The 54,814-nt window shown below is 49.6% G+C and carries 48 protein-coding genes; 32 read left to right on the plus strand and 16 right to left on the minus strand.

Translation table 11 applies throughout. The features are described from left to right. Positions 1–157: 157 nt before the first annotated feature. Positions 158–1,378 (minus strand): site-specific integrase, encoded by a 1,221-nt coding sequence (locus tag KU855_RS08580; RefSeq protein ID WP_218529884.1) that lies wholly within the window; start codon positions 1,376–1,378, stop codon positions 158–160. Positions 1,379–1,575: 197 nt separating this feature from the next. Continuing rightward, complete coding sequence (locus KU855_RS08585) at positions 1,576–2,439, minus strand: YicC/YloC family endoribonuclease (protein ID WP_218529885.1); 864 nt, start codon at positions 2,437–2,439, stop codon at positions 1,576–1,578. 173 nt (positions 2,440–2,612) lie between these two features. On the opposite strand from KU855_RS08585, the gene rph reads away from it, so the two are divergent. Together rph and pyrE are read left to right on the plus strand one after the other, a co-directional pair. Continuing rightward, positions 2,613–3,326, plus strand: a complete 714-nt coding sequence (rph, locus tag KU855_RS08590; protein ID WP_218529886.1) for a ribonuclease PH — start codon at positions 2,613–2,615, stop codon at positions 3,324–3,326. Positions 3,327–3,426: 100 nt separating this feature from the next. Then, the gene (gene pyrE / locus KU855_RS08595) at positions 3,427–4,068 is read left to right on the plus strand and encodes an orotate phosphoribosyltransferase (protein ID WP_218529887.1); all 642 of its coding nucleotides are present in this window, start codon (positions 3,427–3,429) and stop codon (positions 4,066–4,068) included. Positions 4,069–4,290: 222 nt separating this feature from the next. Here the strand turns inward: pyrE and folE are convergent, their stop codons facing one another. The 5 genes from folE to coaBC all read right to left on the minus strand — a co-directional run bounded on the left by folE (position 4,291) and on the right by coaBC (position 8,998). Beyond that, a complete protein-coding gene (gene folE, locus KU855_RS08600; protein WP_218529888.1) occupies positions 4,291–4,935 on the minus strand; it encodes a GTP cyclohydrolase I FolE in 645 nt (214 codons plus the stop codon). 520 nt (positions 4,936–5,455) lie between these two features. Further along, a complete protein-coding gene (locus KU855_RS08605; protein ID WP_218529889.1) occupies positions 5,456–6,484 on the minus strand; it encodes an IS110 family transposase in 1,029 nt (342 codons plus the stop codon). Positions 6,485–6,636: 152 nt separating this feature from the next. Continuing rightward, the gene (slmA, locus tag KU855_RS08610; RefSeq protein ID WP_218529890.1) at positions 6,637–7,230 is read right to left on the minus strand and encodes a nucleoid occlusion factor SlmA; all 594 of its coding nucleotides are present in this window, start codon (positions 7,228–7,230) and stop codon (positions 6,637–6,639) included. A 35-nt stretch (positions 7,231–7,265) separates the two neighbouring features. Then, a complete protein-coding gene (dut, locus tag KU855_RS08615) occupies positions 7,266–7,724 on the minus strand; it encodes a dUTP diphosphatase (protein ID WP_218529891.1) in 459 nt (152 codons plus the stop codon). 26 nt (positions 7,725–7,750) lie between these two features. Continuing rightward, positions 7,751–8,998, minus strand: coding sequence for a bifunctional phosphopantothenoylcysteine decarboxylase/phosphopantothenate--cysteine ligase CoaBC (gene coaBC, locus KU855_RS08620; RefSeq protein WP_218529926.1), 1,248 nt, complete (start codon positions 8,996–8,998; stop codon positions 7,751–7,753). Positions 8,999–9,108: 110 nt separating this feature from the next. Between coaBC and radC the strand changes: the two genes are divergently transcribed. The 5 genes from radC (at position 9,109) to KU855_RS08645 (ending at position 12,404) form a co-directional block, all read left to right on the plus strand. After that, positions 9,109–9,786, plus strand: coding sequence for a DNA repair protein RadC (gene radC, locus KU855_RS08625; protein ID WP_218529892.1), 678 nt, complete (start codon positions 9,109–9,111; stop codon positions 9,784–9,786). Between the two features lie 122 nt (positions 9,787–9,908). Then, positions 9,909–10,145: a 50S ribosomal protein L28 gene (rpmB, locus tag KU855_RS08630; protein ID WP_140930315.1), complete on the plus strand. Its 237-nt coding sequence runs from the start codon at positions 9,909–9,911 to the stop codon at positions 10,143–10,145. A gap of 6 nt (positions 10,146–10,151) precedes the next feature. Continuing rightward, positions 10,152–10,325: a 50S ribosomal protein L33 gene (gene rpmG / locus KU855_RS08635; RefSeq protein ID WP_007651290.1), complete on the plus strand. Its 174-nt coding sequence runs from the start codon at positions 10,152–10,154 to the stop codon at positions 10,323–10,325. Between the two features lie 194 nt (positions 10,326–10,519). Continuing rightward, the gene (gene argA, locus KU855_RS08640) at positions 10,520–11,836 is read left to right on the plus strand and encodes an amino-acid N-acetyltransferase (RefSeq protein WP_218529927.1); all 1,317 of its coding nucleotides are present in this window, start codon (positions 10,520–10,522) and stop codon (positions 11,834–11,836) included. A gap of 40 nt (positions 11,837–11,876) precedes the next feature. Then, positions 11,877–12,404, plus strand: coding sequence for a PH domain-containing protein (locus KU855_RS08645; RefSeq protein WP_218529893.1), 528 nt, complete (start codon positions 11,877–11,879; stop codon positions 12,402–12,404). 47 nt (positions 12,405–12,451) lie between these two features. On the opposite strand, the gene rarD is transcribed toward KU855_RS08645, so the two are convergent. Continuing rightward, positions 12,452–13,348, minus strand: coding sequence for an EamA family transporter RarD (gene rarD / locus KU855_RS08650; RefSeq protein ID WP_218529894.1), 897 nt, complete (start codon positions 13,346–13,348; stop codon positions 12,452–12,454). A gap of 159 nt (positions 13,349–13,507) precedes the next feature. On the opposite strand from rarD, the gene recQ reads away from it, so the two are divergent. Beyond that, positions 13,508–15,334, plus strand: coding sequence for a DNA helicase RecQ (recQ, locus tag KU855_RS08655; RefSeq protein WP_218529895.1), 1,827 nt, complete (start codon positions 13,508–13,510; stop codon positions 15,332–15,334). Between the two features lie 98 nt (positions 15,335–15,432). Here the strand turns inward: recQ and KU855_RS08660 are convergent, their stop codons facing one another. After that, positions 15,433–17,142, minus strand: coding sequence for a tetratricopeptide repeat protein (locus KU855_RS08660; protein WP_218529896.1), 1,710 nt, complete (start codon positions 17,140–17,142; stop codon positions 15,433–15,435). A 425-nt stretch (positions 17,143–17,567) separates the two neighbouring features. On the opposite strand from KU855_RS08660, the gene leuA reads away from it, so the two are divergent. From leuA to KU855_RS08685, 5 genes are all read left to right on the plus strand, one after another. After that, positions 17,568–19,136 carry a 2-isopropylmalate synthase gene (gene leuA / locus KU855_RS08665; protein WP_218529897.1) on the plus strand — a complete coding sequence of 523 codons (1,569 nt, stop codon included), beginning with the start codon at positions 17,568–17,570 and terminating at the stop codon, positions 19,134–19,136. Continuing rightward, complete coding sequence (gene leuB, locus KU855_RS08670) at positions 19,133–20,218, plus strand: 3-isopropylmalate dehydrogenase (RefSeq protein ID WP_218529898.1); 1,086 nt, start codon at positions 19,133–19,135, stop codon at positions 20,216–20,218. Before leuA ends, leuB begins: the two co-directional genes overlap by 4 nt. Further along, positions 20,218–21,627, plus strand: a complete 1,410-nt coding sequence (leuC, locus tag KU855_RS08675) for a 3-isopropylmalate dehydratase large subunit (protein WP_218529899.1) — start codon at positions 20,218–20,220, stop codon at positions 21,625–21,627. The genes leuB and leuC overlap by 1 nt, the downstream gene beginning before the upstream one ends. Position 21,628: 1 nt before the next feature. Then, positions 21,629–22,234: a 3-isopropylmalate dehydratase small subunit gene (gene leuD / locus KU855_RS08680; protein ID WP_218529900.1), complete on the plus strand. Its 606-nt coding sequence runs from the start codon at positions 21,629–21,631 to the stop codon at positions 22,232–22,234. Between the two features lie 490 nt (positions 22,235–22,724). Next, the gene (locus KU855_RS08685; protein WP_218529901.1) at positions 22,725–24,092 is read left to right on the plus strand and encodes an outer membrane protein transport protein; all 1,368 of its coding nucleotides are present in this window, start codon (positions 22,725–22,727) and stop codon (positions 24,090–24,092) included. Between the two features lie 131 nt (positions 24,093–24,223). Here the strand turns inward: KU855_RS08685 and nrfD are convergent, their stop codons facing one another. The 5 genes from nrfD to KU855_RS08710 form a co-directional block, all read right to left on the minus strand. Next, positions 24,224–25,171: an NrfD/PsrC family molybdoenzyme membrane anchor subunit gene (gene nrfD, locus KU855_RS08690; protein WP_218529902.1), complete on the minus strand. Its 948-nt coding sequence runs from the start codon at positions 25,169–25,171 to the stop codon at positions 24,224–24,226. Then, positions 25,168–25,740, minus strand: a complete 573-nt coding sequence (locus KU855_RS08695; protein WP_218529903.1) for a 4Fe-4S dicluster domain-containing protein — start codon at positions 25,738–25,740, stop codon at positions 25,168–25,170. The genes nrfD and KU855_RS08695 overlap by 4 nt, the downstream gene beginning before the upstream one ends. 12 nt (positions 25,741–25,752) lie before the next feature. After that, complete coding sequence (gene phsA, locus KU855_RS08700; protein ID WP_371316338.1) at positions 25,753–28,032, minus strand: thiosulfate reductase PhsA; 2,280 nt, start codon at positions 28,030–28,032, stop codon at positions 25,753–25,755. Positions 28,033–28,289: 257 nt separating this feature from the next. After that, entirely contained in the window at positions 28,290–28,529 is a 240-nt protein-coding gene (locus KU855_RS08705; RefSeq protein WP_218529905.1) for a hypothetical protein, read from the minus strand. Between the two features lie 54 nt (positions 28,530–28,583). Further along, positions 28,584–30,383: a PhnD/SsuA/transferrin family substrate-binding protein gene (locus tag KU855_RS08710; protein ID WP_256260942.1), complete on the minus strand. Its 1,800-nt coding sequence runs from the start codon at positions 30,381–30,383 to the stop codon at positions 28,584–28,586. A 250-nt stretch (positions 30,384–30,633) separates the two neighbouring features. Between KU855_RS08710 and KU855_RS08715 the strand changes: the two genes are divergently transcribed. Both KU855_RS08715 and glpK read left to right on the plus strand, forming a co-directional pair. Beyond that, the gene (locus tag KU855_RS08715) at positions 30,634–31,302 is read left to right on the plus strand and encodes a response regulator transcription factor (RefSeq protein WP_218529906.1); all 669 of its coding nucleotides are present in this window, start codon (positions 30,634–30,636) and stop codon (positions 31,300–31,302) included. An 80-nt stretch (positions 31,303–31,382) separates the two neighbouring features. Next, positions 31,383–32,867, plus strand: coding sequence for a glycerol kinase GlpK (gene glpK / locus KU855_RS08720; protein ID WP_218529907.1), 1,485 nt, complete (start codon positions 31,383–31,385; stop codon positions 32,865–32,867). Here the strand turns inward: glpK and KU855_RS08725 are convergent. Continuing rightward, positions 32,864–33,145, minus strand: a complete 282-nt coding sequence (locus tag KU855_RS08725) for a hypothetical protein (RefSeq protein WP_218529908.1) — start codon at positions 33,143–33,145, stop codon at positions 32,864–32,866. The two genes, glpK and KU855_RS08725, sit on opposite strands and share 4 nt — an antisense overlap. A gap of 374 nt (positions 33,146–33,519) precedes the next feature. On the opposite strand from KU855_RS08725, the gene mraZ reads away from it, so the two are divergent. The 15 genes from mraZ to lpxC all read left to right on the plus strand — a co-directional run bounded on the left by mraZ (position 33,520) and on the right by lpxC (position 50,486). Then, positions 33,520–33,990 (plus strand): division/cell wall cluster transcriptional repressor MraZ, encoded by a 471-nt coding sequence (gene mraZ, locus KU855_RS08730; RefSeq protein WP_218529909.1) that lies wholly within the window; start codon positions 33,520–33,522, stop codon positions 33,988–33,990. Positions 33,991–34,014: 24 nt separating this feature from the next. Further along, on the plus strand, positions 34,015–34,953 hold the full coding sequence (gene rsmH, locus KU855_RS08735) for a 16S rRNA (cytosine(1402)-N(4))-methyltransferase RsmH (protein ID WP_218529910.1): 939 nt from the start codon (positions 34,015–34,017) through the stop codon (positions 34,951–34,953). A 7-nt stretch (positions 34,954–34,960) separates the two neighbouring features. After that, the gene (ftsL, locus tag KU855_RS08740; RefSeq protein ID WP_218529911.1) at positions 34,961–35,275 is read left to right on the plus strand and encodes a cell division protein FtsL; all 315 of its coding nucleotides are present in this window, start codon (positions 34,961–34,963) and stop codon (positions 35,273–35,275) included. Then, entirely contained in the window at positions 35,272–37,008 is a 1,737-nt protein-coding gene (locus tag KU855_RS08745; RefSeq protein WP_218529912.1) for a penicillin-binding transpeptidase domain-containing protein, read from the plus strand. Before ftsL ends, KU855_RS08745 begins: the two co-directional genes overlap by 4 nt. After that, positions 37,005–38,468 (plus strand): UDP-N-acetylmuramoyl-L-alanyl-D-glutamate--2,6-diaminopimelate ligase, encoded by a 1,464-nt coding sequence (gene murE, locus KU855_RS08750; RefSeq protein WP_218529913.1) that lies wholly within the window; start codon positions 37,005–37,007, stop codon positions 38,466–38,468. Before KU855_RS08745 ends, murE begins: the two co-directional genes overlap by 4 nt. Further along, positions 38,465–39,832, plus strand: coding sequence for a UDP-N-acetylmuramoyl-tripeptide--D-alanyl-D-alanine ligase (murF, locus tag KU855_RS08755; protein WP_218529914.1), 1,368 nt, complete (start codon positions 38,465–38,467; stop codon positions 39,830–39,832). Before murE ends, murF begins: the two co-directional genes overlap by 4 nt. Beyond that, a complete protein-coding gene (gene mraY / locus KU855_RS08760; RefSeq protein ID WP_218529915.1) occupies positions 39,833–40,915 on the plus strand; it encodes a phospho-N-acetylmuramoyl-pentapeptide-transferase in 1,083 nt (360 codons plus the stop codon). Between the two features lie 18 nt (positions 40,916–40,933). Then, positions 40,934–42,286 carry a UDP-N-acetylmuramoyl-L-alanine--D-glutamate ligase gene (gene murD / locus KU855_RS08765; protein WP_218529916.1) on the plus strand — a complete coding sequence of 451 codons (1,353 nt, stop codon included), beginning with the start codon at positions 40,934–40,936 and terminating at the stop codon, positions 42,284–42,286. Continuing rightward, entirely contained in the window at positions 42,273–43,484 is a 1,212-nt protein-coding gene (gene ftsW, locus KU855_RS08770) for a cell division protein FtsW (RefSeq protein WP_218529917.1), read from the plus strand. Before murD ends, ftsW begins: the two co-directional genes overlap by 14 nt. Then, entirely contained in the window at positions 43,481–44,575 is a 1,095-nt protein-coding gene (murG, locus tag KU855_RS08775) for an undecaprenyldiphospho-muramoylpentapeptide beta-N-acetylglucosaminyltransferase (RefSeq protein WP_218529918.1), read from the plus strand. The genes ftsW and murG overlap by 4 nt, the downstream gene beginning before the upstream one ends. Continuing rightward, complete coding sequence (gene murC / locus KU855_RS08780; protein ID WP_218529919.1) at positions 44,572–46,017, plus strand: UDP-N-acetylmuramate--L-alanine ligase; 1,446 nt, start codon at positions 44,572–44,574, stop codon at positions 46,015–46,017. The genes murG and murC overlap by 4 nt, the downstream gene beginning before the upstream one ends. Before the next feature lie 95 nt (positions 46,018–46,112). Next, entirely contained in the window at positions 46,113–46,910 is a 798-nt protein-coding gene (locus KU855_RS08785; protein ID WP_256260941.1) for a cell division protein FtsQ/DivIB, read from the plus strand. A 3-nt stretch (positions 46,911–46,913) separates the two neighbouring features. Then, complete coding sequence (gene ftsA, locus KU855_RS08790; protein WP_218529920.1) at positions 46,914–48,149, plus strand: cell division protein FtsA; 1,236 nt, start codon at positions 46,914–46,916, stop codon at positions 48,147–48,149. Positions 48,150–48,175: 26 nt separating this feature from the next. Further along, on the plus strand, positions 48,176–49,375 hold the full coding sequence (ftsZ, locus tag KU855_RS08795; RefSeq protein WP_218529921.1) for a cell division protein FtsZ: 1,200 nt from the start codon (positions 48,176–48,178) through the stop codon (positions 49,373–49,375). A gap of 187 nt (positions 49,376–49,562) precedes the next feature. Continuing rightward, entirely contained in the window at positions 49,563–50,486 is a 924-nt protein-coding gene (gene lpxC / locus KU855_RS08800; RefSeq protein WP_218529922.1) for a UDP-3-O-acyl-N-acetylglucosamine deacetylase, read from the plus strand. Here the strand turns inward: lpxC and KU855_RS08805 are convergent. After that, complete coding sequence (locus KU855_RS08805; protein ID WP_218529923.1) at positions 50,483–50,944, minus strand: DUF721 domain-containing protein; 462 nt, start codon at positions 50,942–50,944, stop codon at positions 50,483–50,485. The two genes, lpxC and KU855_RS08805, sit on opposite strands and share 4 nt — an antisense overlap. Before the next feature lie 27 nt (positions 50,945–50,971). Between KU855_RS08805 and KU855_RS08810 the strand changes: the two genes are divergently transcribed. Both KU855_RS08810 and secA read left to right on the plus strand, forming a co-directional pair. Further along, positions 50,972–51,871 (plus strand): M23 family metallopeptidase, encoded by a 900-nt coding sequence (locus KU855_RS08810; protein ID WP_218529924.1) that lies wholly within the window; start codon positions 50,972–50,974, stop codon positions 51,869–51,871. A gap of 60 nt (positions 51,872–51,931) precedes the next feature. Continuing rightward, on the plus strand, positions 51,932–54,655 hold the full coding sequence (gene secA, locus KU855_RS08815; RefSeq protein WP_218529925.1) for a preprotein translocase subunit SecA: 2,724 nt from the start codon (positions 51,932–51,934) through the stop codon (positions 54,653–54,655). Positions 54,656–54,814: the final 159 nt, after the last annotated feature.

The raw sequence follows: 54,814 nt of genomic DNA on the forward strand, positions 1-54,814 counted from the left end.
CTGAAATGCTCTTTGATGGTATCTATATTCATGGCAACTCCTCAAAAGAGGAGCATAAGATCACAGCTAGCTCATTAGGTCAATTTTGATTTGCCATTGGGCAAAAAACGTTCATGATCTGCCCCTGATTAACCTCTCCTTTAATTAATGGTTATCATTATTTGTGAGCATTGATAATTGTCTGTAAGGACTTTGATAATGTATTTAGAGCTTCTTTCCGCTCTTCCAAATAATCATGCTGATTATAAATTCCTTCAACACCTTTGAGCTTATGGTTGAGGCAACGCTCAGCCACATGACCTGATGTACCCTGTTTAGCTAGTAATGTACGGCAAGTACGGCGTAGATCATGAACAGTGAAGTGGGCCATATCCTCCATCTTGTTAAGAGGCTGCTTTTTTTTACCTGCTTCATGACCAAAGAGTTTGGTGATTGCTCTATTTAAGGTATCTGAACCCATGTGAGGATTCTTGCTGGTTCTACGGCTAGGAAACACATATTCAGAGCCACAAGCTCTTACTTTTAGCTCTAGTACCCAGTCCATCACTATTTCAGGTAATGGAATAGTAATGCCAACACCTGATTTACTGCGCTTTTTTGGTAAGTTCCATATCTTATCTTCAAGATCAAACTCCTTCCATGTCGCTTCAGCCAGTTCCGACTTCCTAACTCCCAGAGTAACCAGTAACGCACATGCTAGATAGTTGTCACGACTAAAGCTGTCATTGTTTTCGCGTGCGGTTTTGAAAAACTGGGTTAGTTCTTCGATGGTTAAAGCTCTGTCTTTGCTTTTTTCTACGCCACCAGCATCAGTAACCGAAAATGCACTCGCTGGATTTGCACCAAGCAGATCCAGTTTTATGCCGTGATTGAAAAGTTGTTTACAGTACATCAGAGCGTCGTTAGCTATTGCTGGGCGGTTAGTGGCTGCGATGGCTTGCAATACTGCTCTTATGTCTCTGGCGGTAACGCTATCGACGTTAAAGCTGCCTATATGCGGTGCAATATCTTTGCGGTAAATACGTTGTGGGATCTCATGATGTTTAAGTCTTTTAATATTTCCGATATGCCAATCGGCAAAGAGATCATCAACGGTTTTTATGGTGGCTTGTTCGGAGCGCTTCTTGGCTATTAGAGGGTCTAATCCGTCACGTAACTGCTTCATTTTTATCGCAGCTTCAGCACGTGCATTTGCCAGTGAAAGATCACTACTCTTGGCCAGTGTCATCTCTTTGCGTTTCTTGTTGGCGGTGTAGCGGAGCATCCAGAATGGCTTTCCGGATTTGGGAACAACAAAATACAGGCCCTCGCCATCAGCGAATCTGCCTGGTACTCCTTTAGATTTTGCTGCAACTTCCTTTGCGGTTAACTTTCCCATAAGCGCTTAGTCTCCAGTCAAATACAAAGGTGGGTGTTTACCCACCACTACGTATTGACTATATACTAATGCACTCACCATATCACCCACCATTTAGCGCTGTAAAGTGGTGGGTGGTAATGGACCTTTATGGACTGAGTTTTAAATAAATCCTTTTAAATCAGTTGCGAATACATCTAAATGGACGCTAGCAAATATTATTCTACGTTCTGAATTTGCTCGCGCATTTGCTCGATTAATACTTTCAACTCCACAGCGGCAGCGGTGATGTCGGCGCTGATGGACTTGGAGGCGAGGGTGTTGGACTCACGGTTAAATTCTTGCATCATAAAATCTAGGCGACGCCCTTCGCTGCCGCCTTTTTTGAGGATGCGGCGGGCTTCGGTTACATGGGCTTCAAGGCGATCCATTTCTTCGGCGACGTCTTGTTTTTGTGCCAGTAATACCATCTCTTGTTCAATTCGCGCGGGATCGAGTTCGCCTTGGATGTCGGCCAAGCGATTGGTGAGCTTATCACGCTGATATTGCAGTACGGTTGGCATGTGAGCCCGTACCACGGCGATTTGCTCGCTCACGCCATCTAAGCGGGCTTGGAGCATGTCGTTGATGGCGGCGCCTTCACGGCCACGGGCCTCAATAAATTGGTCGATAGCTAAATCAAAGGCGGCCATTAAATCGGCGCCAATAGCATCCATGTCGCGTTCGGCGCTGGATAGTACCCCAGGCCAACGTAAGATGTCGGTGAGGCTGACGTCGCCTTGTCCTGCTTCTTGCTTTAACCATTGCGCGGCGCCGAGCAATTGCTTGGCCAAGGCTTGGTTGACTTGTAATTCGTTATTAGTATTTTCAGCCAGTTCATAACGCAGATTGACTTCGACCTTGCCACGATTCAGGCGTTTGCGCAGACGGTCGCGTAACACGGGTTCGAAGCTGCGAAATTGTTCAGGCAACCTGAGGTAGGTTTCAAGGTAGCGCTGGTTGACGGAGCGAATTTCCCATGAGGCGGTGCCCCATTCAGCTTTGTGTTCAATGCGAGCGTAGGCGGTCATGCTTTGGATCATGCGAAGTTTCCAGGTGACGTCGAAAGTTAATCCAGATTATAGCCTTGGGTCGGGGCTGGGGGAACCTTTAACGGGTACAGACCGCGATTTGGCTATGCAAGCGTGGCATAAATGTGGAAAATCCCTATAATATGCCCTCAGATTTGATCTTATTCTCAAGCACAGGAATTCTCATGCGTCCAGGCAAGCGTACCCCAGCACAAACCCGCCCGATCACCATTACCCGTAACTTTACTGCTCATGCTGAAGGTTCAGTGTTGGTGGAGTTCGGTGAAACTAAAGTGCTGTGTACTGCCAGCTTCACTGAAGGCGTGCCACGTTTCTTAAAAGGCCAAGGCCAAGGTTGGGTGACCGCCGAGTACGGTATGTTGCCTCGCTCGACGCATAGCCGTATGGATCGTGAAGCCGCTCGTGGTAAGCAATCTGGCCGCACCCAAGAAATTCAACGCCTGATTGGTCGCGCTTTACGTGCCGCAGTTGATATGAAGTTGCTGGGCGAAAACACCATTGTGATTGACTGTGATGTTATTCAAGCCGATGGTGGCACTCGTACTGCCGCCATTACTGGTGCCTGTGTGGCCTTAGTGGACGCTTTAAACTGGGCCCGTGCTAAGGGCGTATTAAAGGCCAACCCGTTGAAGTTCCTGATTGCTGCTGTCAGTGTGGGTATTTTCGATGGCGAAGCCATTTGTGATTTGGAATACATTGAAGACAGCGCCGCTGAAACCGATATGAACGTGGTGATGACCGAAACCGGTAAGATCATTGAAGTGCAGGGCACTGCCGAAGGCGAGCCGTTTAGCCATGAAGAATTATTAGAAATGCTGGAGCTGGCCAAGCACGGCATTCGTGAGATCGTCGATGTCCAGAAAGCGGCATTGAATTGATATGAATAAGGGGACCCGTTGAGGGTCCTTTTTTTCACCCTAAAAACGTCCGTTAAGTGCGGCGTGTAATAAAACTAAAATAGTCACGTGAGGATTACGAGTGAAAGCTTATCAGCGAGAGTTTATTGAATTTGCCCTTGAGCGTCAGGTGTTGAAATTTGGCGAATTTACGCTTAAATCGGGTCGTCAAAGTCCGTATTTCTTTAATGCGGGTTTATTCAATACTGGGCGTGATTTAGCGCGTCTTGGTCGCTTTTATGCCGCCGCCTTAATGGATGCAGGCATTGATTATGATTTGTTATTTGGCCCCGCCTATAAAGGCATCCCGATTGCGACCACGACTGCGGTGGCTCTGGCTGAGCACCATGATGTCGATATGCCTTACTGCTTTAACCGTAAAGAGAAAAAAGATCACGGTGAAGGCGGCTCTTTAGTGGGCAGCGAGCTCACTGGCAAGGTGATGCTGGTCGATGATGTGATTACTGCGGGGACGGCGATCCGCGAGTCTATGGACATTATTCAAGCCCACGAGGCGAGTTTGGCTGGGGTGTTGATTGCCCTTGATCGTCAAGAGAAAGGCAAGGGAGAGTTATCGGCCATTCAAGAGGTTGAGCGTGATTATGGCTGCGCCGTGATCGCGATTATTACCTTGGGTGACTTGATCAGTTATTTGTCTGAAAAGCCCGGCATGGAAACTGAGCTCGCCGCGGTGAGTCGGTATCGCCAGCAATACGGTATTTAGGGGCGCATTAAACGCTGCGCTGCCAGAAACACACTAAAGCCTAAGAGCCATCTCTTAGGCTTTTTTATTGAAACTTTAGCGCGACTATCACTTCTGCGCCGATGACGTTGACTAACGCAGTGTGACCAAAGAGGGGGTGCCATCAGAAAAGTTCACCTCACAATACTTGGCAGCCAAAGCAGCTATGGCTTTGGCTGCGGTCTTCTTGTTGGGCGCGACTTATTATTGATGCAGAAATTCGGCGCGGGTAGCGGGATTGCTTTTAAAAATGCCGCCTAGCGCGGTGGTCGTGGTGGAGCTGGTTGAGTCCATCACGCCGCGGGATTTAACGCAATAATGCACTGCATCCATTTTTACCGCCACATCTTGGGTTTCCAGCAAGGTTTGCAGCGCGACTAACACTTGCTGGGTCAGGCGCTCTTGTACTTGCGGGCGCTGAGCAAAAAAGCGCACGATGCGATTGATTTTCGACAGACCAATAATGTTTTTGCGAGGTAAATAAGCCACGGTGGCGACCCCGTCGATAGTGACTAAGTGATGCTCGCAGGTGCTGGTCATGCTGATATCTTGCACTCGCACCATCTCATCGAACTTCATTTTGTTTTCGATCACTGTGATCTTGGGGAAATTGGCATAGTCGAGGCCGGAAAATATTTCATCGACATACATTTTTGCGATGCGTTTAGGGGTCTCAGCCAAGCTATCATCGCGTAAATCCAGTGACATTAATTCAAGGATGGCACGCATGTGTTGTTCAATCTGATCTTTGCGGGTTTCAGCAGACAGATTGGAAGGTAGCATTGGGGTTTCTAACCCTCGCTCCAATAATGCAGTTTGCACCTTAAGTGCGGCTTCTGACAGTGCCATGTTTCCTCCAACATCAATTGCCAACAGACCCAAATCGTGCCGATGTGTCAGTGGATAAGAGTTCACGACTTGGGCACAGGAGAATACCTTGAAACGCTGCTAATTCATACTCTTTGGCCGATAAAAAAACCGATTAACTCACTCAGGTATTTAGGTTGATTGCCGGTGGGGCTCGTCAATGCCGTTGGTATATTTCGGGGGGCGGCGAAGGTGTGGCCGTGCCAGATAGCGGGGCTACATGGACTCCCCTTTGTCAAGCAATAGTAATCCGACAACAACAGTGGATCTGACAGCAGCTCTACATTCGGCGTTTGATTAGCTTGCTGCCTAAACAGCTTTTGGCTATCGCCCTGATGATTTGCGCTTGAGCAAAGATCTCATTCGTTAAACAGTATTACTTTCTCTTTCAAGAATGATGTACTTCCCAACTAACCAGATTCAATCGCTCTCGGTCTGACCGTGTTATCGTCAATTGCTAATGCGTCGACTCGGTGGGGTTAACCGTTTTGGTTAAACCTTTTTACGTTTTTACATAGTTAACTTGGTATTCATTACCCGATTGAAGTAAAGACCAAATTAAGCGTGCATTTTTAGCTGCTAGGGCGATGACAGCCCGTTTAAATCCTCGTCGTTCGATAAGCGCTTTAATCCATAAACTGGTTCTATCCATTTTGTTAGTACAGTTTGCGATGACAGCGCGAGCACCATGTATTAATGAAGTGCGGATATGCTTCTCACCACGTTTACTAATTCTGCCTAATGTAGGCTTACCGCCTGTTGAATACTGCTTAGGTACCAAGCCTATCCACGCTGCAAATTGGCGGCTAGTCGAAAAGTGTTTTGCATCGCTGACAGTGGCTACAACGGCTGTCGCAGTGACTTCACCAATGCCAGGTATAGTCATTAATCGTTTGGCATCTTTCATTTGATTAGCAAGGGCATAAAGCTTTCTATCAGACTTTAATATGTCTTGGTTTTGTAATTTGATACTTTGCCATAGGTCATCGAGTAATTCGCGTGCTAGGGCTGGCAAAGCGTTGTTAGTATCTTCAAGAATTCCAACAATGTGTTTTTGAGCTGGGTAGCGACCTTTAGGCATGATGATACCGAACTCAGATAATAGGCCTCGAAGGCGATTAATCATTGCTGTCCGGTCTTTTATTTGACCTTGTCTGATACGGTGCAGGCATAGAACAGCTTGTTGTTCTTCGCTTTTAATACTGACAAAGCGTGTTTTAGGTCTTGTTACTGCTTCACATATTGCTTCAGCGTCATTTGCATCGTTCTTTTCACTTTGACGGTATGGGATAACAAATTTAGATGCCATGATGCGCACATCGTGACCGTATTTAGTGAATTCCCTTGCCCAATAGTGTGCACCTGAGCAAGCTTCCATGCCGATAATACAAGGTGGAATGTTAGCGATTTTCTCTAACAGCTTGTTTCTTTTAACGGTTTGCTTTAATTTGGTTTTACCGTATTCATCTACACCATGAAGACTAAAAACTAATTTGGCTAAATCAATGCCAATTGCTTTAATTAAGGACATATGGACTCTCCTTGATTGAATGTTTGCACTTTCAATATGGCACAAAGTGGCCAATTGGTAAGGGGAGTCCATATCATTCGTTATGAGGCGGCTGGTGCAGACGGTAGGATTTTTTTGGGGGGAGGTGGCGGGAATACCCCGCCACGGATGGCTTAGCTTTGCAGTAATTGTTGCTGGATAAAGGTCCACTGCTGTTCAAAGTGATGCGTGGGTTTTTGCTTGAATTCAGTGCGAACAAATTGGGCGATACGGCCTTCGGCAAACGCTAATAATAAGTTGGCTAAAATGGCTTCATCTAAGTTAAAACCCTGGCCTTCACGTAAGGTTTTTTCTCGTAAAATTTGTTTGAGCTGGGTTTCAATTTTTGCAAACAAATTGCTGACACGACTGCGTAATCGTTCATGCTCGCCGAGCAGGGCATCGCCATTGAGTAAGCGCGATATACCGGGGTTGCGTTCGGCAAAAATTAATAACAGCTGTAATGTGAGCTGACAACGACGCATGGTGTCTTTCTCTTCATCCATGATGAGATTGATGCGCGACAGCAGCGAATCTTCAATGAAATCAATTAATCCTTCAAACATCCGCGCCTTACTCGGGAAGTGACGATACAAGGCGGCTTCGGAAACACCCACCTCGGCAGCGAGTTTAGCGGTGGTGATCCGCTGGCCGGGGTTGGTTTCTAGCATATGGGCTAAGCACTGGAGAATATGGTCTCGACGATTGATTTTTTGGCTAACAGCCATGGGCAGTATCCTTCGCTCTATTACATCTTTGGAGGTTATTTGGTGCCTGAATGACCGAATCCACCGGTGCCACGATCGGATGTATCAAATTCATCAACCAAGGTAAATTGCGCTTGTACTACCGGCACAAACACTAATTGGGCTAAACGGTCACCTACTTGCAGCGTGAAGGGTTCAGTGCTGCGGTTCCAGCAGGACACCATTAATGGGCCTTGGTAATCAGAGTCGATTAGGCCGACTAAATTGCCTAAGACGATGCCATGTTTATGGCCTAGACCTGAGCGCGGTAAAATCACGGCGGCTAAGCTTGGGTCGGCGACATGCACGGCGATACCGGTTGGGATCAGCACGGTTTCACCCGGGGCAATGGTGAGGGCGCTATCTGACATGGCGCGCAAATCCATGCCGGCGCTGCCTGGAGTGGCATAGGCTGGCAGCTCGAATTCCGTGCCAATACGTGCGTCGAGAATTTTTAATTCAATAGGTGTTTTCATGGGTTGATAGTATCCGCTAAGCCAATTTAGGCATGTTTCTGGTTGGCAATTAATGTCAGTAATTGCTGTGCCAAGGTCAGTTTGTTGGTTGCCGGTAAGGCATGTTGGCCATCTTGCCAGAATACGTGCAGAGCGTTGCTGTCGGCATTAAAGCCGAGTCCCGGGACAGACACATCATTGGCGGCAATCATATCTAGCTTTTTCGCCGCTAACTTGCCTTTGGCATAATGCTCGACATCTTGCGTTTCGGCTGCAAATCCTACGCAATACGGCTTGTTCGCGAGCGCGGCTACCGAGGCCAAGATATCAGGATTACGAACTAGCGCAAGTGTCATGTTTTCAGATGATTTTTTCATCTTTTGTGGGGCAATATCGGCCACCTTGTAGTCGGCGACGGCCGCGCAGCCGATAAAAATGCTGTGCTGGGCTATGTCGGCCATAACGGCGCTAAGCATGTCATCGGCACCCTCAACGTTGATGCGGGTGACTCCCACAGGACTAGCGAGGGCGGTCGGGCCACTGATCAAGGTGACACTCGCGCCCATGGCGTGAGCCGCTTGGGCGAGGGCATAGCCCATTTTACCCGAGCTATGGTTGGAGATATAACGTACCGGGTCGATGGCTTCGCGGGTTGGGCCTGCGGTAATCATGATGTGCTCGCCCGCCAATAAGGGCGGAGCAAAAAAGGCCGTTGCTGCTTCAGCGATTTGCAGGGGTTCGAGCATACGTCCAGGGCCCACCTCGCCGCAAGCTTGCGAGCCGCTGGCAGGGCCCCACAAGTGCAAGCCACGCTGACTTAAACTACTGAGGTTCGCTTGGGTGGCAGCATTGATGTACATCTGCTGGTTCATGGCCGGGCATAAGGCAATCGGCGCTGACGTTGCAAGCGCACAGGTGGTGAGGAGTTCATCGGCCATGCCGGCATTGATGCGAGCGATAATGTTGGCGGTGGCAGGCGCAATAATAAACAAGTCCGCCCAGCGGGCCAGTTCTATATGTCCCATGGCGGCTTCTGCGGCGGGGTCGAGCAAGTCGCTGGCCACGGGATGACCACTGAGCGCTTGTAAGGTGAGCGGGGTAATAAATTCTTGAGCGCTTTGGCTCATCACCACCCGCACCTCGGCACCGCGTTCTTTTAATCGGCGAACCAGATCGGCACTCTTGTAGGCTGCGATCCCGCCGCCAATACCCAGTAGAATTTTCTTATTCGTCAGACTCACGCACTCAATCTCACCCTGCAAATTAATGGCGCTAACCTTACCACAAAGCGCCATGATAGTGGGATACCTAGCATTGAAATTCCCATGGCAATGCGACGGGGCGACTCTGGCGCTAAAAATTTGAACCATACTAGGTTTTGCTTGAGCGACCATTTGGAGCAATCATGACCATCAAACATTGGCCTGACGGTGAAGGCCCTCGTGACAAACTGCTAAAAAACGGGGTAGGCACGTTAACAGATGCTGAATTATTAGCCGTTTTGTTGCGTCATGGGCTGCCTGGCACTAGCGCGGTTGACCTCGGACGGCAATTATTGACACATTTTGGCGGATTAAGGCCAATATTCTCGGCGTCACAGGCGCAGGTGTGTCGACTTCCGGGCATGGGATCGGTAAAATACGCGCAGCTGCAGGCGGCGACCGAAATTTCGCGTCGCATGGCCCAAGAAAAACTGCAACGAAGTCAGATTTTGACAAATCCTGATTTAACTCGGGAATATTTAATGCGACAATTGGCCGATCGCGCCTATGAGGTGTTCGCCATCTTATTGCTCGACAGCCAGCACAGAGTAATTCAATTTGTTGAGTTATTCCGAGGCACGATAGATTCGGCATCGGTCTACCCCAGAGATGTGGTAGCGCTGGTATTGGAAAAACGCGCTGCCGCTGTCATCGTTTGCCACAATCATCCGTCTGGTATCGCCGAGCCCAGTCAGGCTGATAGGCGAATAACTGAGCGATTGAAAAACGCGTTAACAACTATAGACGTAACCTTGCTAGACCACATGGTTGTTGGGGATCGAGACATAGTGTCGTTCGCGGAACGAGGATGGATAGTATAACTATTGCTTGATCTTTCCTCGGCTATCCTGTATAAAATGCGCCCTTCGTGTGCCTCGGGCGACGGCCATACGAGGCACATTAATGCTCGAGCGTTAAAATTGTTTTTTTGGAGAAGATTGACATGTCAAGAGTATGCCAAGTAACTGGCAAGCGACCAATGGTTGGTAACAACCGTTCGCACGCAAAAAACGCGACCCGTCGTCGTTTTTTACCAAACCTGCAGAACCATCGTTTCTGGTTTGAAGAAGAAAAGCGTTTTGTTAAATTACGTGTATCTACTAAAGGTATGCGTATCATCGACAAGAAAGGTATCGAAGTAGTTGTTGCTGAACTTCGTGCCCGTGGCGAGAAGGTATAATAGATCATGGCTAAAGCTAAAGGTAATCGCGAGAAGATCAAATTAGTTTCAAGCGCTAAGACTGGTCACTTCTACACTACTGAAAAGAACAAGCGTAACATGCCTGAGAAAATGGAGATCAAAAAGTTTGATCCTGTTATCCGTCAGCACGTTATCTACAAAGAAGCTAAAATCAAGTAATAACTTGGTAAGCCTCTTTAAAAAGCCCCTTTTTAATAAAGGGGCTTTTTTTTGCTCTCAATTTGCCTTTGCCAGAAAACTAATTCAAAAAAATGGTGCTTTAGCGAGTTTTGATTCTTTATTTGTGCATATAAATTCACTATTATGATGTTGAATACTTATGGCTTACTTTGAGGGATTTAACTGTGGCATCAATGGTTAGTGAGTTGGTCGCCGGATTTCGCCATTCCGCGCCTTATGTGAATGCGCACCGCGGTAAAACATTTGTGGTGATGCTCGGTGGGGAGGCTATTCAAGAGGGCGAGTTCCGCGCCATTATTAATGATGTTGCCTTGTTGCACAGCCTAGGTATTCGTATCGTGTTAGTGCATGGTGCCCGGCCGCAAATTGAAGCCGAGCTGAAAGAGCGCGGGATGAACTGTGACTATCATCAGGGAGTGCGGGTGACGGATGACGACTGCTTAAAGGTGATTAAGCAGGTGGCCGGCACCTTGATGCTTGATATCTCTGCGCGCTTATCTATGAGCCTAAATAACACCCCGATGCAACACGCCAATATTAACTTGGTGAGCGGTAATTTTGTGATAGCCCAGCCGTTAGGGGTCGATGAGGGCGTGGATTTTTGTCTCAGCGGCAAAGTCAGAAAAATCGACACCGAGGCACTGAACAACCAATTAGATCAGGGCAATATCGTGTTGATGGGCCCAGTGTGCGCCTCTGTGACCGGTGAGAGCTTTAATTTAACCGCCGAAGATATCGCGACCCAAGTGGCGGTCAAACTCAAGGCCGACAAGATGATTGGCTTTTGTCAGTTGCAAGGCTTGCTAGATAAAGATGGCGAGCTTATCACTGAAATGATGCCCAATATGGCGCAAGCGTATTTGCAGCAAGAGCATCACCCTCTGTGTCCGTCAATGCGGGCGTTTGTGTGCGCCAGTATTGATGCGTGCCGTCATGGCGTGAGCCGTTGCCATTTGGTGAGTTACCACACCGACGGCGCTTTATTGCAGGAGCTGTTTTCCCGCGATGGCATTGGCACCCAAATTGTCACAGAAAGCGCTGAAAAACTCAGACGTGCCGACATTGACGATATCGGTGGCGTGCTCAATCTGATTCGGCCACTGGAAGAGCAAGGCGTGCTAGTGCGTCGCTCTCGTGAGCAGCTGGAGATGGAGATTGAACAATTTGTGGTGATCGAGCGTGACAGCCTGATCATAGGGTGCGCGGCGTTGTACCCCTTTGAAGAAGATAATGTCGGCGAGTTTGCTTGCTTGGTGGTGCATCCCGATTATCGCGATGCCGATCGCGGCGCGTTACTGCTTAATACCATCATTAATCAGGCCAAAGTGCGCGGTTATAGCCGTTTGTTTGCCTTAACGACTCGCAGTATTCACTGGTTTTTAGAGCAGGGGTTTGCGTTAGTGGAGGTGGATGCTTTACCCGGTAAGAAAAAGCAACTTTACAACTATCAGCGTCGATCTAAAATTCTTGCGCTAGATTTATCCGTATGATTTGTATAGGTTAGGGATCTTTTAACAAAGAGATCCCACTATGCACGCGATTGATATTCCTCTGGCCACCCCGCCGACCTCTAGTCTATTGATGCTCTTAGGCCTCGTGGTCGGTTTGTTATTATTGGGCGGCTATATTTGGCGCAAACCTATGCCGCAGATTGCCAAGTATGCCAGCTTGGGGTTGTTATTAGGGCTAAGTGTGGTGTTTTGCTATGTTGGCGTGGCGAGCTCTCGCGCGGCCATCGTGATGTCAACGTCGGGGGTATCGTTAGCCATTCCTATTTATGATCATGACTTTAAGCCTGGAGACATCTTGATTGATGGCGTGCGCCGGCTTGATCTTACGCAAGAACCCCAATATCAACTGAGCTATCGTCGCAATGGTGTCGGCCTTTTGGGCTATTCTTTGGGCTGGTTTGACACCAAGGGGACCGGTCGGGCATTGGTGTCGGTGACGGCAGAGGGAGAGTCGATATTACTGCCAACGAAATTGGGTTATAGCGTGATTGTGACGGTCGCGCCGCCGCAGGTGCAGCCCTTATTGGATGCGCTTGGTGCTCACTAGCTCGGCGTTAATCACCATCGGCCCACCAGTGTGGGCCGATGACGTTTTCAGCGGCTGGCGCGGCGCTGACGGCGATTATTGGCCATATCGACAGTAAAGATCACCAAGGCACACCAGATAAAGCCAAAGGTAACGCTCTTCTCGAGGCTAAAGGGCTCGTCAAAATAGACCACGGCTAAGGTAAACATAATGCTTGGGCCTATGTATTGGAAAAATCCCAACACACTTAATGGAATACGCACAGCGGCGCCCGCAAAGCACAGCAATGGTAGGCTGGTGATGATGCCCGCCGCCATTAATAATAGGTTGAGATCCCAATCATTGGTCAGCATATTGGCCCCAGCATCGCTGGGCATCCAAGCTAAATACGCTAAGGCTACCGGCATTAAAATCGCCGTTTCCAGCAATAGACCGCTTTTGGCATCAATATTGACCTTCTTGCGTAATAACGCATACAGGCCAAATGACACCGCCAGTCCGATAGATACAATCGGGATGGAGCCAAAAGAGATCACTTGGATCAATACCCCGAGCGCCGCTAATCCGACAGCCAACCATTGTAGCGGTCGTAAGCGTTCACTGAGAAAAACCATGCCCAGCATGACATTAAACAGAGGGTTGATGTAATAACCTAGGCTAGCATCGAGCATGTGGTTGTTATTCACTGCCCAGATGAATAATAGCCAGTTGCCGGCGATTAAAGTGGAGGTCACGGTTAAGATGGCTAATTGCTTGGGGCGTTTCAACACTTGACGAATATTGGCGGCGCCGCCAGTAACCATTAGCAATAGCATCATAAAGATAAACGACCAGATAATCCGGTGCAGCAAGATTTCTGCCGCAGAAACTTGGCTTAAAAGTTTAAAATATAAGGGTGCAAATCCCCACATACTATAGGCGGCGATGGCGAGTAAAATACCCTTACGGTTTTCCTGTTCGTTCATTAGTGAGTTCATAGAAGGAGATGGCCGGCAATTGTAAAAGGCCGCAGGCCATTTGTCAGCTAATGATACCTGTGGGCGGTAAATCTCTCGCGCTAAAAACAAGACAGGACCGATGAGGTCATTTAGAATAGTCCGCCTGATTATTGGCCCTGAGATATCATGCAAGAGCACCCACTAACATCACCGTTAGATCCCGCGCAGGCTTGTTTACAGCAGATTTTTGGTTACCGCGAATTTCGTCCCGGCCAAAAACAAGTGATCGATGCCGCGTTAATGGGGCAAGACAGTCTGGTGGTGATGCCTACCGGTGGCGGTAAAAGTTTGTGCTATCAAGTGCCGGCCTTAATGCTAGGGGGGTTGACCGTGGTGGTCTCGCCTTTGATTTCACTGATGAAAGATCAGGTGGACAGCTTATTGCAATCAGGAGTGGCGGCAGCCTACCTGAATTCTTCTTTGCCTCGAGAGCAGGCCGCTGAGATTTTTCGGCAATTACGTCAAGCCGAGCTGAGTTTACTGTATGTGTCGCCTGAGCGCTTACTGCAAGGGGATTTCCTCAGCCGGTTAAGTGATTGGCATGTGCGCTTATTTGCGATTGATGAGGCCCACTGTATCAGTGAGTGGGGCCATGACTTTCGTCCTGAGTATGCTGAGCTAGGCATTCTCAAACAAAGCTTGCCTCATGTGCCCTTGATGGCGTTAACGGCCACAGCGGATCAGGCGACTCGCACCAGTATCTGCCAGCGTTTACAGATTGAACCGTTAATCTCGCTATCGAGTTTTGACCGGCCCAATATTCGTTATACCGTGGCAGAGAAGCTCAATGCGGCTAATCAATTAAAACAATTTATTAGCGCTCAAGCGGGCGCCAATGGCATTGTCTATTGTTCCAGTCGTAAGCGGGTGGATGAGGTGGCGCAGCGCTTGCGATTGCAAGGGTTTAATGCCGAGGCTTATCATGCTGGGCTGACACCTGAAGAACGCGCGCAGGTGCAAGATAAATTCCTCAAAGATCAAATTGAAATCGTTGTGGCCACCGTTGCCTTTGGCATGGGGATTAATAAATCCAATGTGCGCTATGTGGTGCATTATGATATCCCGAAGAGTATCGAAGCCTATTATCAGGAAACCGGGCGTGGTGGACGTGATGGCCTCGATGCCGAAGCCTTTATGTTATTTGATCCTGCCGATATTAATCGAGTGCGCCATTTTGTCGAGCAATTGCCCGAGGGGCCGCAAAAGCAAGTGGAATACCATAAGCTGAATTCGATGGCGGCCTTTGCCGAAGCACAAACCTGCCGTCGACAGGTATTGCTGCACTACTTCGATGAAAGCGCCCGTGAGCCTTGTGGCAACTGCGATATTTGTCTCGATCCGCCGACGCAGTTTGATGCGAGCTTAGAGGCACAAAAGGTGCTGTCTTGTATATACAGGTTAAATCAGGGCTTTGGGATCAATCATGTGATTGAAGTCTTGCGCGGCTCGAAAGCCGCAGCGGTATTAGATCGTGGTCACGATAAGCTCTCGACTTGGGGGATTGGCAAAGACAAAAGTCACGAGTATTGGTTGAGCATTATTCGCCAATTGATCCATCTCGGGCTCATTAGTCAAGATGTCACTCGTGGTTCGCGCTTACGCCTTAATCCGCCGGCACGTGCGGTGTTAAAAGGGGAGCAGGTACTAATGTTGGCAGAGCCGAGGATCGTTATCAGTGTCAGTACGCCAAAGCGGGCGAATCGTAGTCGTGCGCCTCTGAATTACGATCGCCGTCTCTTTGCCCGTCTCAAGCAATTGCGTCGCCAGCTGGCCGAAGAGCACGACATCCCACCATACTTAGTGTTTAACGATGCTAGCTTGACAGAAATGGCCGCGATGATACCGACCACCTCGGCAGAAATGCTGGCGGTTAACGGAGTGGGCGAGCGCAAGCTTGAGCGCTTTGGTAACGCCTTTCTTGATGAAATCGCAGCGTTTATTAGCGGAGATTAGCGGCTGTTATTTTGGGGGCTGTGACTTAGCTTCAGCGTTAATAATGTCACCACGGCGGCGACTCGCCTGTTGATGGTCAACGCCATGGTTAGCTGTGTTTAGCCCGTGGCTTGGCGGTTGCATTGGTAACTGAGCTGGTTGATCCCCGCCCGTTTTATGATCGACTCCGGCGTGTCAAAATGTTGCATGCTCGCCATGCCTAAATGCCAGCTGATATCGACATTGACTGCCTCAAGGGCAAATTTGACTTGAAAGCGCACTCGTTTCGCCGCTTCGGTGTGAGTATTGGGCAGCACTATCACGGTCCGGCCATCGTCAAAACTAATTAACTCGTCTTGCTGTCGCAATCGCGACACCAATAAGCTATTGAGGTCATCGGCACTTAACTGCGCTTGTTCGGGCACCGTCAGTAAAATAATGCTCAAGGGCTGCTGTTTTAATTTGGCCACGCTGAGCAATTGCTTCAAGCTATTATTCGAAGCCAACGTCGGTAATTGAGACCCGGTTGAAAACACCTTTTGCCGCTGACTGCCGACCCAAATCATGGGCACGATCACAAAGAAAAGTAGTGCAACCAGCAAATAAGGCGTCACAAAATTCCACGGTGAGCTTAAGGTGTTTGCCGCTGGCGTGGGCGGAGGTAATTGATGCGAATGCGAAAAATGCATCTTACTCAGCTGGTGTTGTTGCTGCTGTAAGGCAAAGTAGGCCGCTTGCAGCGCGGCATAGGCAGAGTCGGTTTGCCCATTCGCGCTAAAATGCTCGGCCAGTAAGTGCTGTAACCGTTCAACATCGGCGTATTGCTGTAATTGATTGGCCTGGGCGATTGCTTGTTCTAGCATAGGTATCGCGCGAGTGGTTTGGCCATCGAATAAATAGGCCTGCGCCAATAAACTGGCCGCTTTTAAGGTGTCGATGGCTTGATCTTCTTGGGTGAAGGCAGTTAATGCCAGTTCAAGTAATTCTATGGCGGCGAGCATGTGGCCGCTGCTCATTTCAATGGAGGCAATCTCACTGTAGCTGGCCGCCAGTTCAAATGGTGAGGCTAGATAAGGAAGCAGGGCTTTGGCTTGTTGCAAAGACTGCTGTGATTGAGCCACCAATTCCATGTCGAGATAGAGCCTAGCTGCGCTCAATAACACTTGATGACGTACCTTGTTATCTGCTTTGGCGGTAGTCATGGCCAGCTGGATATTGTGCAGCGCTTGGATGTGGTCATGACTGGTGTAATAAAGTTGTGCTAAGGTGATTTGCAAATACGCTGCGGGCACACGGATCCAATCATTGGCTTGGCGGTCAATATTTTCGTGACTATTGAGCGCCAAGCGTAAATCTTCGGTTGCCCCCATCAATAGGCCTTGTTGCAGTTGTAATTGCCCCCTCAAGAGTAAGCTGTAGATCAGCGCATCCGTTTGTTTCGACTCGTGGGCCATTTGCATGGCTTGATCCAGTAATGAGAATGCGGTGGCTTTATCGTGGCGATTAAAGTAGGCCGATGACATGCAGTTTAAAAAATAGGGGATGGCCGCTTGGATATTCCATAAGCTGGCTTCGGCTTTGGCGCGACGAGCCAGATTGATCGCGGCTTGATTGGCGTTGGTTTGTAGCAGGGTTTCGCATTGCAACAAGGTGAGGCGTAATTGCTGTTGGTGCGACAAGCGACTAGCATCCATTTGATCTAATGCCTGTTGGCTGCTCAAGGGGTGCTCAAAGGCAAGCGTGGCGAGTGAGGTTAAGTCATCTGAACGTGCGGCCATTACTTGAGAACAAACACATACTCCTAAGATGAGCAGCAGACGCAAATCCATTGTTACTCCATCTCACTCTGCCAAGCCAGCACACGAATGGGCATTCATGTTATTGGCGAATAAACAATATGATAACCCGCAAGCGCGATAAATATATAGGTGGAATGTATATTTTTTTAGGTAGTTGTGATCAACATGAAAAAAATGAGGCTTGACACTGACATAGTGGCAGGTTAGAAATTAGCACAGGTGAATTATATTTAGGCAATTGCCTCACGCCGATTTCACAGGATAAATCTGATGATTAGTTTGAATGTTTCATTATTACTGCGCCTACTCCCTCTCGCTATGACTGCGCGGAGAGTTTAGTGCTACCAGAATGATATATTCAGCAAATCACTAAACCCCGCCACCACAGCGGGGTTTTTTTTTAAGCGAATGGGTTGCCGACAACGAGCCATACATGCAGCTAGATGGAGAACGTTATGTCTGACAAGGTCATCATTTTCGATACCACACTAAGGGATGGGGAGCAGGCACTTGCCTCCAGTTTATCTGTTAATGAGAAACTGCAGATTGCGCTGGCACTCGAACGCCTCGGTGTTGATGTGATGGAAGTCGGCTTCCCGGTATCGTCACCGGGTGATTTTCATTCAGTGCAAACCATTGCGCGGCAAATTCGTCATAGCCGAGTGTGTGCCTTAGCACGAGCGCTGGAAAAAGACATTGATGCCGCCGCCGGCGCCTTGAGTGTCGCGGAGCAGTTTCGCATTCACACCTTTATTTCGACCTCCACTATTCATGTTGAGAGTAAATTGAAGCGCTCGTTTGATGATGTGCTCGCCATGGCAGTCCATGCGGTCAAGCACGCGCGGCGCTTTACCGATGATGTGGAGTTTTCATGTGAAGATGCGGGCCGTACCCCGATTGATAACTTATGCCGCATGGTGGAGGAGGCCATCAAGGCAGGAGCCACCACAGTCAATATTCCCGACACTGTCGGTTACACGGTGCCGTCGGAGTTTTCAGGCATTATTCACACCTTATTTAATCGGGTGCCTAATATCGATCAAGCCGTCATCTCGGTGCATTGCCATGATGATTTAGGCTTATCGGTGGCCAATTCAATTGCCGCCGTGCAGCACGGAGCGCGTCAAATTGAGTGTACGGTCAATGGCATCGGTGAGCGGGCAGGCAATTGCTCATTGGAAGAAATCGCGATGATATTGGCCACCCGCCAAGATTTGCTCGGTGTCAGCACCAATATTAAGGCTAAAGAAATTCATCGCACGTCACAGCTCGTCAGCCAGCTGTGCAATATGCCAGTGCAAGCCAATAAGGCGATTGTGGGGGGCAATGCCTTTACCCACTCGTCGGGCATCCATCAAGATGGCATGTTAAAAGCGCAAAACACCTACGAAATCATGACCCCAGAAAGCATCGGCCTGAGTCGCAATAACCTCAATATGACCTCGCGTTCTGGCCGGCATGTGATTAAACATCGAATGGCTGAAATGGGTTACCAAGAGAGCGACTTTAATCTCGATACCTTGTATGACGACTTCGTCAAACTGGCAGATAAAAAAGGCCAAGTATTTGATTATGACTTAGAAGCCTTAGTCTTTATCGGCGCGAGAAAACACAGCGATGATCACTTTAGTTTATCGCAGCTCCAAGTCAATTCAGACTCTAAAACCGGCACTGCGGTGGCGACGGTGAGCTTAAATTGTGGTGACACTGTGGTGCAAACCTGCGCCGAAGGTATTGGACCTGTGGATGCGGCTTATAAGGCCATCGCTGAGGCGAGTGGCCGCCATATTGAGTTAAATAATTACAAACTCAGCGCCAAGGGTGAAGGTCAAAATGCCTTGGGGCAGGTCGACATTAGTGCACGTTACCAAGCGCAGAATTTTCATGGGGTCGGGTTGGCGACCGATGTGGTCGAAGCCTCGGCGCAGGCACTTATCCATGTGATGAACTTAATTTGGCGTGCCGATATGGTCGCTAGCCAGAAGCAACGGATCCAAGAAAACAGGGAGATGGGGACAGTATGAGTTATCAAATAGCGGTATTGGCTGGCGATGGGATCGGCCCCGAAGTGATGGCAGAAGCCCGTAAAGTTTTGGCGGTGGTCGAGCAAAAGTTCGCCCTCGACATTGAATACAGTGCCTACGATGTTGGCGGTATTGCCATTGATAAGCATGGCACGCCGTTGCCAGCGGAAACCTTAGCCGGTTGTGCGGCCAGCGATGCCATATTATTTGGCTCGGTCGGTGGCCCTAAATGGGAAGGACTCCCGCCGGAGCAGCAACCCGAGCGAGGCGCACTGCTACCGCTTCGGGCTCATTTTGAACTGTTTTGTAATTTACGCCCAGCCAAGTTGCATCAAGGCTTGGAAGCCTTGTCACCGCTGCGCAGTGACATTGCTGAACGTGGCTTTGATGTGGTGTGTGTGCGCGAGCTGACCGGAGGGATTTACTTTGGCAAGCCCAAAGGGCGTCAAGGTGAGGGCGAGGCAGAAGAGGCCTTCGATACCATGCGTTATAGCCGCCGCGAAATTCGCCGCATCGCCACCATTGCTTTTGATACCGCCCGCCAGCGTCGCAACAAGGTGACCTCGGTTGATAAAGCCAATGTCTTAGCCTGCTCTGTACTGTGGCGTGAGGTCGTCGAAGAGGTGGCACAAGAGTATTGTGACGTGGAGCTCGAACACATCTATATCGACAATGCCACCATGCAATTACTGCGGCGCCCCCATGAATTTGATGTGATGCTGTGCTCCAATTTATTCGGCGACATTATTTCTGATGAAATCGCCATGTTAACCGGCTCGATGGGCCTGTTATCGTCCGCCTCGATGAATGGTTCTGGTTTTGGTTTGTATGAGCCCGCCGGAGGCAGCGCCCCCGATATCGCCGGACTCGGCATTGCCAATCCCATCGCACAAATCTTATCGGCGGCCTTATTGTTGCGCCATAGCTTACAGCAAGATGCCGCGGCTGCCGCGATTGAGCGCGCGGTGGCTAAGGCCTTGATCGATGGGGTCGTGACCAAAGAACTAGCCCAAGGCAGTGCCAGTTATAGTACGGCACAAGTCGGTGATTATATTGCCCAAGCAATCAAGGAGGAGGCGTAATGGCACAAACGTTATATCACAAGGTATGGCAGCAACATGTGGTGGCAGAACCTGAGGGTGAGGCGCCTATTTTGTACGTCGATAGACACTTAGTGCATGAGGTGACATCACCGCAAGCCTTTGCCGGTCTCGTTGCCGCGGGGCGAAGCGTGCGTGCGCCCCAAAAAACCTTTGCCACCATGGATCATAATACCTCGACGCGCAGTGCCAGCCTAGATGCGCTCAGTACTGAGGCACGCATTCAGGTGGATACCTTAGCTAGTAATTGCCGTGACTTTGGTATCCGGCTGTATGACATCCACCATCCTAATCAAGGGATTGTTCATGTTATGGGCCCAGAGCTTGGCATGACCTTACCCGGGAGTGTGATTGTCTGTGGTGATTCCCATACCGCCACCCATGGGGCCTTTGGGGCGTTAGCGTTTGGCATAGGCACCAGCGAGGTTGAGCATGTATTGGCGACCCAAACTTTGCGTCAGCAAGCCGCCAAAACCATGAAAATTGAAATCAATGGCCAATTGGCGCCAGGCATTACCGCGAAAGACTTGGTGTTGGCCATCATAGGTAAAGTCGGCCACGCCGGCGGCACTGGCTATGTGGTCGAGTTTTGCGGTGAAGCGATTCGGTCCTTGTCGATGGAAGGGCGGATGACCGTATGTAACATGGCCATTGAGATGGGCGCGAAAGCCGGCATGATAGCCCCTGATGCGACGACTTTTGCCTATTTAGAGGGCCGTGAGTTTGCCCCGAAAGGTGATGCATGGACGCAAGCACTTGGCGCATGGTCACAGTTACAGTCAGATCATGACGCCGTATTTGATGCCGTGGTGACTTTGGATGCTGCCGAGATAGCCCCGCAGCTCACTTGGGGCACAAACCCAGGTCAAGTGGTTGCCATCGATGGTTGCGTGCCCGATCCCGCCCTCGAAGCCGATCCCGCTAAGCGCGCGACCCTGCAAAAGGCACTGGACTATATTGGTTTAGCGCCGGGGACAGCCATGACGGATATCTCAATCAATAAAGTATTTATTGGCTCTTGCACTAACTCGCGGATTGAAGATTTACGCGCGGCCGCTATCGAAGCTAAAGGCAAGCGTGTCGCCTTTGGGGTGACGGCCATCGTGGTGCCGGGCTCGGGTCAAGTCAAGCAGCAGGCCGAGGCTGAAGGCTTGGACAGGATTTTTAAAGATGCTGGTTTTGAGTGGCGCCTCCCCGGTTGCTCCATGTGTTTGGCCATGAATGATGACAAATTAGAGGCCGGTGATCGCTGCGCTTCTACCAGTAATCGTAATTTTGAAGGACGCCAAGGCCGGGGCAGTCGTACCCATTTAGTCAGTCCTGCCATGGCAGCGGCAGCGGCAGTGGCTGGCCATTTTATTGATATTCGTACCACGGCCAAGGAGCTATAATATGCAAGCATTTACCCAAGAAGTGGGATTAGCTGTGGTGTTAGATAATGCCAATATCGACACGGACCAAATCATCCCCAAGCAGTTTTTATCCAAAGTGACCCGTGAAGGTTTTGGGGTGCATTTATTTCATGATTGGCGCTATCTCGATGACGCGGGGTTGGAACCGAATCCTGAGTTCGCCCTCAACCAAGACAGGTATAAAGGCGCCAGCATACTGATTGCGGGCGAGAATTTTGGTTGTGGATCGAGTCGTGAACATGCGCCATGGGCCTTGGCGGACTTTGGTTTGCGCGCCATCATTGCACCATCATTTGCGGATATTTTCTATGGCAATGCGCTCAATATCGGCTTGCTGCCAGTCGTCTTAGCCAGCGAAGATATCGCTAAGCTGGTGGCTGACGTGGATGCGGTGGCGGGCACGTTAGTCAGTATCGATCTGGCCGCGCAAACGGTGACATCGCCGACCGGTAAGGTATTTTTATTTGATATTGATGCTCCAGCAAAGCAGCGTTTACTCAAAGGGCTCGATGCTATCGGCTTGACCTTAGAACATCAGCAAGCCATCAGCCATTTCGAAGCGCAAATCCCCGCGCATTACCGCTAATTTCAGCACACACGTGTACCTTGGTGTACTAATAACGCCCACTAACTTAGATATCACTAAAGTAGTGGGCGTTATTCCTTACTGCGCCATCGCATTTAACTTATTGTATTTAATCGATTATATTTTGGTGTGTTCCGAGTTTAATTATCATTATTTGGTGTGACTAGTGAAATATGCTATTTGAACGATGGAATTTCAATAAACAAGCGTGTCACGATAGTTTTTGTAAATATCTGCTTATTATCAATATCTTGCTTAATTTTACTTGATTGGGCGATAGGCGTGTCAGCGAATTAATTTTTGGTTTTGTGCGCTATTTTTGGCGAGCTTCGGTGATGTGGGTCACTCATTTTGCTGTGATGGCCAATTGCGCCAGATAATCATGCTGTTTTATGGCGAATGCTTGCAAAGATATGCTGCGCGGGTACACTGCCGCTCAAGAAATTGAGTTAATACTCTATTTTATTCAGCAAGCAAGCAGAGAAAAATAATGAAAAAACAGATTCATTCTTTGGCCGTGACGTCGTTGGCGGTCAGTTCAGCATTACTGGGTATGACTGCAACCGTACAGGCTGCCGGTTTTCAATTGGCAGAAACCTCGGCCACAGGTTTGGGTCGTGCGTTTGCTGGTGAAGCGGCGATGGCCGACAACGCGGCGACTCAGTTCCGTAATCCGGCCATGATGACCTATCTTAACGGCACGCAAATGACCGCCGGTGCCATTTTGGTTATGCCAAATATCGATGTCGAAGGTTATTCGGTCCTTGTAGATATGAGTGGCCAACCCATTGCGCCTCCGGTAGCCACTACCGCGAAAGATATCGCGGGCGATGCGGTGATCCCTAATTTCTTTATGACCCATCAGCTTAATGACCAATGGTTTGTCGGCTTAGCCTTAGGCACCAACTTTGGCATGGCAACCGAGTTCGATGATGAGTTCCTTGGCACTCAGTTTGGTAACGAAGCGTCGATCACCGCCATCGAAATTAATCCCAACGTTGCCTATCGTGTGAATGACAATTTCAGTGTGGGTGCTGGGGTGCGCATGATCTTAGGTGAGGGCAGCATTGGCGCTAAAAGCAGTGCCGATATCGACTTACCGATTGGTGCCGTGATCCCAGGTACGCCTGGCACGATTCCTGTTGCGAAAGGTACTACCCTTAAGTATATGAAGGGTGATGATATTTCTTGGGGTTGGCAGTTAGGTGCCGCATGGCAATTGGATGCGAATAACCGCATTGGGGTGAACTACCGTTCGGCCGTAGATCAGACCTTAGAAGGCGAAGCCCATGGGTTCGCGTTTAATCCACTGGATCCTTCGATGAAGCTCGATGGTTCAATGGACTTGAGCCTGCCGGCGACGGCCGAAATTGCCTCGTTCCATCAGGTCACGCCACAACTGGCCTTGCATGCCAGTGTCAACTGGACGGGTTGGAGCTCGTTTGACAAGTTAGAAGCCTACATTCCGTCGCTGCGAGAGCCAACCCAATTGGTTAAGCAAGAAAACTGGGAAGACAGCTATCGTTTTGCCTTGGGCGCTACCTATCATTTAGATGCAAAATCGACCTTGCGTGCCGGTGTCGCTTACGACATGTCAGCCGTGTCGGATGCTAACCGCACCATCACCATTCCGGAGATGGATCGCGTTTGGTTGAGTGCCGGTTATGGTTATCAGTTCAGCGAGCAGTTTGATATGGACTTTGGTGTCACTTATATCATTGCCGACGAATCGCCAGTGGTTGAACCGCGTCCTGGAATCGCTTCGGATAATTCTGCCGCATTATTTGGTGGAGCCTTCATGGGTAACACCAGTGGCAATATCATCTTGGTCGGCGTACAGGCCAGCTACAAGTTCTAACGGGTGCCTTCTTAGTAAACACCCGTGGCACCGTCATTTAGGTCGGCGTACAGGCTAGTTATAAGTGCTAACTGGTATAGACAAGTAAAAAGGGTGCCTTGTGGCACCCTTTCTTTTTTGGTTCGACTCGCTTAGCTGATGTAGCTTTGGCCGGCATATACCACAAAATGTCGCAGTGCTAACACGCCAATAATGGTGCAGCTAGAGACCGCAATTAAAAATCCCTTGCTGTGTTTCCATGACTTGGGGGCCAAGGTCGAGGCGAGCACTGGCACGGCTAAGCCCAGCCCAACTACGCCAATCCAGAACACACTGGCCCAAGCGCCGGTGGTAATGGCCGCTGTCGCCGCCTGAGCTGCTGGGCCCGAGAAGTTAAGCCCCACAAACAGTAACACCAGACACAGGGCTTCGTTAAAGGCCACTGGGTATTCAATCCGGTGAACTTGCTCAATACAATCCGACTCTTTCTTGCTGAAGAATAAGGTTGCCACCAAAATATTACCGGCACTGCCTACCGATAATGCCGACGCTAAAAATAACGCAGGCAGCACCGCAGTGTTGAGGATCGGGTAGCTGATCAGTGCCGATAACAAGAAACCGGTATAAACACCAACCCCCAATGCCAACGCGAAAATCAGTTTATTAATGCTGCCTTCCACTTGGCGACACGCCTTAAGCAGGCCGCCGAGCCAAGGTGCCAAGCGCAGTACTTGTTGTTCAAATACCAAGGCGGCAAACACAAAGACCAAGGGAATGTATAACAGCAGGGCGATCACCCCCCACGCCATCACCGAGGTGAGGTTGTAATTGAGCAAGATATGGTAGAACTCAAACGGCTTGGTTAAGTCGAGTACTAATAGCATCATGCCCAGGCAAATTGCGACCGGGCCTATCACGGCCGCCGCTTTGATCACTGGTAAACCTTCGCAGGGTTGACCATGATTTTGTTTGTACCACTTTAAGCCGATTGCAACCAGCATTGAGCCAGCGGATAAGCCTGCCATAAACAGGTACACGGCGATGATCCAGTTCCAGACGACGGGATCGTATTGCTCCATCGAGCCCCAGATATTGTTCATGCTTGGATCCCTCCTTTACGACCGGGAATACGGTATAAACGTGGCTGCGTGCCCAGATTAACCTTTTGCTGATAGCTGGTTTTAGTGTCGAGCACATGACGTACTTCACTGTCAGGGTCGTTAGCATCGCCAAACACTAAGGCTTGAGTTGGGCAGACACTCACGCACGCGGGCTGTTCACCTCGCGCCAACCGGGTGTCTTTGCAATAGTTACACTTATCGGGTACCCGGGTTTCGGGGTTAATAAAGCGCACCTTGTATGGGCAAGCGGCAACACAATACAGGCAACCGACGCACTTGCCTTCGTTAATGGAGACAATGCCATTGTCATCGACATAGGCGGCCCCAGTTGGACACACCTTAACGCATGGGGCATTTTCGCATTGCTCGCAAGAGACGCGGTTGTACTTAAAATGCAGGTGCGGGTAGTTACCGTAAGGACCTTCGATCCGCACCTGTAGCCGAGTCACTGACTCTGGCACACTATTTTCACTGCGACAGGCAACATTACATGCCTGACAGCCAATGCACTTGTTTTCATCGTGCACGAGAACATAACGCTTGGTCATATTGAACTCCGATTAAATCTTGGCGATCTTCACCCCAGTGGTATGCAGGTTCATGCCTGTGACTGGTGAGGTGATATGAGGTAGTAAGTTGCCGCAATGGACACCTTTGCCGGTGGCTCGCGCCAGTTCTTTGTTCTTTGAGCCAAAGCCCATATAGGCAAATACTGTGTCTGGGCGGATCCCTGGGGTGACTAAGGCATGGCCTTCTTCACTGCCGGTATCGTTATAGAGGCGGACCTTGTCGCCACTGCGGATATTGAGTAAACCGGCGGTGAGCGGGTGGATCCATATGCCATTGTCAGACATCAAGTTGGCCAGCATGGGAACATTTTGGGTGCCGGCGTTGGTATGCACTGCCACCTTGCCTTGAATAAAGAACAATTCGTCGGCCTTTTTCATGGTGACTTCACGGTAGCGGATCACCCCGCGTCCCGGTGCCATGGCTTCCACTTTGTCTGAGCTCAGTTCAATTTTGCCACTTGGGGTCTTAAACTTGAGGCTGCTGGCATAGGTGCCATCTTCATCGGGTGTCTTAGCATTGGCATAGCTGGCAACGAATTGTTGCACCATGGCACGCTCACGCAGCATCAAAGGTTTGCCGAAGCTTACAAAGCCATCTTGTTTAATCTTATTGAGTAGGGCGATATCACTGCCGACTTGGAACATCTGCAAGGTGTCCATATTTTCCCATGGGAAATATTGACCTAGGCCTAAGCTGGCACCGACTTCCTTCCATATTTGCCAACTAGGGCGAGTGTCACCGATGGGCTCGACGACCTGTTGACGAACATAATAGGCGGGAGTTTTGCCCGACTTGTCGGCGATTTCTTCATCGCGCTCAAGGTAGGTCGACTCTGGCAGGAAAATATCGGCATAAGCGGCACTTTCGCTAATGTAGATGTCGCAACACACCACGAAGTCTAACTTTTTCAGGGTGTCCACAATGCGGGCACGATCTGTCATGGTTTGCATCGGGTTGGTGCGGCACATCACCCAAGCCTGTAATTGGTAGGGGGTGGCCGTTAAGGTCGCATCCAAAATGGTTTGATAAATACCGCCCGATGACCACATCAAGGCATATTGCTCATCCACCATGTCGATGCGTTTGGCTGTCGGCTTCGGCATATCTTTGACCCCAGGCTTAGCCAGAACGGGGGCGACAGTTTCGCCAGCAAACTTGTTATAGCTGGCCGCTTTATTGCCAAAATACAGACCGCCTTTGCGCTCGATATTACCGATCAAGACGTTGGCGGCATACAAGGCGCGACGCATTTCAAATTCTTCGGTGGTAAAGCTGGAGCGATGACCAAAGTCAACACAGGCATGTGGCGCTGCGGCGGCATATTCGTGAGTGATACGGCGAATATCTTCGGCGGGCACATCGGAAATCGACTCGGCCCACTCTGGGGTATAGGCTTTAACTTCGTTAGCAAATTGCTCAAAGCCACTGACGTATTGAGCGACAAAAGCCTTGTCGTAGAGGTTATCTTCGATCAGCACATGACACATGGCTAAGGCGACGGCGACATCGGTTCCAGGCTTAATCGCATACCATTCATCGGCTTTGTCAGCGACAATCGAGAAGCGAGGTTCAAACACCACCAATTTGGCGCCCTTTTCCATTTGGGCATGCATCATGCCGCGGGTTTCGGACATATTGATGCCTTCGTACAGGTTATGGCCGAAGTTAATGATGTATTTTGAGTTGGCTAAATCCCGCTTGATTTTGCCACCAAACATGGCTTTGGCGGCAATGACATAACCGGCAGGACAAGTGGAAGCATGGGTAAAGGTATTGGGCGTGCCAAAGGCTTGGGCTAAATGAAATAAGTGGTTCGACAGCGAGCCTGATTTAGACGAAAACGCCACGGCTTCAGGGCCGTGCTGCTGTTTAATTCGATTGAGATTGTCAGCAATGATGCGATAAGCCTCATCCCATTCGATTTCTTGCCATTGGCCTTCACCGCGCTCGCCTACGCGCTTGAGTGGTTTAACGATACGTTGCTTATCATAGAGTTGGCTGTGACCCGCGCCACCACGTGCACAAACTGCACCGCCAAAGGCTTTGGCTTTTTCATTGCCTAAAATGGACACGTTCTTACCATTGACGATACGCGCCGAAATCGGGCATCGGGTCGAGCACATTTCACAGATACTGGCGACACTGGTCGCCGAGCCGTTGAGTTCTGTGGGTTCTAGCGCCGCCAATGACCCTGGCAGTATGGTGGCTAAGGCACAACTGGCGGTGCCTGCGCCGGCACCTTTAATAAAGGTTCGCCGATCAAGTTTCATTATGATTATCCCCATGTGTGCTTGCTAAGGGTGAGTCGTTAGACTCAGTGGTTTAGTCGCAGTGTGCCGAGACGAATGGGGGTTCGCTATTGTGGTAAACCACATGTCGTAGGATGGCATGCAGTGAATGTGAAGTGCTTCAAAGTTTGATTTTTGACCAGCATGGCAGCGCGAGCGTGTCTATTGTGGTAAACCACATCCGCTCAATTTTTGCGAGATAAAGGCTGCTGGCGCCATTTTAGCGCGGATTGCAGGGGTTAATTGCCACTAAGGCAGCGGCTCACAAGGTACCACAGTAGGCTAATGACGACCCCAGCTATCAAGGTGATAGTGATAAACCAGCTCGCCCATAGCGTGAACAGCGCCAGCCCATTAATGCTGCCTTCACAGTGGAATTCACATTGAGGATTGTGTTGCCAAGCGGCGTAACACATGCCCAGCCCCACTAAGAGCCCTAGGGGGGCGCTGATGGAAAATCCTGCGAGGATGGCTTTCATAGGGCGTTCTTCGGCGGGGTCATCTATTGGTATAAACTATTGGGATGGTCAGATTCAACTGACAGCGTGTTCGCTCCCGCGCCGTTTGAGGCGAATTTCGGCAATACAGCCTTGCGCCGGTGGCGGGCGGTTGGTCAGGAATAATAAGCCATGGTGTTGCTTGATTACGTCATTGCAAATGGCAAGACCGAGCCCTAAACCTTGTTCTTTGGTGGTATAGAAAGTGGCAATCAGCTCATCACTGGGCACACTGAGGCCGGTGCCATTATCGATAAACTGCACATTGACTTGTGACGGTTGGAAATCAAACACCACCATGATCTCGGCGTGCTCGTTGCTGAGCTGTTCAGCAATGGCATCTAGGCTGTTTTTAATCAGATTGACGATCACTTGCTGGATGCCGACCTTATCGGCGCTGACAAAGTAAGGCTCGCCTTTTACCTGCGTACTCACTTGCACTTGGTGACGTGCTAACTCGAGTTTAAGTAGGGCAATGCTTTCATCGACTAAGGTTAATAAATTTACGTCTTGCATTACCGCCTGACGGCGCTTTAGCAAACCGCGAATGCGGTGCACGACGTCACCTGCGCGCATCGATTGCTGGTGGATCTTGTGCAATAAGGCAATGCAGGTATCCGCATCGCTGGCCCCTTGCCGTTGGAGGCGCATAATGCCACCTTCGCTGTAACTGGTTATCGCAGCTATGGGTTGATTTATTTCATGGGCCAGACCGGCGCCAATTTCGCCAATAATTGCCGCACTTTGTAAGCGTTCAAGCGCAATTGCTTTTTGCTTGAGTTGCCGCTCTGATTGCAATAATGCCTCGCTCTTTTGCCTGAACTTGTATTCAATCCACAAATGATAAATGGTGGCGATAAGGAAGATAAATACCGCCAAAATCCCCCAGTGGCGGTTATTATCGAACCAATGCTTCAGTGCTTGCCAACTGCCGACACTCTGCTCTGGCGGCTGGAGATCGTTAAATAACTTGATGACCTCAAGTTGGCTGATAGGTGAGGTCCAGCCTTTGAGGTTGGCGGCTATTGCCGCGGGATGGTTTTCTGGCAGTTGCATTAACGCTTGGGTAATGTCTTTGGTCAGCGCCACATCGACCCGCTCGCTAGCGGCAAATGACCAGTTAGGGTAGAGATTAGTCGAACATTGGCAATCAAAACCGTTGGGGCGGCTAGGGTTAAGGATTCGATAGTCGTTGGCATTGATGAGGCCGCGTTGACTCATTTCTTCAATGGTACACAAGGGAGTGATGGCGGCATCGACATTGGCATCTCGCACTTGGTACACCAAGGCATCCAGTGGGAAACCTAAAAATTTCACTTGAGCAAAAAAGTGGTCAGGATCCATGCCCAACTTGTGCATCAATCCAACGGTCGCTTGATAACCACCGAGGGCGTGGCGTCCACTGGCGGCGATCACTTTATCGCTAAGATCATACAAGGTACGATAATCACTGTCGGCCCGAACCACGATAGCCGAGCCGATGGCCGAGGTGGTGCCATTATGCTGGCGTGAGCGCATGGTGGCTAACCATGACAGAGGGTATTGTTGCGACAGAAATAAATATTGGCCGGGATTGGTCACGATAAACTGAATTTCGCCCTGATGCAGTGCTAAATTTAGTTCTTCAAATGAGCCCGGGTGAACCTGAAAACTGGTGTGTTCCACCTGACTTTCCAAATAGCGCATCATAGGTTGCCAACGATCAACCGCGGCTTGGTAGCCCCAGTTGGCAAGGACACCGACCCGCAAGCTGGTCTTCGGGCTGTGCTTGGCCTGTTCGAGATTATTGGCAAACGCCGACTTGCCACAGAGTAACCCCATGAGTACCAAGAGCATCAATAGGGGTAATGTCACCGACAAAGCCCTGATGAAGTTGCTGATCGTTAGCCGCTGAGTTAGCAAGTAAAGACTCGAGTAAGGGAATTTTGCTAACCATAAGCTAAGGCGGCAGATCTCCTATGTGGTCAATATCAAAGTTTCGACTATTGGAATCGCTTAATGGTTAAAACTGCGATATCACTCTCTTATCTGGTGAGTATGACTGCTGTTATCGACAGTAGTTGGCGATGCCGTATAGGGGAAGACAATGAGCGAGACTGCGACAGTTGAACTTGGAGGCGAATGGGCCTCGCAGGCGATAAATGGCCCGGTGTATTTAGTCGACGACGATGCGGCGATAGCCGATTCTCTGTCGTATTTATTGGAGGGCTTTGGTTATCAAGTTCGCTGGTTTGACAGTGGCGATAGCTTCTTAGCCGCGGTGGATTTACGGCATGCTGGCTGCGTGATCCTAGACTCGCGGATGCCGGGGCTCAGTGGCCAGCAATTACAGCAGTGCCTCAATCAGGCCTCGAGTCCATTAGCCGTGATATTTTTAACTGGGCATGGCGATGTGCCGATGGCGGTGGATGCCTTTAAAAATGGGGCCTTTGATTTCTTTCAAAAACCGGTGGCAGGACAAGTGTTGGCTGACGCGCTCGCGAATGGTTTGGATCTCAGTTGGCGCCAGCAAGGCAAGCGTTACCATCAGCAACGCATTGCGACGTTGACCGAGCGTGAGAAAGAAATTTTTCAGCTGGTGGTCAATGGCTACACCAATAAACAAATGGCTGAAACCTTGTTTGTGGCGGTGAGAACCATCGAAGTACATCGCGCGCGGGTCATGAAAAAGCTTGAAGCAAACAATATGGCCGAACTCGTCAAATTAGCGCCATTATTGCTTGAATCAACTGACTTAGCGCCGCTAGGCCGATAACAGATAGTCAATTTGAGTGGGTGAAATCTGTTTAGGGCTATGATTAAATTAGCTCAGACCTACCATAGCGGGATGCAAGTGTGACCAAGAAATATATTCTGGCATTAGATCAAGGGACAACCAGTTCCCGTGCCATCGTCTTTGATCATGACGCAAATCTGGTGGCGGTGTCACAGCGTGAGTTTAGCCAAATTTATCCTCAGCCAAGCTGGGTTGAACATGATCCAATGGAGATCTGGTCATCACAAAGTTCGGTGTTGATTGAAGTGTTAGCGCGGGCGGGTATTCGCAGCCGTGAAGTGGCGGCCATTGGCATCACCAATCAGCGCGAAACCACGGTGGTGTGGAATAAGCATACTGGCAAACCCATTTATAACGCCATTGTGTGGCAGTGTCGGCGCAGCAGTGAGATTTGTGAACAACTGCAGGCCGAGGGCCATCAAGATTTGATCCGTGAACGAACCGGGCTGGTGCTCGATCCGTATTTTTCTGCTACTAAAATCAAATGGATTTTAGATAATGTCGCCGGCGCTCGGGCGCAAGCTGAGCAGGGGGAGTTACTGTTTGGCACCATAGATACTTGGTTGCTATGGAAACTCACCGAGGGGGCGGTGCACGCCACTGACCCAACCAACGCCTCACGCACCATGTTGTATAACATTCACCAGCAAGATTGGGATCCCGAGCTGTTGGCGATGTTTGGCATTCCCGCCAGCATGCTGCCAAAGGTGCAGGCCTCATCATCGATTTTTGGTTCGACGCGTATTGGTGGCCAAGGCGTAGAGATTGCCATTGCCGGTGTGGCTGGCGATCAGCAGTCGGCCTTATTTGGACAATTGTGTGTTGAAAAAGGCATGGCCAAAAATACCTATGGGACCGGTTGCTTTTTGTTAATGAATACCGGCCTTGAAGCGGTGCGTTCGCATCATGGCTTGCTAACCACGATTGCCATAGGCGCCAACGGTGAAGTCAATTACGCCCTCGAAGGCTCAGTGTTTATGGGTGGGGCGACCATTCAATGGTTGCGTGACGAGTTGGGGTTGATCCGCGATGCTCAAGATACCGAGTATTTCGCTTCCAAAGTTGCCAACACCAATGGCGTCTATTTAGTGCCGGCGTTTGTCGGTTTGGGTGCCCCTTATTGGCGCCCCGATGCCCGCGGTGCTTTAGTGGGATTAACCCGTGGCGCGAATCGTAATCATATTATTCGGGCCGCGCTGGAATCCATTGCCTATCAGAGCCGAGACTTACTCGACGCCATGATTAAAGACAGTGGCTTACCCCTGAAACAATTGCGGGTGGATGGCGGCGCTGTTGCCAATGATTTTTTAATGCAATTTCAAGCCGATATTACCAATACCCAAGTCATCAGACCCAAGCAAACCGAAACCACGGCGATGGGCGCTGCATTTTTAGCGGGGTTAGCGGTCGGGTTTTGGCAATCGAGCAGTGAATTGGATCATAAGGCCACTGTCGATAAATGTTTTGAACCTGAAATTGACGATGTCAGTCGCCAGGGGCTATATCAAGGATGGCAGCAAGCGGTTAGACAAACCCTCAGCTAAATTTCAATATCGATATGACCGCCTTGGCGCGCTGCTGGGGGGGGGTGATCCCGTTCAGGCTCCCCTTCAGTTTGGCGCCGATGTTGATGACGCCGGTCTTGCTTGCGCCGCTCTTTAGGCTCATTGCTTAAGCCGTTAGGTGAGTCGGCCAAGGTCTCTTGGTGATCATCGGCGGCACTGGGCGCGACCTGACTGACTCGTTCAATCTTGGGCTTGGGTTTAATGGCTGCGGTTACTGGCCGAGCGAGCATGGCATACAGGCTATCGAGTCCCATCATTGCCTCCAAAGGATAAGCGTGTCTATTTATCGACCGTAATGATTAAATCTTAACCTTTTTTGTGATCTGTGGCGTGATGCTTTTGGCTGATTTCCGTTAAACTGCGCCACTTTTATGATGGGTATCGGTACGGGGTCGCCACTTAAGCGATTCTTTTCAGTCATATTTAGTGGCAGAGCGTGCTCCCACCCCCACTATCTTCCACTTTCATGTCTTTCTCGGTTATGCCAAAAACACAGTGCTAACCCGCTTGGTGACTGGCTTTAAACCCCGACGGTATCCTTGACAAGCCTTGCCTTCTGTCCCTAAACTTAAGTGTTGTGGGAATTTGTGGGTATTGGTGGATCGTATCTCTTAAAAAAGGAAGATAATAATTGTTTCGCGGGGCGAGTTTACTCAATCTTGATGCCAAAGGACGGATCGCTATGCCAGTGCGATACCGTGAGGCTTTGTGTCGCGAAAATACTGATGATCACCGCGGTAAACTTGTGGTGACGGTCGACATTAACTCGCCTTGTTTATTGATATATCCCCTGGATGAGTGGCAAAAAGTTGAAGATAAGCTGTTGACCTTATCCGACACTCAGCCGGCGGAGCGTGCCTTGAAGCGCTTGCTGCTTGGGCATGCTCATGAGATTGAATTAGATGCCAACTCACGGTTATTAATCCCACCCGTATTACGTCAATATGCGCACTTTGATAAGCAATTAACCTTGGTCGGCCAACTCAATAAATTTGAGTTGTGGGATCAGGCGCAGTGGCAACAACAAGTACAAATGGATCAACAAGTGATCCTTAATGAACCGCTGGCGGACAATGTTCGTTTGGCGGATTTTTCACTGTAGTGAAACCAGAAAACAGAGACAAACATGAGTGAATTTGCCCATTTATCCGTATTGCTGCAAGAAACCGTCGACGGTCTCAACATTCGTCCCGACGGGATCTATATTGATGGCACTTTCGGCCGTGGAGGCCATTCTGCGCAAATTCTCAATCGTTTGGGTGCCGATGGCCGATTGATTGCTATCGACAGAGATCCACAAGCCATCGCCGCGGCGCAACGATTTGCCGATGATAAGCGTTTCCAAATCGTCCATGGTGGTTTTGGCCAGTTAGCCGACTATGTGGAAGAGTTAGGCCTGACCGGCAAAATCGATGGAGTATTGTTGGATTTAGGGGTGTCTTCGCCTCAGCTCGATGATGCGGATCGCGGCTTTAGTTTTTTACGGGACGGCCCGTTAGATATGCGCATGGACAACAGCCGTGGACAAACAGCGGCGCAGTGGTTGGCTAAGGCAGAAATTGAAGACATGGCTTGGGTCTTTAAAACCTATGGCGAAGAACGTAATGGCCGCCACATCGCCCGTTGTATCGCGGCAGACCGCGCCGAAACTCCGTTCGAGCGTACCAAGCAATTGGCCGACTTGATTGCCCGTATTTCTAAATCAAAAGAGCGCAATAAGCACCCAGCCACCCGAGTCTTTCAAGCAATCCGAATTTATATCAATAGCGAACTCGAGCAAATCGATCAGGCATTAGAAGGCTCTTTGCGCGCTTTAGCGCCTGCAGGGCGTTTGTCGATTATTAGTTTTCACTCGTTAGAAGATCGCATTGTTAAGCGTTTTATTCGCCGTCATAGCCAAGGGGAACAAGTGCCTCATGGCTTGCCGGTGACCGAGGCTGAAATTAATCGTAATCGGACCTTGCAACCCATAGGTAAGGCGTTAAAACCGTCTGAAGCTGAATTGGCCGTCAATCCCAGAGCACGCAGTTCAGTGCTGCGGGTTGCTGAGCGTTTGGCGAACTAAGTTGGCTATGGCTAAGGCAGATCAAAACTTACTGGGCATAGTGGTTGCTGACCTGTGGCAGCACAGGTATGTGGTGTTACTGGCCTTAGCCGTGCTGATCAATGCCGTGGTTGTGGTGTTGGTGAGTCATGAGAGTCGGCAGTTGATCAGTCATTGGGATCAATTGATGCAAAAGCGAGATCAATTAGATATCGAGTGGCGCAACTTGCTACTGGAAGAGCAATCGCAAGCTGAACACAGTCGTATTACTCAGATTGCTACCAAGGAATTGCACATGAATCGACCCCTTCCCAGTGAGGAAGTGGTAGTGAGGCGACCATGAGTAGACAGGCAAAACGTAAGCAAAAACCTCAACTTATCCAATGGCGTCTGCGCGTTGTCGTCGGCGCTGTCTTGTTGCTTTTCTTCTGTCTGATGGCGAGAGCCGCCTATATTCAAGTGATTGAACCAGACATGTTGCGCCAACAAAGCGATATGCGCAGCTTGCGCACCACCAGTCGTGAAGTGCAGCGCGGCTTGATCACCGATCGTAATGGCGAAATGTTGGCGGTGAGCGTGCCGGTGCGTGCTGTGATTGCCGATCCGAAAGAAGTGATTGAAAAAAATGGCTTTGCTGACATGAGACGTTGGCAAGCACTGGCGGATATTCTGCATCAACCAGTGGATCAATTGGTTGCGCGGGTGAAAGAAAACCCTAATCGCCGCTTCATTTATCTCGCCCGGCAGGTGACACCTGCGGTGGGTGATTATATTAAGAATCTTAAAATCAAAGGGATCGGCCAACGTGCCGAGTCACGTCGTTATTATCCTGCGGGTGAAATTACTGCCCAAGTCATCGGTATTACCAATATTGACGATGTTGGTATTGAAGGGTTAGAGCGTAACTATAACGATTGGTTAACCGGTACGCCGTCGAAAGAAAAGGTGCGTAAATCTCGCGATGGTCATGTGGTGGAGCGCCTCGATACCGTCCAAGAAGGTGAGCGCCCGAATGATTTAGTCTTGAGTATTGATCAGCGTATTCAGCAATTGGCCTACCGCGAGCTTAAGCGCGCCACTGAAATGAACCAAGCGACAGCCGGCTCGGCGGTGGTGATCGATGTTCACACCGGTGAAGTGCTCGCCATGGTGAATACGCCGTCCTATAACCCTAATTCACGCGAGAGTTTGCAGCCGTTTCGGATGCGCAATAAGGCCCTGACCGATACCTTTGAACCGGGGTCGACCATCAAACCCTTTGTGATGGCTGCGGCGCTTGAGGCTGGGGTCGTCAACGATTCTGATCTCGTCAATACCTCACCTGGATGGATGCGCATCGGGGGGCGTCAAGTGCGTGATTCTCGCAATTATGGCGAAATGTCACTGGCGAAAATTTTGGTGAAGTCCAGTAACGTGGGCATCAGTAAATTAGCCTTGGCGATGCCGGTTGAGCAATTGCTCGGTACCTATTACTCGATGGGCTTAGGTAATTACTCCGGCATTAATTTGACCGGTGAAAATGCCGGCTTGATCCGCGAGCAGCACCGCTGGTCTGATTTTGAGCGGGCCACCTTATCATTTGGTTATGGCCTGACGGCCACCCCCCTACAATTGGCCCGCATGTATGCCACGTTAGGCGCCGGCGGGGTATTGCGGCCGGTGTCTATTTTAAAGTTAAAAAAAGTGCCCGAAGGCGAACAAGTGCTCGACCCTCAAGTGGCGCGTGACGTCATGAACATGTTGGTTGGGGTGACAGAGTCAGGAGGCACGGCGACCCAAGCGCATATTGAAGGTTATCCCGTCGCCGGGAAAACTGGCACCAGTCGTAAGGCGGTAGCTGGCGGTTATGGTGATGATTATGTTGCCTTATTTGCCGGAGTCGCGCCGGTGCATAACCCAAGACTAGCCATTGCGGTGGTCATCGATGAGCCTAAGGGTGATCGCTATTATGGTGGCGATGTGGCTGCCCCGGTCTTTGCCAGCGTGATGGCTGGCTCCTTACAAATGTTGAATGTAGAACCCATTAGCCAACAACAAAAATTACAGTTGGTTGCCGCGGGAGGAAAAGCAGAATGATGAGCTTAACTGAACTGCTGTCTCCCTGGATGGAATACCATGGGGACGAAAGCATTAATCAATTGCAGCTTGATAGCCGCAAAATTTGCCCTGGCGACGTGTTTATTGCCGTCCCAGGTCACGTGTCTGATGGTCGCAACTATATTGACACTGCCATTGCCAACGGGGCAACGGCGATATTGGTGCACTGTGATGACCAGAGTCAACATGGTCAGCGCCAAGGGCACTGTGTCTATTTCTTTGAGTTAGCTAAGTGCCTGTCACAAGTGGCGGCTCGGCGCTATTCGCTGGCCTCAAGCACCATGAATTTAGTGGGTGTCACTGGCACCAATGGTAAAACCTCGGTGACTCAGTTTATCGCGCAGTTGAGCCAAACGCTCGGTCGACGCGCTGCTGTCATGGGAACCTTGGGCAATGGCGAGTGGGGCCAGCTGATTGAGAGTGGCAATACCACCGCTGATGCCGTGACCATGATGCGCCAACTCCATGAGTTTAGTCACTCTGGGATGGATATTTGTGCAATGGAAGTCTCTAGCCATGGTTTGGTTCAAGGCCGTGTGGCCGCGGTGCCTTTTGATATCGCGGTGTTCACCAACCTTAGTCGAGATCATCTTGATTATCATGGTGATATGGCATCTTATGCGGCGGCTAAATTACGCCTATTCAGTTTTCCGACCCTCAAGCATAGCGTACTCAATCTCGATGATGTGTGTTCTGAAAACTGGCAAGAGCAGGAACTCGCTCGCCATATTTCAGGGTATAGCCTCAAGGGGCACGCCAAGGCTGATTATCAAGTGATCAGTGCTCAATATCATGAAGCGGGCGTCGATGCTGAGATCCAATGGCCTGGTGGGCGCGGGCAATTACGCTCCCCATTGTTGGGCGAGTTTAACTTGGCCAATGTGCTGGCGGCCCTCGCGTGCCTGCATTTAGCGGCTTACGATATGCATGATTTGCTAGCGGCGGTGGCGCAATTACAACCGGTGGCCGGTCGCATGGAGCGTTTTACTGCCGCCACGGGACAATGTGTGGTCGTCGATTACGCGCACACCCCAGATGCCCTTGAGCAAGCGCTAAAAGCGTTGCGGGTTCATTGCCGCGGCCAATTATGGTGTGTGTTTGGTTGCGGTGGCGATCGCGATAGCGGTAAACGGCCGCTCATGGGCCAGGTGGCCGAACGGTTTGCCGACAAGGTCATGGTGACGTCAGACAATGCCAGAAGCGAAGATCCCCAAGCGATTATTGCCGATGTGCTGAGCGGATTGCGCGAGCCGCAGCGAGTTATGGTCGAGCCTGAAAGGGTGGCGGCTATCCAACAAGTATTTGCCTTAGCTGGGAGTCAGGATGTGATTTTACTGGCGGGTAAAGGCCATGAAACCTACCAAGAAATCATGGGCGTTAAACATCATTATGATGAGCGCGAGTTAGCGGCGCAGTTAGTCTCTGGAGTAAAACAATGATCCCTTTATCTATCAGTACCTTGGCCAAGGTGTTATCCGGTCAGTTGCAGGGTGAAGATAGTGTTATCTATTCGGTGTCTACCGATAGCCGTGATTGCGGCGATCGTGGTTTATTTATTGCGTTAACCGGAGATAAATTTGATGGCCATATGTTTGCCGCCTCGGCGCTGGCCAATGGAGCCATTGCGTTAGTGGTGGAGCGGGTCTTGCCCTTGGATGTGGCACAAATTGTGGTCGCTGATTGTCATCAAGCCTTAGGGCAGCTTGGGGCTTATGTTCGCCAACAAGTGCAACCCTTGTGCTTAGCGTTGACAGGCTCGAATGGTAAAACCAGCGTGAAAGAAATGCTCGCGACCATTGCCAAGCAAAGCCACAACGTCCTGTATACGGCCGGTAATTTTAATAATGATATTGGCGTGCCTTTGACCTTGTTGCGACTCGAGCCTCAGCACCAAGTGGGAGTGTTTGAACTGGGCGCAAATCACCTTGGCGAAATCGACTATACCTCTGGCTTAGTACAGCCCAAAGTGGCCATGGTTAACAATGTCGCGAGCGCGCATTTAGAGGGCTTTGGCTCATTAGCGGGCGTGGCGACGGCAAAATCAGAAATCTTTAATCACTTGGCCGCCGATGGTGTCGCGGTCATTAATCGAGATGATGATTTTTATGAGGTCATGCAGCAGGCGGCTAAAGACTATCGACAATTAACCTTTGCTATCGATAACGATGCCGATGTGCGCGCACTGGATGTAGTTGCCGACAGCCATGGCTGTTATGGCTTTACCTTGGTGGTTCAAGCGCAGCGTTACCCAATCAAGCTCGCCTTGGCGGGACGCCATCAGGTGTTAAATGCCTTAGCCGCTACCGCGATGTCGTTAGGGGCTGGCTTTGAAATGGCCGATATTCTGGCGGGCTTGGCCCAGTTGCAGCCAGTGAAAGGGCGCATGCTGCCGCTGACCCTCGGACGCTTTAAGGTGATTGATGATAGTTACAATGCCAATCCAAACTCTGTGGCCGCCGCGATCGACTACTTAGCGGAAATTCAAACTGAGCGGTGTTTAGTGCTGGGCGATTTGGGCGAATTAGGCGACAATGCCCCCCTTTTGCATGCACAGCTGGGTAGTCTTGCTAGGCAAAAAGGGATAAAGGCATTGTTCTGTACCGGCCAATTGAGTGCGCATACGAGTGCTAAATTTGGTGCAAAACATCACGCAGACATTGACCAGTTAATTTTGAGCTTAATTAGTTATCTCAATCAGTTACCCAGCAATGCAACCGTATTAGTTAAAGGGTCGCGCAGCGCCAGAATGGAACGCGTTGTCGCCGCCTTAGCAGCCGCTTTTGAGCGGGGGGAGTTAGTGTAAATGCTGGTTTATCTAGCGGAGTATTTAACCCAATTTTATACCGGGTTTAACGTATTTTCCTATTTGACCTTTAGAGCCATCTTGGGTTTGCTCACTGCCTTAGTGTTTAGTTTATGGTGGGGGCCTAAGATGATTGAACGTTTGCAGTTGCTGCAAATTGGTCAAGTCGTGCGTAATGATGGGCCAGAATCTCATTTTAGCAAACGTGGCACCCCAACGATGGGCGGATTATTGATCCTTGCGGGCATTTTTATCAGTGTCTTGCTGTGGGGCGATCTCGATAGCCGCTATGTGTGGGTCATGCTGTTTGTTTTGGCGGCCTTCGGCTTAATTGGCTTTGTTGACGATTACCGTAAAGTGGTGCGCAAAGACACCAAGGGCTTGATTGCGCGTTGGAAGTATATCTTACAGTCGCTCGCCGCGTTGGCGATTGCCGTGTATTTGTACTTCTCATCCATGCATCCTGGCGAAACTCAGTTAGTGGTGCCTTTCTTCAAGGATGTGATGCCGCAGTTGGGACTGATGTTTATTGTGCTGGCCTATTTCACGATTGTGGGCTCAAGCAACGCGGTTAATTTGACCGATGGCTTGGATGGCTTAGCGATTGTGCCTACCGTCATGGTTGCTGCTGCGTTTGCATTGATTGCTTACCTGTCAGGTCACGCACAGTTTTCAAGTTATTTGCATATCCCGTATTTGCCTGGCGCCGGTGAGTTGGTGATTGTTTGTACCGCGATTGTGGGTGCCGGCTTAGGCTTCTTATGGTTTAACACCTATCCAGCCCAAGTGTTTATGGGCGATGTGGGCTCGCTATCGTTAGGCGCGGCATTAGGGGCGATGGCCGTGCTAGTGCGTCAAGAGATATTGCTGGTGATCATGGGTGGGGTATTCGTGATGGAGACCTTGTCGGTGATCCTGCAAGTGGGCAGTTATAAACTGCGCGGTCAGCGTATTTTCCGGATGGCACCAATTCACCACCACTATGAATTAAAAGGTTGGCCAGAACCTCGAGTGATCGTGCGCTTTTGGATTATTTCTTTATTTTTGGTTTTGCTGGGTCTAGCGACCCTGAAGTTGAGGTAAGCCAAGATGCCCTCGTTGATGAGAACTGAATCAAGTAAAGCCAGCCCAGCGCCCGCCAGCCATGTGGTGCTTGGGTTAGGTGCCACAGGATTATCAGTGGTGCGCTACCTTCATCGTATGGGCATTACGCCGATTGTGATGGATAGCCGCAGCTCACCACCGGGGCATGAAGAGTTAGCCCGAGACTTTGCGGATGTGGCGTTAATCACCAATGGCTTTGATTGTCGTTACTTGGTGCAAGCACAACAGATTATTATCAGTCCCGGCATTGCGTTATCCACACCTGAAGTGCGGGTCGCTCTGGATATGGGCATTGAGGTCATTGGCGATGTGGAACTGTTTGCCCGCGCGGTCACGGCCACCCAGCCTCAAGCGAAGATAATCGCCATTACTGGTTCCAACGGTAAAACCACAGTGACGACATTAGTCGGCGACATGGTTAAAGCGGCCGGGGTTAAGGTGGCCGTCGGTGGTAATATCGGAGTCCCCGCGCTGGATTTGCTGGCCACAGAGTCAGACGTGTATGTGCTCGAGCTTTCCAGCTTTCAGTTAGAAACGACCTCAAGCCTTAAGTGTGCGGTGGCAACCTGTTTAAATATCAGCGAAGACCATATGGATCGGTATCCCGATCTCCAGTCTTATCGCCAAGCCAAGTTGTCGATATACGCTCAGGCTCGGGTGTGCCTGATTAACCGCGAAGATAAGATGACTCATTCATCAGAACCCGGTCATTACCTCAGCTTTGGGCTCAATGAGCCTGATGGCGATGACTGGGGCATTCGTGAAGGCGAGTTAGTCCATGGTCAGTCTCGATTAATGGCTTGTGACGATGTGGGGCTGATGGGGCGTCATAACTTGGCCAATGTCTTGGCGGCTATGGCGTTATGTGATGCGGTTGATATTAAGCGTTCAGCGATGGTCAGTGTGGCGCAGCAATTTACAGGATTGCCCCACCGTTGCCAGTCTGTGGCTTCAGTTAATGGCGTCACATTCATTGATGATTCCAAGGCCACGAATGTGGGCGCTACATTGGCGGCTCTCGATGGTTTTGCTGATTTTGCTGGGCAAATCATCTTGATTGCTGGCGGCGATGCCAAAGGCGCTGATATCGCGCCATTGCAACCGGCCTTGCAGCGAGTGGCTCAGTTGATCACGCTTGGGCGTGATGGCCCTAAAATTGCGGCATTGAAACCCGGAGCCATTGCCGTAACCACCATGAGCGAGGCGGTGAATACCGCGTTTAGCCTCTGCCAGACTGGCGATATGGTATTGCTGTCACCGGCTTGTGCCAGCTTAGATATGTATCCCAATTATATGGCCAGAGGTCGTGATTTTGCCGCTGCGGCGGAGGCGTTGCATGGCAGCGAATGATCGGCAAATACATAGGTTTGGTCAGCGGTGGTCGTGGCCGATAGCATTCGGTTCGAGTCGGCCTCGAACTGAGCCTATGTACGATAGAAGTTTGCTGTGCGCGGTGCTGTGCTTAATTGGTTTTGGCTTTGTGATGGTGATGTCGGCGTCGATGGCAGAAGCCGAGACTTTGACGGGAAATCCACTGCACTTTGTGTGGCGCCATTTGTTTTATTTGCTGGGTTGCGGCGTGATTGCGGCTGTGGTGTTGCAATTAGAGATGCATCGTTGGCAGCAGTTAAGCCCGATTATCTTGATGGTGGTGCTGTTCATGTTAGTCGCGGTGTTGTTTGTTGGCACCTCGGTCAATGGCGCGACACGTTGGCTATCATTGGGGCCGATTCGTATTCAAGTCGCCGAGTTAGCCAAGTTTGCCTTTGTGGTTTATATGGCGGGCTATTTAGTCCGGCGCCACGAGGAAATTAGAGAGCATGCCAAAGGGTTTTATAAACCCATTGCGGTGTTCTTATTGTTTGCATTTTTGCTGTTGATGCAACCGGACTTAGGCACGGTCGTGGTGTTATTTGTGAGTACCGTTGGCTTGCTATTTCTTGCTGGTGCTCGAATGTTTGATTTTTTTGTACTGATCTTCGGCGGCATTATCAGCTTTATCGTGCTGGTGATGACAGCCGAATATCGCATGTTACGGGTCATGTCGTTTCGCGATCCTTGGAAGGATCCCTTTGGCAGCGGTTATCAGCTGACGCAATCATTGATGGCCTATGGTCGCGGTGATTGGTTTGGCCAAGGGCTTGGCAACAGTATTCAAAAATTGGAGTACTTACCCGAGGCGCATACCGACTTCATTTTTGCTGTCATCGGTGAAGAACTCGGGTTTGTTGGCATAGTCATTGTGTTGATTGTGTTGATGTTTGTGGCGCTGCGCGCCATTCGTTTGGGCAGTCTGTGTTTGCAGATGGATAAGGCGTTTGAGAGCTTTTTGGCCTATGGCATTGGCATTTGGTTTTGTTTTCAAACCGTGGTCAATATTGGCGCCAGCATTGGTATGTTGCCGACTAAAGGGCTGACCTTGCCATTTATCAGTTATGGCGGCAGTAGTTTATGGGTGATGACCGCAGCCGTGACAGTGTTATTACGAATCGATTATGAACGGCGTTTGCAGTTGGCACAGCCACAGTCTCAAGGAGTCACGCCATGAATCAAAAAAGAATATTAGTGATGGCCGGGGGGACCGGTGGTCATGTGTTTCCCGCGCTTGCGGTTGCGAAGGCGCTGGCTCAACAAGGTTGGCAAGTGCGTTGGTTAGGAACCGCCGACCGGATGGAAGCGCGATTAGTGCCTAAATATGGGTTTGATATCAACTTTATCGATATCAAAGGTGTGCGCGGCAATGGTTTGCTTAGAAAATTGGCGGCCCCGGCGAAAATATTGCGGTCTATATGGCAGGCTCGCCAAGTGATTAACGAGTTTAAACCCGATGTGGTACTCGGCATGGGAGGCTTTGCTAGTGGTCCTGGTGGGGTCGCGGCTAAATTAGCCGGCATTCCCTTGGTGTTGCATGAGCAAAATGCCATTGCGGGTATGACGAATAAATTGTTAGCGCGGATCGCCACTCGTGTCTTGTGCGCCTTTGAGCATACCTTTGCTGGTTTGCGTGATGATGCGGTGACCGTTGGCAATCCGGTGCGCAGTGAATTGATCGCGCTGGGTCAACAAGCGCATGACAATCAAGGTGACAACCTCAATGTGTTGGTGGTCGGCGGCAGTTTAGGCGCCAAGATATTGAACGACATTATGCCGCAAGTGGTGGCAAATCTGGCTCCGCAACACGCCTTAACCGTGTGGCATCAAGTGGGCAAAGATAACCACACACAAGTGTTAGCTGCTTACCAAGGCTTACGCCAGCAAGGTGCAGTTAAAGTGGCTGAATTTATTGATGATATGGAAGCGGCTTATCGCTGGGCCGATGTGGTGATCTGCCGCAGTGGCGCCTTAACCGTGTCAGAATTGGCGGCGGTAGGGCTACCGAGTATTTTGGTGCCGTTTCCTCATGCCGTGGATGATCATCAAACCCTAAACGCTAAGGTGTTGGTATCGGCGGGCGCAGCGTTATTATTGCCGCAACCGATATTAACGGTAGATAAATTAGCCTCGAAATTGGCGCTATTGGCTGAGGATAAAGCCGAGCTCAATCAGATGGGGCAAAATGCAAGGCAAGCCGCAGTACTGGACTCCACTGAACGTGTGGCCCAAGTCTGTATTGAACTTGCCGGGACAAGAGAGTTATGAGAACGACAGAGAAGTACCAACAGTTACGTAAGATGATCCCTGAGATGCGTCGAGTCAATCGCATCCACTTTGTCGGAATTGGTGGTGCGGGCATGGGTGGCATTGCCGAAGTTCTGGTCAACGAAGGCTATTATATTAGTGGCTCAGATATCGCCGAAAACGCCGTGACCGAGCGGTTAGCTTCGTTAGGTGCCAGCATTCTCATTGGCCACAGTGGTGAGCATGTGGCAGATGCCGACGTGGTGGTAGTGTCGACCGCGATTGCCGCGACAAACCCAGAACTGGTGGCTGCTCGTGAATGGCGTATTCCCGTGGTTCGCCGTGCTGAAATGTTGGCTGAATTAATGCGCTATCGCCATGGGGTGGCTGTCGCAGGGACGCATGGTAAAACCACGACCACTAGTTTGATTGCCAGTGTCTATGGTGAAGCCGATCGCGATCCAACATTTGTGATTGGTGGCTTGCTCAACAGTGCAGGCACCAATGCTCGTTTGGGCAGCAGCCGTTATTTGATTGCCGAGGCTGATGAGAGTGATGCCAGCTTCTTGCATCTCCAGCCCATGGTGTCAGTAGTGACCAATATTGAAGCCGATCATATGGATACCTATGGTGGTGACTTCAATGTTCTAAAAAATACCTTTATAGATTTTCTGCATAACTTGCCATTTTATGGGGTTGCAGTGGTCTGTATTGACGATCCTGTGGTGCGCGAACTGATACCACGCATTAGCCGCAAGGTGATTACCTACGGCTTCAGTGATGATGCCGATGTGAGGGCCATCAATTTTGAGCAACAAGGCAGTCAATGTCGCTTTACTCTGTGTCGTCATGGCATGGACGATGTCGATATGGTCGTCAATTTGCCTGGCCAGCACAATGTGTTAAATGCATTAGCCGCCATTGCCGTAGCGAGTGAAGATGACATTGATGATCAAGCGATCCTCGCTGCATTAGCCAAGTTTGAAGGCATTGGCCGTCGTTTTCAGCAGTTGGGTGAGTTTAATACCCCTAATGGTGAAGTGTTATTGGTGGATGATTACGGTCATCACCCCAGCGAAGTGGCCGCGACCATTAAAGCCGCTCGTGCGGGCTGGCCTGATCGCCGCTTAGTGATGGCATATCAACCGCACCGATATTCGCGTACTCGCGATTTATTTGAAGATTTTGTAGAAGTGCTATCGCAAGTGGATTGTTTGTTGCTTCTTGATGTATACGCTGCCGGTGAAGAGGCCATTGTGGGAGCCGACGGTCGCGCATTATGCCGTGCGATCCGTTTGCGTGGCCAAGTTGACCCTGTATTTGTATCGAGTCCTGAGCAGTTAGCAAGCATAGTGCGAGAGCAAGTGACCGCCGGCGATTTACTCTTGACTCAAGGGGCTGGCAATATCGGGGCGTTATCAAAACAATTAGCCACCACTGGTTTAGGTTTCTCTGAAGCTTAAATATAGGTAAAGTTGTTTGATAATTAGGCAATTGCTGTGTCTAGAGCATGAATTTTTGACCCTAGACAATAGCTCTATATAATGATCGGTTTCCCTTGATTCGAGACCGACACTGGGCGGATGGCATAGTGGGCTGGAAGGACAAGCTACAACAACTGCGAAATGGCATAGTACGGCTCGATTGGTACTTATTAAGTGGCCTAATGTTTCTGTGCTTAGTCTTGATGTCGTTAGCGGGAGCGGCGATGCATTTGCATCGGTTACTGAATGATGCCGAAGCCTTGCCGATTGAATCCGTAATTGTGGAGGGTGAGCGTAGTTTCACTTCCGATCAAGATATACGTTCGGCATTGCAAGAGACGATGCAGCGCAGTTTTTTTAGTGCCGATATCGATCAGGTTCAGGGCGCGCTACAACATTTGCCTTGGGTGTATGAGGCATCGGTTCGGCGAGAGTGGCCAGCCAAACTCAAGGTACATTTGCAGGAGCAGCAACCTGCCGCGCATTGGAATGGTGATGATTGGTTGAATGTGCACGGTCAGGTGTTTATTGCGCCGGCCAAACCAGAAATTGGGCCATTGCCGCAATTAGCGGGGCCTGAAAATATGGCTGCTGAAGTGTTGAATAGCTATCAACAATTACAACGCTTGTTAGCTAACAATGGCTTTGGCCTCAGCCAATTGACGGTAAGCCCCCGTCATGCTTGGGAAGCACAGTTAACTAACGGCATTATTTTAGCCTTGGGCCGTGAAGATAAAATGACAAGGATCCAGCGATTTATCGATGTGTATCCGAGGTTGACCCAAGTAAATAAAGCTATTGAACGCATTGATTTACGTTATGACACAGGTCTAGCCGTAGGTTGGAAAGAGACACAAACAGAGAGCCGTTAACGAATGACTAAGAACCTAGAAAGAAATCTGATCGTTGGCTTAGACATCGGCACTTCTAAAGTTGCTGTGGTGATTGGCGAAGTCTTGCCCGATGGCGAGATCAGCATCATAGGTCTTGGCAATCACCCTTCACGCGGCATGGATAAGGGCGGGGTCAACGATCTCGATTCCATCGTTAAGAGCGTACAGCGTGCATTGGATCAAGCCGAGTTGATGGCGGATTGTAAAGTTGCCTCTGTGTATTTAAGTATCTCTGGCAAACACATCGATTGTCAGAATGAAAATGGCATGGTGTCGATTAACGACGAAGAAGTGACTCAGGAAGATGTGGACAGCGTTATTCACACCGCGCGCTCGGTAAAAATACCGACGGAACGTCGTATTTTGCACGTGCTGCCGCAAGAGTACGCTATCGATATTCAAGAAGGGATCAGAAGCCCGATTGGCATGTCTGGCATGCGAATGGAAGCCAAGGTTCATATCGTCACATGTGCCAATGATATGGCCAAAAATATTACCAAGAGCGTTGAGCGCTGTGGTCTTCGCGTCGATGACCTAGTGTTTTCAGGCATTGCCTCTGCGGATGCGGTGTTGACCAATGACGAGAAAGATCTGGGTGTCTGTTTGGTTGATATCGGTGGTGGTACCACAGATATTGCGGTCTACACCAACGGAGCGCTGCGTCATTGCGCTGTGGTGCCCGTGGCGGGCAACCAAGTCAGTAGCGATATCGCTAAGATTTTTAGAACACCACTGTCACATGCTGAGCAAATCAAAGTACAACATGCTTGTGCTCGCAGTTCAGCAGTCAGTCGTGAAGACAGCATTGAAGTACCTTCGGTCGGGGGGCGACCCTCACGAACCATGTCGCGCCACACATTGGCCGAGGTGGTGGAACCTAGGTATCAAGAATTGTTTGAGCTAGTGCTAAAGCAATTACGTGATGCAGGGCTTGAAGATCAAATTGCCGCCGGTATTGTGCTGACCGGTGGCACGGCGTCAATTGAAGGCGCCGTCGATGTAGCGGAAGCTACATTTGGCATGCCGGTTAGGGTGGCACTGCCCTTGCCGGTGAAAGGTTTATTTGAACGTGTTGAACAACCTGTGTACTCCACTGGAGTCGGGTTGCTGCACTACGGTGCCAGACGGGTGCTTGAACGTCAGTTTGAGCGGCCGCAACTACAAGGGGTAACCAGTCTTTGGAATCGGGTACAAAGCTGGTTTAAAGGCGAGTTTTAAACGCAGGCAACAACGGAGAACAGCATATGTTCGAAATTATGGATACGCACTCTGATGAGGCGGTAATCAAGGTTATCGGTGTGGGCGGTGGCGGTGGTAATGCCGTTGAGCACATGGTGAAACATAACATTGAAGGTGTTGAGTTTATTGCAACTAATACCGATGCTCAGGCATTGCGTAAGTCGCAAGCAGGCTCCACGATTCAGTTAGGTCGTGATGTGACTAAAGGGCTTGGCGCTGGCGCTAACCCAGAAATTGGGCGCATGGCTGCTGAAGAAGATAAAGAAAACATCCGCGCGGCCATTAAAGGATCGGACATGATCTTTATTGCGGCCGGTATGGGGGGGGGTACAGGTACGGGTGCTGCACCAGTTGTGGCCCAAATTGCACGTGAAGAAGGCATTCTAACGGTTGCGGTAGTCACTAAGCCGTTTCCATTTGAAGGCAAAAAGCGCATGGCCTATGCCGAGCAAGGCATAGCTGAGCTGGCTAAACACGTTGACTCATTAATCACTATCCCTAACGAAAAGTTATTGAAAGTATTGGGTCGCGGAACCTCTCTGTTAGATGCCTTTGCTGCAGCGAATAACGTGTTACTCGGTGCTGTTCAAGGTATTGCTGAGCTGATCACTCGCCCAGGCCTTATTAACGTCGACTTTGCTGACGTGAAAACCGTGATGTCTGAGATGGGTAATGCCATGATGGGCACCGGGGTTTCTCGTGGTGAAGATCGCGCTGAAGAAGCGGCTGAAGCTGCGGTAGCCAGTCCGCTATTGGAAGATATCGACTTAGCTGGTGCTCGTGGCGTGCTGGTGAACATCACCGCCGGTCTTGATATGAGCATTGAAGAGTTTGAAACTGTCGGTAACCACGTTAAGGCTTATGCTTCTGATAATGCGACCGTGGTTGTGGGTGCAGTTATCGATCCAGAAATGAGCGATGAATTGCGTGTGACTGTGGTTGCTACTGGGATCGGTGCGGAAAAGAAGCCTGATATTCAGTTAGTCACTAAGCCAGTTGCTCGTCCAGAGCCAGTGGCAGTAGCTCCTGAGCGCACAGAGTTTGTCGCTGAAGATGCGGTAACTATGCCATCAAATCCAGGACATAGCGGCCAAGTGGCGTCGGCAAACCGAGGCGCGAATGCCGTGACTAACCCAGCACCGGCCAATCGTAACGAGCTCGACTATTTAGATATTCCAGCGTTCTTGCGTAAGCAAGCCGATTAAATAGGCGAGACAAGGGTTGCGTAAATGAGCAATAGCCGTACGTTGGTTGAATCTTACTCTGGGTGCTAATTGAGCTATTTTTGTCAATTTCAATACTTGTGGTAAGATATCAGACCAGCTGCGCTATGCGCGGTCAAAAATCGTGCAATAATTGCCAAGTTTTAGTAGAGACAGTACGGGTAGCAGAATGATATTTCAAAGAACTGTGCAAAAAATGGTTAAGACGATTGGCGTTGGCCTGCATTCGGGTAACAAGGTCACGTTAACCATTAAGCCTGCGCCGGTGAATTCGGGTATCAAATTGGTACGAACGGATTTAGAGCCTGCAGTTGTTATTCCCGCCTTGGCTGATCAAGTGCGAGAAACAACCATGTGTACCGCGTTAGTTAATGACGATGGTGTGCGTATTTCTACGATTGAGCATTTATTCGCGGCATTGGCTGGTTTAGGTATCGATAACGCAATTATTGAAGTGAATGCACCTGAAATCCCAATTATGGATGGCAGTGCTAGCCCGTTTGTTTTTTTACTTCAAAGTGCCGGTATCGCTCAGCAAAGCGCATTAAAGAAATATATGCGCATTAAGAAAACGGTCCGTGTTGAAGACGGCGATAAGTGGGCTGAGCTTCGTCCATTTGATGGTTTCCGAGTTAATTTTAGCATTGACTTTGCCCATCCTGAGATTGCTCGTAGTCAACAGCACATGATGTTAGATTTCTCTGCTTCTGCGTTTGTAAAAGAAATCAGTCGTGCTCGTACCTTTGGCTTTATGCGTGATATTGAATACTTAAGAGCCAATAATTTAGCATTGGGCGGCAGCATGGAAAATGCGGTTGTGCTTGATGAGTACCGTGTCCTCAACCCCGACGGTCTGCGTTATGAGGATGAATTTGTTAAGCACAAAATTCTTGATGCTTTTGGCGACTTATATGTGTGTGGTCATTCATTAGTGGGTGAGTTTTGTGCCCATAAAACCGGTCACGCACTGAATAATCAGTTAGTCAGAGCGGTGCTCGCTCAAGCGGATGCTTGGGAGTTGGTCAGTTTCGAACAAGAAGCTGACGTCCCCGTGAGCTTCACCGTTCCTGGGATGGCGGGGTCTTTCGCCTAATCCTCTGATGATAGCCTACGACGGCTGGCTAATGCAGCCAGCCGTTTTAGTTTTTGGCCTAGCTCACCACCGGCTTGTTCGGCTAACGCATCAAGATGGTGAGCGGTGTTCTCGCTAATATGACGACGGTTAACTTGTGGCTCAACCTCACGAAAGGCTAGGCCTGGGTTGACTTTAACTTCAATAGCGGTAAGCATGGGCAACGTTTGTTGTTGGAGTTGCTGTAATAGTCTGGTTTTCTGAAAGTTAATTCGGGTTGCCCAGATAGCAGCAGACGTTTCCAGTACTAAGACATTATGACGAAGATTAGCGACTTTCAGCTGATCGACCACGGGACCACTAATCAACTGTTTTAGTTCTCTATCCAGTTGATTTAACAGTTCCGCTTTCTCGGCAATTTCAGGTAATTGACCATTGCCATGCAGCAATTGGCACAGATCCTGAGGGAGCTTTTTCATATGATCATTAAATGGCTGAATTAGGCTATGAGTGTAACAGTTTTTATTCAAAGGCGAAAAGGCGTCAGCCGTTGGCAGCCAGGTAAACGCTGGTTTTTATTGCCTATCCTGCTGATTGCCGCCGGTGCGGGTGTATACCAGCATGCGACCGACCAATTTAAATCGCAGCAACATACTGTTGATACAGAAAAATTAGCACGTGAAGCACAGCACCAACGAGTGCTTGAGTTAAAAGGTGCCACCGAATCACAGTTGGCGACGTTGGCGCAGCACGTGGCGTTGATGCAAGCGAAATTGACACGTTTAGAAGCGCTTGGACAACAGTTGGCCGCAGAAAACCAATTAAGTGAACAGTTTGATTTTAACGCACAAGTTGGTGTGGGCGGACTGACAGATATTGGTGAACAATTGACTCTTGCCGAATTGATGGCAGAAATCGATTCGATGGCGCAACGTCTAGAAATTAACAATCAACAGCTTCCTCTACTTGAAACTGTCTCTTCTAATCTCAATATAGGAGTAGAGCGGTATATTTCAGGGCGTCCGATCGAAAAAGGTTGGTTGTCATCTCCCTACGGTATCAGAAACGATCCTTTTAATGGTCGCAAAACCCATCATAAAGGTATCGATTTTGCCGGATCTGAAGGTTCAAACGTGGTAGCGACAGCTGCCGGTGTGGTGACTTGGTCCGGTAGCATGTTTGGTTATGGAAATTTAGTCGAAATTGACCATGGTAATGGGATTTCGACACGTTATGGCCATAACAAAGATTTGTCAGTCACTGTAGGTGATGTCGTCACCAAAGGCGAGAAGATTGCCATTATGGGCAGCACAGGACGTTCAACGGGTCCACATGTGCATTACGAGGTGTTACGCAATGGACAGCAAATAGATCCAACTAAATATGTCTTGCGCAAGCCTGTTTAATTAACATTTTGGCTTTCTCAATTTTGTGAAATTGGCCTTTAACAATAATAAGTGATTCAGATGTTTGGAAATTTACTGACAAAAGTATTTGGTAGCCGTAACGATCGTACTCTTAAAGCGCTAAATAAGACCGTAGTTAAAATCAACGCGTTTGAAGCCGAGTATGAAAAACTTAGCGACCAAGAATTACAACAAAAAACGCAAGAATTCCGTGACCGTTTAACCCAAGGGGAAACCCTTGAAAAGTTGATCCCAGAAGCCTTTGCCGTGGTACGTGAAGCATCAAAGCGCGTCTTTGACATGCGTCACTTTGACGTGCAATTATTGGGCGGCATGGTATTAGACAGTAATCGAATTGCAGAAATGCGTACCGGTGAAGGTAAAACCTTAACGGCGACCTTACCAGCGTACCTCAACGCCTTGAGTGGTAAAGGTGTGCATGTCATTACGGTGAACGATTATCTAGCCCGTCGTGATGCTGAGAATAATCGTCCCCTGTTCGAATTCTTAGGATTAAGCGTCGGCATTAACGTTGCGGGTCTCGGTCAACAAGAAAAGAAAGATGCCTATAACGCCGACATTACCTACGGCACTAACAATGAGTTTGGCTTTGATTATCTTAGGGATAACATGGCATTCTCACCAAATGACCGCGTACAACGACCTTTACATTACGCCTTAATCGATGAAGTCGATTCAATCTTGATTGATGAAGCGCGTACCCCACTGATTATTTCCGGTGCGGCTGAGGATAGTTCTGAACTTTATAGCAAGATGAATTTGCTCATTCCTAACTTGATCCAACAAGACAAAGAAGACTCAGATGAGTTTGTTGGTGAAGGTGACTACAGCATTGATGAAAAATCAAAGCAGGTTCACTTGACCGAGCGTGGTCAAGAGAAGGTCGAGCAGTTAATGATTGAACACGGCTTGTTAGCCGATGGTGATTCATTGTACTCGGCAGCGAATATTTCATTATTGCACCATGTTAACGCCGCACTGCGTGCACATACCTTATTTGAAAAAGATGTCGATTATGTGGTTCAAAACGGAGAGGTTATTATCGTTGATGAACACACGGGTCGTACTATGGTAGGGCGTCGCTGGTCTGAAGGTTTACATCAAGCGGTTGAAGCGAAAGAAGGGGTTAACATTCAAAATGAAAACCAAACCTTAGCGTCGATCACTTTCCAGAACTATTTCCGTCAATATCAAAAGTTAGCGGGGATGACAGGGACGGCTGATACTGAAGCGTTTGAATTCCAACATATCTATGGTTTGGATACGGTTGTTGTTCCGACAAACCGCCCCATGGTTCGTAAAGATTTAGCAGATTTAGTGTATCTGACCGCCGATGAAAAGTATCAAGCCATTATTGCCGACATTAAAGATTGTCGTGAACGTGGTCAACCAGTATTGGTAGGTACTGTATCGATTGAACAATCAGAATTACTGGCGCATTTACTGAAGAAAGAAAAAATTCCTCACGCAGTGTTAAATGCCAAATTCCATGAGAAAGAGGCAGACATTGTCGCCCAAGCTGGACGAATTGGTGCCGTGACCGTCGCGACCAACATGGCCGGCCGTGGTACCGATATTGTGTTAGGCGGCAACTGGAAAATGGAAGTCGAAGCGTTAAATAATCCAAGTGCTGAACAAATCAGTAAAATACGGAGTGATTGGCAAGAGCGCCATGATGAGGTGTTAGCTGCAGGTGGTTTACACATCTTGGGAACCGAGCGTCACGAATCTCGTCGAATTGACAACCAGCTCCGTGGTCGCTCAGGCCGTCAAGGGGATGCAGGCTCCTCGCGCTTTTATTTATCAATGGAAGATAGCTTGATGCGAATCTTTGCCTCCGATCGCGTGTCATCCATGATGAAGAAACTGGGGATGCAGCCAGGTGAGGCGATTGAACATCCTTGGGTATCGCGCGCCATTGAAAATGCGCAACGCAAAGTAGAAGCGCGTAACTTTGACATTCGTAAGCAATTGCTTGAATTTGATGATGTCGCCAATGATCAGCGTCAAGTCGTTTACGCTCAGCGTAATGAATTGATGGATGCCGACAGCATTGAAGATACCATCCGTAATATTGAAACCGATGTGCTCTCTAGTTTAATTGAGCAGTACATTCCGCCGCAATCGGTTGAAGAGTTGTGGGATGTTGCCGGATTGGAGCAACGTCTACATCAAGAGTTCAATTTACCGCTGCCTATTCAAGCCTGGCTGGATAAAGAAGAAGATCTTTACGAAGAAACACTGCGCGAGAGGATCTTGGCGGCATGGACTGACGCTTATGCCCATAAAGAGCAAATGGTTGGCGCATCGGTGCTACGTCAATTTGAAAAAGCCGTCATGCTGCAAACATTGGATGGTTTATGGAAAGAGCATTTAGCTGCCATGGATCATTTGCGTCAGGGTATACACTTGCGCGGCTATGCCCAAAAGAACCCTAAACAAGAGTATAAGCGTGAGTCTTTTGAACTGTTTCAGCAAATGCTGGACTCATTAAAGCATGACGTCATTAGTATTCTGTCTAAAGTTCAAGTTCAAGCGCAATCAGATGTGGAGCAAATGGAAGAGAAGCGACGCGAAGAAGAAGCGCGTTTGCACAGAGACTTCCAACATGCCCAAGCAGAATCCTTGACTCCCGCTGGCGAAGCTCCAGTTGCACAAGCCCATGTGCCGACGGTGAGAGAGGGCGAAAAAGTTGGTCGTAATGATCCGTGTCCTTGTGGTTCAGGTAAGAAATATAAACAATGCCACGGAAAATTAAGTTAAGTGTCATAGTGTAGAAATAAAGGCGACCTAAGGGGTAATGCCGATCAGTTAAGACAGATCGCTTGACGATCTCACTGAAAGGATCAAAATCCGATGACCCCTTGTCATCGGATTTTTTTATGCAACTTTCAGAAGCTTTGGCGCGTACTCATATCAATC

Origin of the sequence: Shewanella sp. NIFS-20-20, from assembly GCF_019209865.1 — a bacterium.
GTDB lineage: Bacteria > Pseudomonadota > Gammaproteobacteria > Enterobacterales > Shewanellaceae > Shewanella.

Coding starts and splice junctions, on each gene's coding strand:
- KU855_RS08580 (WP_218529884.1), bottom strand. CDS start 1,378: ATGGGAAAGTTAACCGCAAAGGAAGTTGCAGCAAAATCTAAAGGAGTA.
- KU855_RS08585 (WP_218529885.1), bottom strand. CDS start 2,439: ATGATCCAAAGCATGACCGCCTACGCTCGCATTGAACACAAAGCTGAA.
- rph (WP_218529886.1), top strand. CDS start 2,613: ATGCGTCCAGGCAAGCGTACCCCAGCACAAACCCGCCCGATCACCATT.
- folE (WP_218529888.1), bottom strand. CDS start 4,935: ATGGCACTGTCAGAAGCCGCACTTAAGGTGCAAACTGCATTATTGGAG.
- KU855_RS08605 (WP_218529889.1), bottom strand. CDS start 6,484: ATGTCCTTAATTAAAGCAATTGGCATTGATTTAGCCAAATTAGTTTTT.
- slmA (WP_218529890.1), bottom strand. CDS start 7,230: ATGGCTGTTAGCCAAAAAATCAATCGTCGAGACCATATTCTCCAGTGC.
- dut (WP_218529891.1), bottom strand. CDS start 7,724: ATGAAAACACCTATTGAATTAAAAATTCTCGACGCACGTATTGGCACG.
- coaBC (WP_218529926.1), bottom strand. CDS start 8,998: ATGGCGCTTTGTGGTAAGGTTAGCGCCATTAATTTGCAGGGTGAGATT.
- radC (WP_218529892.1), top strand. CDS start 9,109: ATGACCATCAAACATTGGCCTGACGGTGAAGGCCCTCGTGACAAACTG.
- rpmB (WP_140930315.1), top strand. CDS start 9,909: ATGTCAAGAGTATGCCAAGTAACTGGCAAGCGACCAATGGTTGGTAAC.
- rpmG (WP_007651290.1), top strand. CDS start 10,152: ATGGCTAAAGCTAAAGGTAATCGCGAGAAGATCAAATTAGTTTCAAGC.
- argA (WP_218529927.1), top strand. CDS start 10,520: ATGGTTAGTGAGTTGGTCGCCGGATTTCGCCATTCCGCGCCTTATGTG.
- KU855_RS08645 (WP_218529893.1), top strand. CDS start 11,877: ATGCACGCGATTGATATTCCTCTGGCCACCCCGCCGACCTCTAGTCTA.
- rarD (WP_218529894.1), bottom strand. CDS start 13,348: ATGAACGAACAGGAAAACCGTAAGGGTATTTTACTCGCCATCGCCGCC.
- recQ (WP_218529895.1), top strand. CDS start 13,508: ATGCAAGAGCACCCACTAACATCACCGTTAGATCCCGCGCAGGCTTGT.
- KU855_RS08660 (WP_218529896.1), bottom strand. CDS start 17,142: ATGGATTTGCGTCTGCTGCTCATCTTAGGAGTATGTGTTTGTTCTCAA.
- leuA (WP_218529897.1), top strand. CDS start 17,568: ATGTCTGACAAGGTCATCATTTTCGATACCACACTAAGGGATGGGGAG.
- leuB (WP_218529898.1), top strand. CDS start 19,133: ATGAGTTATCAAATAGCGGTATTGGCTGGCGATGGGATCGGCCCCGAA.
- leuC (WP_218529899.1), top strand. CDS start 20,218: ATGGCACAAACGTTATATCACAAGGTATGGCAGCAACATGTGGTGGCA.
- leuD (WP_218529900.1), top strand. CDS start 21,629: ATGCAAGCATTTACCCAAGAAGTGGGATTAGCTGTGGTGTTAGATAAT.
- KU855_RS08685 (WP_218529901.1), top strand. CDS start 22,725: ATGAAAAAACAGATTCATTCTTTGGCCGTGACGTCGTTGGCGGTCAGT.
- nrfD (WP_218529902.1), bottom strand. CDS start 25,171: ATGAACAATATCTGGGGCTCGATGGAGCAATACGATCCCGTCGTCTGG.
- KU855_RS08695 (WP_218529903.1), bottom strand. CDS start 25,740: ATGACCAAGCGTTATGTTCTCGTGCACGATGAAAACAAGTGCATTGGC.
- phsA (WP_371316338.1), bottom strand. CDS start 28,032: ATGAAACTTGATCGGCGAACCTTTATTAAAGGTGCCGGCGCAGGCACC.
- KU855_RS08705 (WP_218529905.1), bottom strand. CDS start 28,529: ATGAAAGCCATCCTCGCAGGATTTTCCATCAGCGCCCCCCTAGGGCTC.
- KU855_RS08710 (WP_256260942.1), bottom strand. CDS start 30,383: ATGCTCTTGGTACTCATGGGGTTACTCTGTGGCAAGTCGGCGTTTGCC.
- KU855_RS08715 (WP_218529906.1), top strand. CDS start 30,634: ATGAGCGAGACTGCGACAGTTGAACTTGGAGGCGAATGGGCCTCGCAG.
- KU855_RS08725 (WP_218529908.1), bottom strand. CDS start 33,145: ATGATGGGACTCGATAGCCTGTATGCCATGCTCGCTCGGCCAGTAACC.
- rsmH (WP_218529910.1), top strand. CDS start 34,015: ATGAGTGAATTTGCCCATTTATCCGTATTGCTGCAAGAAACCGTCGAC.
- ftsL (WP_218529911.1), top strand. CDS start 34,961: ATGGCTAAGGCAGATCAAAACTTACTGGGCATAGTGGTTGCTGACCTG.
- KU855_RS08745 (WP_218529912.1), top strand. CDS start 35,272: ATGAGTAGACAGGCAAAACGTAAGCAAAAACCTCAACTTATCCAATGG.
- murE (WP_218529913.1), top strand. CDS start 37,005: ATGATGAGCTTAACTGAACTGCTGTCTCCCTGGATGGAATACCATGGG.
- murF (WP_218529914.1), top strand. CDS start 38,465: ATGATCCCTTTATCTATCAGTACCTTGGCCAAGGTGTTATCCGGTCAG.
- mraY (WP_218529915.1), top strand. CDS start 39,833: ATGCTGGTTTATCTAGCGGAGTATTTAACCCAATTTTATACCGGGTTT.
- murD (WP_218529916.1), top strand. CDS start 40,934: ATGAGAACTGAATCAAGTAAAGCCAGCCCAGCGCCCGCCAGCCATGTG.
- ftsW (WP_218529917.1), top strand. CDS start 42,273: ATGGCAGCGAATGATCGGCAAATACATAGGTTTGGTCAGCGGTGGTCG.
- murG (WP_218529918.1), top strand. CDS start 43,481: ATGAATCAAAAAAGAATATTAGTGATGGCCGGGGGGACCGGTGGTCAT.
- murC (WP_218529919.1), top strand. CDS start 44,572: ATGAGAACGACAGAGAAGTACCAACAGTTACGTAAGATGATCCCTGAG.
- ftsA (WP_218529920.1), top strand. CDS start 46,914: ATGACTAAGAACCTAGAAAGAAATCTGATCGTTGGCTTAGACATCGGC.
- ftsZ (WP_218529921.1), top strand. CDS start 48,176: ATGTTCGAAATTATGGATACGCACTCTGATGAGGCGGTAATCAAGGTT.
- lpxC (WP_218529922.1), top strand. CDS start 49,563: ATGATATTTCAAAGAACTGTGCAAAAAATGGTTAAGACGATTGGCGTT.
- KU855_RS08805 (WP_218529923.1), bottom strand. CDS start 50,944: ATGAAAAAGCTCCCTCAGGATCTGTGCCAATTGCTGCATGGCAATGGT.
- KU855_RS08810 (WP_218529924.1), top strand. CDS start 50,972: ATGAGTGTAACAGTTTTTATTCAAAGGCGAAAAGGCGTCAGCCGTTGG.
- secA (WP_218529925.1), top strand. CDS start 51,932: ATGTTTGGAAATTTACTGACAAAAGTATTTGGTAGCCGTAACGATCGT.